A 57,671-nucleotide genomic window follows, 5' to 3' on the forward strand; every position below is an offset into this window, starting at 1 on the left:
TGCCGCGCGAATCCCAATCCTGCTTGGCGCTTGACTGTGTGACACCCGGCGCAAGGCCGGCTCCGACGATATCGCGGCCCGCGCGTACCATGACCGGAGCAGCGGCATTGTACCAACTGCCGATGTTGGATGTAAGCATTTCTCCCGTACTCAGACCGACGATGTCACCTTCGCGCGCGTAGAAGCGGATGGGGGCAGCATCCGGTGCGCGGCCGATGTCGAACGCGGCACTGTTTGGACCGAAGAAGAACAGAGACAGCGGCTCCAGAAATTGTCCGGGAACTAGAATGCTGAATGATCCATTGGTCACCCGCATTCCAGAACCATCCACCGCGTCGCCCATGAAGGCTGGATTGAAGGGCGTCGGCAACGCCACGCCGGAGCCGGACATGCTGAACGAATACTGCCCGCCATAGATCGAGCCGCGGGTCAGCATCTCCAGCGAACCACGTACAGACGGAGCAAGCGTGACGAAGGGATAAACGTCAGAAGCATTGCCGCGCATGAACGACAATGCGTTAACGCCGTAATACATGTTGCCGTTGAGGGCCGCCGCGCGGAAGATCGATGGATAGATGAACGATCCGTCCGCTGCGTTTTGATCACTGGTCTGGTGCAGAAGGTCTTCTGACGCTGAAGTGCTGGGCGTGAGGTTGCCGCCAACGGAGATCAGGTTGATCGCGGTGTGATCGGTCCAGAGCGTGAACCAGCTTTGCCCGGTATCGTTCGCGCCGCCAACGGAGAAGGCAGACCGGTTTGGCGACTGCGAGCGGCCGGGATCGCCGGCACCGCCAAGCACGAGATCGCCCAGGGTTTCGACGTAGACTGCAGAGTCGCCGGGCACCAAAGTGATACCGGACCGCGCGTCCGAGGACGTTGCGGTGAATGGATCGATACCTCGCGGGTCAAACGCGTCGTTCAAGCCGATGCCGGACCGGTAGATGAGCTTGATGCCGCCGATCGACTCCGCTGCCACATGCAGGGTGCCGCGCAGGTTGACCAACGCGCCGGGAAGCGCCTGGATCTCCTTGCCATCCGTCAGCGCCAGATTCGGATTGAGCGCACCGGCAACGCGCATATCGATATCGCCGCCGCCGGTGAGTATCAGCGACCCATTGGCACCAACGCGGCCGGTGCTGCCGACAGCGACCACCAGACCCTGACTTCTGTGGCCACCCAACAAGCTCTGCTGGCCACGAAGCGCAATCGTACCGGCTTCACCGCCCACACGGATAGCAACATTGCCGCCTCCCAGCGCACCGATGCCGGTGAAGCCGAGCAGATCGAGACGGCCGGAGACAGCAGTGCTAGCTGTATAAGTACCGAAATTGATCCACCACGACGTCGGGATCGTTTCATCGACCGCCGTGCTACCGGTCCCCTGCCGCCACAGCCAGTTGCCTGTGATGACGCTCGACGGCCCCAACCCATGCGTGAGATCACCAACGAGATCGCCGCCCGCCGCGATCAAGACATTGCCGCCCTGGTCGGGATACAAGGCCCGATAGGTCGAAAGGGCAGCCTCATAGCCCCCGGCCGTGAGACCGCGTGTACGACTATAGACCGGATCGACCGTGGTCGCCGTGCCTGCGGTGTAGATGCCGTAGAGCGAGTCCATCCGGATATCGCCAGCGGCGACAAGTTCGAGATCGCCGGTGCCGGTGCGGATCACGCTGAAGGACGGTGCGACCGGCGCGAGATTTTCCGGCCCGTCGATACAATTATCGGCGTCGCAAAGCCCCATCAAGTCCGGAGGCACTGGCGTACCGGGCGTCTGGCCGTACCAATTGTCGGGGCTCCAGAGCTTCTGACCGGGGGTCACTGCCACGATATAGTGCGTATCGGCGAACTTTATCGCGCCAGTGGACGCGGGATTGAGCGCGCGCCGGTCCGCTGATCCGAGATCGGCGCCTGCAACCAGACGCATCGACCAAGACGTCGCGCCAGCACCTAGCATGGGCGCAACCGCCCAGTTTTGTCCCTGCCTGCCACCCGTCGGACTGCGCAGATCGATCGATTGGCCATCAGCGAGCTTGACGTCGGTCATGGAAGGGATGAGCGATCCGGCCGCCAGCGCCAATGAGCTGGTAGACGTCATATCCACCGGCAGCGGAACGCCCTTCGGCCAGGTCAGCGCCGTGAATGCGACCGCACTGCGCAGCACCGTTCCGGCGCCGAGTTGCATTCCTGCGGTGAGTGTTACCGCATTCGGCAGGATCGTTCCGGCAGCATAAGCCACGCTGCCATCCGCATTGTAGATAATCGCACCAACCACGCTGCCGCCAGATAAGTTGAGAGAACCAGCCAAAGTCGCCCGCACCGGCAGCACCGTGCCGGCGGGCAGAGGGATTACGGTGAACGGCTGGGTGGGGTCGGTAGGCGGCCTGCCGAATTGGGCCGGCAGGTCGTAATTGAGCGTGGCACCCTTCTTGAACACCGTCCCTGCCTCGAGCGTGACGGCGATCGGAAGCACGAGATCGCCGCCGTAAAGCACCACGCCGTTGGTGAGCAGCCAGCCATTGTCGTCGGGCGTGGTGGCCGGCGGCGCGAAGCCATCATTGATGCTGCCGCGGATATTGAGATCGCCGGCGGCACGGATCGTCAACACGCCGGGTTCGCCGAAGCCGTATGTCGCCGAGTTCACATTGCGATCGGCATTCGGTGCATAGCGATAGCGTGACAGATCGAGATCGCCGGCCACGGCCAGATCGCCGTTTGGATTGTCGGCGCTGATCTTGCTTACGACCTCGACGCCAGGGCGCAGATGATAGCTGCCGAGCCCGGCGAGTCTGGCGCTCAAGGACCTGTTGGTGAGCGCTGTATCGATGAAGGCGCTGCTGTCTCCATCAATCTCATCGAGATAGGCCTGCGTGATCTCCTGCGGCTTGTGCCCCGTCACGTCCGGCGCGCCGGCGAGCGGCGCGTCGTCATAGATGCGGAACGCGTTGACCGCGATGGTCTTCGCGCCCTGGATGAGCGGCGTCCCCTGAACATTGACGGCAACATCGCTGGCGCCGTCCAAGCCCCTTGCGCCAGCCGCAACGCCGGTGCCACCAAGCCGCGGCGCGTTGAGCGTCAGCGTGCCGCGTGCAGTGCCGTCGTTCTGGCCACGGCCACTGCCCATCGCAAAACTTGTGCCGGCGCGTAGGTCGAACGTGGCATTGCCGCCGAGCGTCAGCGTGCCCTGGCGCGTCGTCAGATCAACGATGGCGCGGTTGGGCGCATCGATGATCTTGCCGTAGCTGTCAAAGCGCATGCCGGTGCCATGCGCATCGAGCGTGCCGTTAATGACGAGATCGTTCATCGCCGCAAGGCGGATGCTGCCGACCTGATAGCCGCTGGCATCGATGGTGCCGTTGACGGTCAGGTTGCCGCCATCCAGTGTGATCTCGACGTTGCGGGCCTTGACCTCGTTGCCGACGATCAGATCACCCTGCTTGATCTGGAATTTGCGTGCGCCGAACACGCTGCCGCTGTTGAGGCGCGTGTTCAGACCCGCGAAGTCGGCGAGCGTTTGTGCCCGCACCGTGAGTTCGGCCGCATCGTAAGGCACCAGAGTGCCACCGGCGTCGTAAATGCCGGACGCACCGCCGCGGAACGTGCCGCCGAGAGCGACATGACCCGCGCTTGAACCGAGCGCCGTAATCGTCGCCGTGCCGCCGCGATTATACTGCGCCGACAGGTCGATCACAGATCCTGCCGCCTGTGTGATGTTGCCTGCGTCGCTGATCAGCACCAGATCGCCGCCCCAGCTGTATTTGGTGACGTCGAACATCTGTACGGCGCGGCCCGACAGATCGAGGCGCGCATGATCGCCGAGTGCGATATCGCCCGTTGCAGTCAGAACGAGCTTGCCCGAGGGCAGCACCACATTGGTATCAACCGTGATGTTGGCACCCGCCAGTTTGAGCTGGGCGCCGAGCGCATCGATCTTCGGCACGGCCGCTCCGCCAGATCCCGTGGCGCGGATATCGCCGCCCGCGGTGATCGTGTTGACCGAACCGGACTCGCCAGTGAACAACGGCGTCGTGAAGGTCAGATTGCCACCGGTGTATTGATAGCCGGTCTCTGGAGCATAGGCGCCCTGCTGATGATACACGCCGAGCGTGCCCTTGCCGTTCGAGGTGATGCGTTCGCTGGCCGCGATGCTGACATTCGCGAAGCCAAGCGCAAGGTGGTTATCGACAACGGTGCTGCTCGGCCGGGAGTTCGGAGCATAGCCGAACACGACGCGTTGCGCCGCGATGTCGAGCGTACCGCCGCCGAGCATGTCGGCCATCGCCGCCCCCGGCGCTGCCGCCGCGCCAGTCCAGATGAACTCACCCGCGCGGATCGTCGCGATATCGCTGGATGCGCCGTAGCCGTAGATCGCGGGCGTCCCGAGCACGAGACGTCCGACCTTGGACGCATCGAGATTAACATTGCCGAAGATGTTCACTGCATCTCGCGCGTTAAGCACCAGCGTCTCGAGCGCCGGCGCGCCGGTCGCGGTGTTGCCCGCGAGCAGTTGCGCCAACAGGCCTTGGTTCAGCGCGAGACCCGCAGGCAGATGGCCGGAGGCCGCCGCCGCTGCCAGACTTGCGTCCTCGCCGAGATTGATCGCCGACAAGCCGAGCACCAAATTGCGCGTTCCATACGATACGTTACCGGCGATGCTGAAAGTGCCAGACGTCGAAACCGCGATCGTCCCTTCGGAAACCAGTGTCGTGGTGCGATTGCAGTTCATGGTGACGCAACCACCGACCGTGATGTTGACGCCAGCTCCCGAACCTGCCGTCGATGATTGCAGCAGATTGATCCAGCCGTTGGACAGGGCAAAGACACCACCTTCGGCGATGAAGACGAAGCCATCGCTGGAATTGTAGCTGGCCCGGCCGCGGCCGACCGTGCTGATCGACGCGCCTTCCTCGATCGTGATGAACCCCGCTTCCCCATAGTTGGCGAGGATTACTTCCGCCGCCGCAATGCGGGCACCGCTGCGCACGATGAGGCTGCTGTTGTATCCTCCCTGAATAGTGGCGAAGCGGCCCGACGGGCCGTAGGCCGTGGTGATGGTGCCATTCAGCACCAGACGCGGCGCGTGGAGCTTGCTGAGTTCGTCGGCATAAACGGACGCGTAGAAGCCAATACCGGGATCGGCGCTTTGACCAGCGGCGAGAATTTCGCCAAGACCGCGAACGTTGATGGTACCGCCAAAGCCATCGCTGCCGGCCGCGGGACTGATGCGCAGGTCACCGTCGAAGCGCAGTTGCGAGCGGCCGTCGGCCACCTGCGGCCTGGCCATCAGGATGTCGAGCGTCTTCGCGTCGAGCGTCAGCATCGCGCGCGGCACGCCGATACGCGCGGAGTCGGCTAGAACGAATGCGTTGTAATTCATCTCGTTGTAAGATGAGTGCCCGCGGACGACGTTCGCCGCGGTAATGATGACCTGGTTGGGCAGCGAGGAGCGGATCGCCGTATTGGCGACTCCGAGAGTGGCATTCGTGATGTAGGAGCCATTGCCTGCCGCAACGGCAGAGGTCATCACAGGATTAACATTGCCGCCCAGTTCCACGCGGAATGCGCCCGGCAGCAGCGCGTAGCTCGATGGCATCAGCATGTAGGTGCCGGCCGGCAGACCCGGGACGCCGTCGGGAATCGTGATCTGCTGGCCGGTGAGCGGCGCGCCATAGCCCGCCTCCTGCACCATCGGTGCATAGGTCTCCGCCCGGCCCGGCACGATGGCATAGACCGCGTTGCCCGTGCCGCTATAGCGGTAGCCCGGATTGGAATTGATGAACGGTGTGGTCAGGATATCGACCGACCCGCCGCGGCCCGACACGAATCCCGCGCCGGTCAGTTCGCCGCCGCCCGACAGATCGAGAACAGCACCAGCCTCGGCGTTCAGATGGGCGGTCGAAAGTCGGATGCCGCGCCTGAGATCGGAGCCGCCCATGCCGCCGGCACCGTCGAGCACGATCGTGTTGCCGTTGTAGCGATAGACCAGGCCATCGACGGTGCCGCCATAGGGCATCACCAGTCCGGCACCACTCACCGAGGTGATGCTGCCCGGCAGCAAATTGATTGCATCGGCCTGCGCCTGCCCACCACGACCGATCGTACCGAGTTGCACCGCGCCGAACGGCGCGCGAACCACGCCACCCTGGTTGACGGTTTCCGCGCCGAGATAGAGCAACCCGAATGCCGAGTACGGCACGTCGGGGGCAGTATCGCCGTAACGCCTGCTGGTGAGCACGCTTCCATTCAGGAAATTGTTGCTTTCCGTGTAACCGGCGACGATCTGCGCACCGACTCCGGTTGCCGGATAGATCTGCGCCGCGGTCAGCGTGATATCGCCCAACGTGGCGAGTTCGGTGGTGAGCGCGCTCGACGCAATACCGCGCGCCGGCGTGCCGCCAAGCAGGCGGATGTCGCCGCGGCTCAACAGATCGACCAGCGCGAATCCGCGACGATCGACGGTATAGAATGACGTCTTGGTATCGATCGCCTTGCGTGTGCCGAATCCAACGCGGTCGCGAATATCGATCAGATCGGCGGAAACCGAGAACACGGCGTCGCTCGCCTGTTGCGAGGGACCGCTGCCCCAGGTCGCAGCAGGCAAGGTGCTGTCTGGGTTCTGTAGGATGCGGGTAACGCCTGCCAGCCGCACGTAAGGCGCCGACAGCGACACCCGCCCGTTCGCGCCCGCGCTCTCACTAAGCGCAAATGTGCCGGCATAGAGGCGCAGGCTCTGGTCCATCGCGAGCGTGACGTTGCCATCGAAGGAAAGCGGCCCGTCGGCGAGCAGTGACAGATTGTCGAATCCGCCGGCCTTGATGCGATCGGCGCCGAGCCGTGCGGCGCCGATGACAAGGCCCGCCTTCGCTTCCGCTATCGACGTCGCACCTGCGACGGGGCTGTCGCCCTGAATATTGGAAATAATGAACTCGCGATGTCGCAACACATCGCCGGAGATTGTTATGGTCGGATACTCGGCCGTCTCGAGCGCCAGCGCCAGCGTACCGCCAGAGGCGTTCGCGCCACCGGCCGCCGCGCGCAGCGTGCCGTCGAGATACAAACCAACGCTCGACTTGACAACGATCGTGCCGCCATCACTGGCGACGTTGAGCGGCGTGCTGTTGTTCGCAGGGCCGGGCACGGGAATATCGAGCACAGTGCTTGTACCTGAAGCGTCGAGCACCGCGCCGCGACGGATTACGACGAAGGCGTGCGGGGCATTGGACTCGCCCTTCTCCTCCCAATCCATCGCCCCGCCGATCAGGATCGAGCCGCCCTTGGCAACCACGCCATAGGTCTGGCCACGCGCGTTTATCGCCGATACGGCGCGCGCCGCAACATCGAGCACGGCGTGATCACCGATCCAGATCAGGCCGGCTGTGTTCGTCGCAGCGCTTCTCCCGGTCAGGGTAATGGTGCCGCTCGGAGCGGTCAGCGTACCATCGATCGTGAAGTCTGTTCCTTGCAAGCTGATCGACTGGCGGGCATCGACATTGATTACTGCTCCCGCGCGAATATCGATCGGACCGGTCGCCGTCATCACCCCGGATTCACCCATCGTGGAGCGCAAGGCCAGGCTGGCGCCGCTGCGTTGAACCAACCGGCTATTGACGGAATCTTCCGTCCAGAGCGGCGGTGTCCAGACGCTTAGAGCGTTTGCGGGATCGGCGCCGGTCGCGGTGCTGAAGGCGGTGTCCGTGAAGCGGTAGACCGGCATCGTGACGTCGAGCCTGGCGCCTTCCGCAACGACGAGGCCATGGCGGCTGTTCACGTCGTAGTTGGAGAAACCGGATTGAAAGAGCGACGTATCGACCGTCAGCGTTGAAGCGACAGTCACAGCCGAATTGAAGATCGTCCCGGCAGCAACGCGCGTTCGGGACGCGACCGTAAAATTCACTGGCGACACATTACCCGCCGCGATCGTGACGGTCTTGTCGGAGATCGAAATGCCGTTGGGAAAGACGTCGCCAGGCACGACATAGGATGATGCAAACGCGCTCTGTGCAACAGAAACCACAGTTCCCGCCGGGATCACAGGAAGGCCACTCCCCCTGATGATGTTGTTAGGATCGCCAGTCCTGTGGATGGTATAACCATCCTGGCTGATCCCATAGTAGCCACCTGCCACATAAATGACGTACCCGAGACTTCCCGTTGCCGGACGCGACGGAATCCAGTCGGCCGCAAGTGTCAAGTTGCTGATGGATATGTTGGTCGTCCCGATCGTTTCGCCAGGCTTCGCAACATTGGTGACGTAACTGTAATCGACCGGCAGTATGTCACCAGCCTTGACCTGATAGTCCTGCAACAGCAGCAAATCTGTCGGTGCTTTCTCGCCGGCGCCGAGCGTGCCATCGTTGGCAAGCAACTTACCGCCGATGCCAATCGCCGTTCCGGATTCGATCCTGAGCGTGCCACCACCGTTCACGCCGTAGCCGCGAATATTTCCGTTGAAGGTCAAGAGGCCATCAGCCTGGACTTGGGATATCTCCTGATCGGCGATCAGGGTGACGTCGCCGCCGCGGCCGCCTTTGGTCTTGCCGGTGACGAGGATGGCGCCGCCCGACGAGACGTCGATGGTGCTGCCGGTCTTCAGCATCACGTCATGGGTCGATTTCAGGGTGACCGTCCCGCCATTCAGATAAGCCAGCTTGTTGCTGTCATCCCTGTTCAGCAGCGCGTTGACCCATAGCCCGCGCAGATCGAGCGTCACGCCGTCATGCAGGTTGATCGACGACACACCGTTCTTGAGCAGCACTTGCGCGGCGCCGCGATCGCCGCCGCCCTTGAAATAATTGTCCACGGTGAGCGATCCGGCACGCGCAGTGACGTCGGCCTTGATGTCCACGATCGCCGCATTGAAATTGATCCGGCCGCCATCGGCCAGGGTCAGCGCACGGTCGATGGTGATCGTATCGGTGGTGCCGATATCGAGCCCGCCGAGATGCTGGGCATTAATATAGCCGGCGTCGAACCAGGCGGTCCCTAAGCGCGCCGACGGCAACGCATCGGTTGCGGAGAGACCTGCGGTGATGAAGGCGACGTCGCTGAAGCGGACGTCCGACGCGTTCAGGCCGGCACCGCCGACGACAACGCCATAGCGTCCGAGTCCCAGCGTGCCCTGCAGCGGCGCTGCATTCTGCACCTGCTTGTAACCATCCGCGACATTGGCGGCGCGCGCGCTGGCCTGGCGCTCACCGGTGATGACCTCGGCGATGATATCGGCCTCGAACACCGATGTCGGCGTCGACAGATTCAGACGGCCGGCGTCGCGGCCCACGGTATAGCCGGCCTCGTAGCGCCAGCTCGACGACCGCGCCAGCGGAGATGTCCAGACCTCGGTGAGCTGCTCCGAGACCTTGCCCTGGATGTTGTGGTTGCGCACGAAGCCGCCGCCGGCGGCAACGAACTTCATGTCGGCCGGCGCATTGTCGAAACTGTAGAGACGACCGTCGCTGCCGATCAGCCTGGTGGAATAGATCCGCCCGCCCTCATAGCTGACCGAGCCGCCGGAGATATCGAACTTGGCGCCCTGCTGCGCGACGACTTCAGGCGCGGCCAGCGTGATGGTGCCGCCGAGTGCCGCCCACTCGCCGATGGTGTGGGTGGTGTTGGCGAGATAGCCGCCGACCTCGAGCAGACCGCCCTTGGTATAGTAGCGCTCGCCGGCATAGCCGCCGGTGCCTGCGGGCACGAAAGTGAGATCGCGGATATCGATCCAGACATTCTTGTTGATCAGCACGCCGCTGTCGCGATTCACCGGGGAGTCCCTGAGCTCGTTGCCCTGGACGTTGACCTGCACCTGGTTGGCCGACATCGGCCGCAATGCGCCCTGCACGCCCGAGACATCGATCACCGAACCGGTCGCGGCGAAGACGCGCACACCGGCGCTGACGGCGACCTGACCGCCTTGCGCCATGGTGAGCGAACCGTTCTGGAAATTGACCAGGCCCCCGGTGACGATTTCGACGCGCGACTGGTCGCGGCGATCGGTCAGCAGCGACAGATTGTCGAACTGCGCGAGGGCCGGCGGGTTCAGTCCCGACGCGGCGATCAGCGCGTCACGCTGCGCATTGAGCGCGGTATCCTTGGAGTCCAGTTCCGGCGCGATCGCACTGACGCTCCTGCCCGTGATCGTCACGCTGCCGCCGGCGTCACTGGCGGCGTTGAGCAGGTGGATGGTGCCGCGCTGATGGACCGAGGTGGTGGAGAGCAGAATGCCGTCCTGTGTCAGCGTGCGACCGGCCAACGTGATATCGCCCTGTTGCGACAGCACCACGCCGGTATTGGTCACTTTGCCCGCAGAACTACCGGCCCGGATCACCGGCGCGATCTCGCTGCCATTGGTGGTCGAGAACTGGTTGGCATCGGTGCCATAGCCACGGCGCAGGATGAAGTCGTCACCCGCCGCCAGAATGGTCTGCCCCTTCGGCGTCGCGATGGCGCCGGCATTGACCACCTCGCTGCCGATCATCAGCACAAAGCCACCGCCTGACGTCACCGAGGACGGCGCCGACGTCGAGATCGACGCGCCGGCCTCGACCACGACCTTGCCGCCGGCCGCGGTGAAGCTCGGCAGATAGGCCGCGCCGGATTGCGTCGCATAGATGCCGTTGGTGCGGAACTGGCTATCGGTGATGCCAGCGGTGGAGGCGATCAGCGACCCGACATTGATCTGGCTGTTGCCGCCGAAGATGATGCCGCTCTGGTTGATGACATAGACTTGGCCGTCGGCCTTGATATTGCCGAGGATCTGGCTCGGGCCGGTTGATGCATCGACGCGGTTGAGCGCGACCCAGTTCGCATTGCCCTGCTGATCGAATGTCAGCGTGGTGCGGGCGCCGACATTGAAGCTTGTCCAGTTCAGGATCGCCTGCTGCGTGGTCTGGCGGATATTGACCTGGGTCTGTCCGGCACTATCGACGCCCTGGATCGGCGCATTGGCGCCGCTCCATCCCGCCGGCATGTTCGGCAGCAGGCCGCCGGCGCCGAGACCATTAGGCACCGCGACGGGTGCCGTCACCGATGTCTGTTGCGCGGCTGCCGCCGCCCGCGCTGCAGCCTGCAACCCCTGCATGTCCTGCAAGGCGCGCGCGGCACGCGCCAGCGACCCCTGTGTCTGCCGTGCCGCCGCGGCCGCCTGCTGCGCCGCCAGCGCGGCGGCATCCGACGCAAGGCTCGGTGCGGAGACCGCAGGGCTGGACCCATTCAGAGCGCGGGCCAATGCCCCGTTGTTAGCCCCCAACAGACTGATGGCACTGACCGTGACCAGCAACACGCCGTTTCGAAGGGACGCGCGGCGCGAGGAAGTGTGGCTAGCCATAGACATGTGGTCGGGCATCGGACGATCTTTCGGTAAGTTCAATAGTATCGCTATGTTGAAGCGCGATGACCGTTGACCTGCCGACTGACGACATCATTGGTCGGGGCCACACGCGTTCTCGTCCTGAAGACGCATGCGGGACGATCCGAACCGCCAATAAAAATAATGAAACATTTGTGACGCCCGAAGCGCGTCCAAGGACGGTACTAGCTCAGAAGCACGACACCGCCCGGAAGAGTTCTGACCTTCAGACCGAACAAGTGTGCCAGCTTTGGAACCACTTCATCGATGCGGTCGAGCCGGAACGTTGCGTCCAGCGGCAAGTTGCCAATGCTCGCGCTCGTCAGCACGATCCGACCGCGCCGATAGCGATTGATCTCGGGTATCACTTGCGCCAGCGGCTGATTATCGAACACCAGCAAGCCTTTCCGCCATGCGTCGACCGCGCGTCCATCGGTCGCCACGATGGCACCGAGACCTTGCGCGCTGTAGCTGACATGCTGGCCGGCCTTCAACGTTGCCCTCTCTTGGCCGCACTCGATCTTCACACCCCCATCCAGACAGGTCACCGCAACGTCCTGTCCGTCCCGACGCAGGTCGAACATCGCTTGTGTCGCACTGACCCGCCCGGTGCCGGCCACGATGACAAAGGGCTGGCCCAACGCCGTGCCGGTTTTGCCGGTGGTCACGGCAATCTCGCCGCCGACCAGATTGAGAACCTGAGGATTCACGCCAGCATCCAATGCCATAAGGCTGGTCCGCGTATTCATCTCGACCGACACGTTGTTGGCAAAATCGATCTGGCGGCGCTCGCCGATTTCGGTCCGGTAGTCGGCGTTGAGTTCCGACAGCGATGGCCAGAGCTCCAGCGGCGGACGGACCGCGAGATAGGCCGCGCCGCCGACCGACGCAGCCAGAGCGCCGCCCATCCAGGCGCGCCGCGTCAACGCAGCACGCGTCGGTTTTCGGACAGCTGGTGCCTGGGCTGTCGCGACATTGATGGCCGCCCGCCGGAGCATGCTCCATTGCGCATTTGCCAGCGCAAACGCCCGGCGGTGCACCAGGCTCTCGGCGCGCCAGCGCCCGAAGGCGTCGACATCATCCCGACCTGCTTCTCCCGAACGCAAGCGAATGACCCAGCGCCGCGCTGCCATCATCGGGTCTTCGGTCGCGTCTGGCACGTCAGAATCAGTCGTCATGTTCACTATCCGCGGCGCGTGTCAGCGACCTGTCCATTGACAAGACGTTCCCCGAAGCACCAACCCGCCTTTTTGTCGGAAAATTTTTGACCCGCCTGCTGCAGTGATCGAAGGCGCGGCTCATCTCCCGCTCAACCGAGCGAAGCGAAATACCAAAGCGATTTGCGATCTCCCGATAGGGTATTTCTTCAATCAGGGCTGCCGAAAAGATCGCCCGACGGCGCTCTGGCAATTCGCGCAGGACTCGCTCCAGTTCAGCCATTTCCGACTGCATCAGGACGATATGTTCGGGATCGAGCTGGTCGTCATCGGATCGCAGCAGTGCCTCAAGACTGGCCTTGTCAGACCAGCGAAGATCTGCGCGATGCCGGTCCACCGCCACGTTGAGCGCAATCCGATAGAGATATGATTCCGGCCGTCGAACAGAAGCGACCTCCTGAAGCTGGCCGAGGCGGATCCAGGTCTCGTGCAACGCTTCGGCCGCGACATCGGACGACCCGACGCGCCGCGTCAACCGGCGCCTTAGTTCGTCGTAGCGCGAAACCAACAACTGGCGCAACAATGTAAGACCCGTATCGACCATGATGGACGCCGCCGACTACCTATTTGCAGCGCGACGCGGAGCGAGCATGTCCGCCGAGCAGCCCGTGATTGGGCCGGTCTCGCTGGGCGATACGATCAGGGCAATGGGTTGCGCCAAATGCGATGGCGGCGACCTTCCGACGCTTATCCTCGGGATCATCACATCGAGGGCATCATCGAGCGTCGGGTTTCCCGTCGTGTCGAGCCGTTTTGCCCGCGTGACCTCACCTGATGGCCCGACCCAGAGCTTCAGTGCGAAGCGATAATGACCGGGGGACGTGCGGGCATCGGCGCAAAGCGCATTCTCGACGGCGCGCTGGACATCCGCAAAGTAGCGCTGGTTTTCAAGCATAGGCGCAGCTGCCGGCGACATCGCAGCGAGGGTCACTGTACCCGGGCCGAACTCCCGAGCCACGAGATTTGATCCGGACAGCAGGACCGATAAGGCCTCGCGTGGCGGCAACGAGCCCTTGACCCCTGGCGCATGACGACCCGCCGCTTGCCGCGCATCGACCATCACTTCGATGCCAGTCGTGGCGCTGAAGGCATAGAGCGCCTTTGCGAGCGGCTGGGAGGGAATATCGAAACTGAGGGGCTCTTGCGCAGCTGCTGTGCCGATCACCGAGAACAAGACGAAACCCAGCACCAGCGCACGGCTTGGCCGAACACTCCGGGGCGCAGCGACTGGCGCATCCGGTGGCAACACTCATCCTCACTTTCGCGCCCATCAACGGGGCGATGAAGCCATAGGCAGAAAATGTTACATTTACATGTCACAATGGAGGATTGTCGGCGCAACGCCCTTACTTCACAGGAAGCCTATTGACACCTTGGGTGTCCGCTTTGCGCCACAAGCAGCCATGCCTACATTATTCCAAGCCGAGATAAGCCGCTTTTACTTTGGGATCTGACAGCAATTGCGATGCGGGTCCGGCATGGACAATATGGCCGGTTTCAATCACATAACCGCGGTCAGCGATTTCAAGTGCTGCCATGGCATTCTGCTCAACAAGCAATACGGTCATGCCGAGGGCGCGTAACGAAACAATGGCCGCTAATATCTGATCAACAAGCAGGGGTGACAGACCGAGCGAAGGTTCATCTAGCAGCAGCAGCTTCGGTTTGCCCATCAAAGCACGGCCGATGGCCAGCATCTGCTGCTGTCCGCCTGACAGACCCCCTGCTATTTGATTTCGCTTCTCGGCCAGAATTGGAAACATGCCGAAGATCCTGTCGCGATCTTCGGCGATGTCCTTGTCGCGCCGCAGATAGGCGCCAAGCCGCAGGTTATCCTCCACGGTGAGCGGGCCGAATATCTGCCGCCCCTCTGGCGACTGAAGAATGCCGCGCGCCACGCGGCGATGGGCAGGCAAGCCGTCGATGCGCTCACCAAGAAATGTTACTTGGCCGCCGCTGATCGGCTGAACTCCGGATAGCGCGTGCAGCAGCGTCGTCTTTCCGGCACCGTTCGAACCGATCAGCGCAACAACTTCGCCAGTCTGCACGTCGAGACTGATGCCCTTAAGGACTTCGATACGTCCATAGCAGCTGCGCAGATTGGTGATCTCAAGCACGGGCAGCCTCCCGTGCGCCATGTTTGCCGAGATAGGCTTCAAGCACGGCTGGGTTGGCGCGCACCTCGCCCGGACCGCCCTCAATGAGCGGCCGCCCCCGCTCCAGCGCCAGGATTCGATCAGAGATCTTCATCACCAGCTTCATGTCATGCTCGACCAGCACCACGGCGATGCCCTTCGCGGCCACCCGACAGATCAGCCGGTCGATCTCCTCGGTCTCCACTGAATTGCAGCCTGCCGCCGGTTCATCGAGCAACAACACACGTGGCTCGGCAGCCAGCGCGCGTGCGATCTCAAGGCGCTTGCAGGCCCCGTAGGATAGCGCTCCAGCCGGCGTATCCGCATGGTCCCGCAAGCCGACCTCATCCAGGAAAGCAAGCGCGGCCTCGCGCGTCTCCTTGTTCTGGCGTGTCACCGAAGGCAACCGCAACAGATCCGCGAACAGGTTGCACTTTTCCTGCAGATGCCGTCCGACCATGACGTTCTCCACTGCGGTCATGCGCTGGAATATCTGCAGGTTCTGAAATGTTCTGGACAGGCCCCGCGCCGCCAGTGCGTCGGGTTCGAGGCGGGTGACATCCTGGCCTGCCAGTTCGATACGGCCCTGACTGGCCTCATAGATGCCGGAGATCACATTGAACAATGTGGTCTTGCCGGCACCATTCGGCCCGATGATGGAGAATATCTGACCAGCCTCCACCGAGAAGCCGACGCCGTCGATGGCCTTGAGACCTCCGAATGAGATGCCGATGTCGCTGACTTTGAGAATGGTCATGCGCGCCGCCCCGTCATGAATTTCGACAGCACGGGCACGATGCCCTCGCGCATGAAGATCATCGAGACGATGATGATGAAACCCAACATCAGGTTCTCGTACTCCTGAAACACGGTGAGCACCTGCGGCAGCATGATCAACACGGCCGCCCCGACGATACTGCCCAGCACCGAGCCGAGACCGCCAAGGACAACCATGGTCACCAGTTCGATGGAATGCAGGAAGCCGGCCTGATCCGGATTGACAAATCCGTTCATCAACGCGAGTGCGGAGCCTGCCAGTGAGGCGTAGACCGCCGCGATGACGAAGGCCTGCAGCTTGAAGCGATTGACGTTGATGCCGGTCACCCTTGCAGCGATCTCGCTGTCATGCAGCGCCCGAAACGCGCGTCCGGTCGGCGTCTCATCGAGATTGAGCGCGATCCATGTACCTGCGAGCAGCAGTCCGCCTGTGATCCAGTACCAGGTATCGGAGCCGCTGGCACGCCAGCCGAACAGCGTGAGTTTCATCACCGACATGCCGTCCGGACCACCGGTCCAGCGGCTTTCTGTGGTGATAACCAGTGCCACCAGCACACCGAAGCCGAGCGTTGCGATCGCGAGATAGTGCCCCTTCAGGCGAAGGATCGGGCGGCCGACAAGAAAGGCCAGCAGCGCCGACAGCAGGCAACCGAGCAGCAGCGCCGCCAGCGACGGGATGCCGAGATGTGTCGGGCCGATCGCAACCGCATAGGCGCCGATCCCGAAAAAACCGGCATGGCCGAGACTGACCTGCCCGGCCTTGCCCATCAGGATATTCAGGCCGATCGCCGCGAAGGCAGAGACCCAAACCAATGACGCGACCCGGAAATAATAGCTCGACGGAAATGCCAGCGGCAGGACGGCGATGACGATCGCCAGCACGAGCAGAATTCCATAGCGGTGACGGAGGGTTGCAAGCATAGCTCAGACCCTCTCGATGGTGCGGCGGCCAAACAATCCCTGGGGCGCCGCAAACAGCACTGCGAGGATCACGATGAAGGCGAACGCATCCTTATAGGTCGAACTGATGTACCCGGCGCCGAACGCTTCGAGCAGCCCGAGCAACAGCCCGCCCGCAACAGCACCAAGCGGATTGCCCATGCCGCCGAGCATGGCCGCGGCAAAGCCCTTCAGCGCCAACAACGTGCCGACATCGTAGCTCGTCAGGGTAATCGGCGTGATCAGGATGCCGGCCACACCACCGATGGCGGCCGAGCCGCCGAAAGCCAGCGCCATGATGGTCGTGGTGTTGATGCCGACAAGCCGTGCGGCGAACCGGTTGGCCGATGTGGCGAGCACAGCCTTGCCGAGTAGGGTGCGTTCCAGAAAGACGTAGAGCAACAGGACCATCACGGCGGTGCCGCCAATCACCCAGAAGCTCTGCGGCTGAACCGCGGCGCCCAGCATCTGCACCGGCGTATCACCGGAGAATGCCGGCAGCTTGTGAAACTGCTTGTCGAAAACGATCTGCGCCGCACCGCGCAGCAGGATCGACGCACCGATGGTGATGATGATCAGCGACACGGCCGACGCACCGCGGGCCGGCGCGATTGCGAGCCGGTACAGCGACAGGCCAAGGACGACCGACACGATGACCGCGACCAGCGCCGCAAGCGGCAGCGGCACACCGGCCGCATGAACGAACACCGTGACCATTCCGCCCAGCATGACGAATTCACCCTGGGCGAAATTCACCACGTCGGAGGCGTTGTAGACCAGGGTAAAGCCAAGTGCGACCAGGGCGTAGACGGCGCCGATCGTCAGGCCCGAGACCAGGAATTGAAAAAACTCGGGCATGCGTGCCAACGGCCTTTCATTGCCACTACAATCTGTTCTGTGTGGAGCGAGAGTGATTGATCTCCGCGCACGACGATATGTGTCGCGGAGATCGCCGTTTGTGACGTCAGGTACCGGGTGGCAACAGGGCCCAGTCGCCGCCCTTCACTTCCAGCATGCGGAAGGCGGATAGATCGAGGCCGAGATGGTCAGTCGGAGACATGGTCACGATGCCACCAGTACCGACAAAGCCTTTGGTCTTCTCGATTTCGTCGCGCACTTTCTTCGCGTCGGTGGAATTGGCGCGCTTCATCGCCTCAACCATGATGTACAACCCATCATATGCATGACCGCCAAAGGTCGAGACTGGCTGCTTGGCGGTCGCCTCGAATGTCTGCTTGTAGTCGACGACGACCTTCTTCTGCGGGTCGCCGTCCGGCAGCTTGTCGCCGACCAGAAGCGCCGCAGCCGGAAGCCGTACGCCTTCCGCAGCTGGACCGGCGAGTTCGATGAAGCTCTTCGATGCCACGCCATGGCTCTGATACAGCGGGGTCGCCGACATGCCCAGCTGCGCATAGTTGCGCGTCACGATCGCGGGCCCTTGTCCGAAACCGGGATTGACCACGGCCTGCACCCCGGCAACGCCCTTGATCTTGGTGAGCTGCGCCGTCATGTCGCTGTCGCGCGGGCCATAGGTTTCCTCGGCGACGATCTGCACGCCATAGGTCGGGGCGACCTTGACGCATTGGGCCCGCATCGACGCGCCAAAACCGTCGGTGCCGGAAATCATCGCGACTTTGGTGAAATTGCGCTGCTTGAGATTCTCGAAGATCTTCTCGCACGCCATTTTGTCTGTGTGCGGCGTCTTAAAGATGAACTTGCGCACGGGATCGACCACTTCGATGGCGCCCGCCAGCGAGATGAACGGGACCTGCGCCTCTTCGAACACCGGCACCATCGCCATGGTGGTGCCCGTGGTGGAGCCTCCGACCATCGCGACCACCTTGTCGTCCTCGATCAGACGGGTGGCGAATGTGCGCGCCTTGTTGGCGTCGCCGCCGTCATCATAGATCACGAGTTCGATCTTCTTGCCGGCCACGCCACCAGCAGCGTTGATCTTGTCGACATACATGCGCAGCGTTTTGTCTTCGGGTTCGCCGAGAAACGATGCGGGACCTGTAACCGACAGCACAGACCCGATCTTGACGGTCTGCTGCGCGAGCGCGGGGCTATAGATGGACAGTCCCGACAGCGGCAGCGCAACGGCTGCGGCAATAGCAAGGCTCTTGAAATGCGAGTGGCACGTCATCTCGTTTCCTCCCCTGTGATGGCCGCTCATTTTTGAGCGTGCCTGGCGCTTTGTGTGCATCCTAGCGGGCGAGCCGCGCCCGATGGCACCAAATCCCGCATCGACTTTTATAATTGACCGAACGGTTGGTCAATAGTAACATCTGCTTCACAACGGCGCACAGCCGGAAAAATAACAATAGGGAGGAAGTGGTGGATACGAGCCTCGTCACGACTGATTTCCGCGAAGGCTATCGCGTTCTCACGCTCAACAGGCCAGACCGGTTGAATTCTTTCAGCGCTGCGATGCATGCCGAATTGATGACGGCACTCATGGCTGCGGAAGCCGACACTTCCTGCCGTGCCCTGCTTTTGACCGGCGCGGGCCGCGGTTTCTGCGCCGGACAGGATCTCTCCGACGGCGTTTTCACGCCGGGTGAAACACCGGATCTCTCCGTAACTATTGCGACCTACTACAATCCGCTGGTTCGCAAATTGCGCAGCTTGCCGATGCCGGTAATCTGTGCCGTCAACGGCGTTGCGGCCGGCGCGGGCGCCAATGTGGCCTTCGCGTGCGACATCGTGATCGCCGCGCGCTCCGCGAAATTCATTCAGGCCTTTGCCAAGCTCGGCCTCGTACCCGATGCCGGCGGCACATGGATCCTGCCGAGACTGGTGGGCACCGCGCGGGCCCGCGCGCTTGCACTGCTCGCCGAACCCGTTCCCGCGGACCAGGCGGAAGCCTGGGGCATGATCTGGAAGTCGGTCGATGACGCCGCCCTAATGACTGAAGCGCATCGTCTCGCCACGCATTTTGCGACCCAGCCCACGGCTGGACTTGCGCTGATGAAACAGGCGCTCGACGCCTCTGAGACCAATAATCTCAACCAGCAACTCGACCTCGAATGCGATCTGCAGGGACAGGCAGGCCGTACGCCGGACTATATGGAAGGCGTGACAGCGTTCATGGAAAAGCGTGCACCGCGTTTCGTCGGGAGGCAGTGATGGAGTCGCGTGAGGCAGCAGCCGAGACCGCGGCGCAGACCATGGCCCAAGCCTGTGCCGACACGATGTGGCATAATGATCGCGCCAGCAAGGCACTGGGCATGTCGATCCGGCGGATTGCGCCCGGCGAAGCCCTGCTCGCCATGACGGTCCGGCCGGACATGACCAATGGTCACGACATCTGCCACGGCGGCTTCATCTTCACTCTCGCCGACTCGGCCTTCGCTTTCGCTTGCAATAGCTACAATCAGCGAGCTGTCGCGCAACAATGCGCCGTGACGTTCATCCACGCTGTTGCTGCGGGCGAGACACTCACCGCTCACGCCATCGAACGCTCAAAGGCCGGGCGTGGCGGCATCTACGATGTCACGGTGCGTGACAGCAAGAATATCGTCGTTGCCGAATTCCGCGGCCACTCGCGTACCATTTCGGGCGAGTTGTTGCGGCCGAATTCCACCCTAGCTCAATAAAAAGCCGATCCGGGAGGATTCCATGTTTCAAATGCCATTGCGCAAGCTGGACCAGCTCAGACCCGAGCCCACCGAACTGGACCGCTATGAAGTCGCCGCCACCGCAGACCTGCGGACCTGGCAGCTGAAGCAACTCGCATGGTCGCTGCGCCATGCCTATGACAACGTCCCGCACTACCGCGCCAAATTCGACGCCGCCGGTATTCATCCAGGCGATCTCACGAGCCTCGACGATCTCGCGAAATTTCCGTTCACCACCAAGACCGACCTGCGTGACAACTATCCGTTCGGCATGTTCGCCGTGCCCGAGCAGCAGGTCGCGCGCATCCATGCCTCGTCGGGCACTACCGGCAAGCCCACCGTCGTCGGATACACCAAGCGTGACATCGACACCTGGAGCGATGTGGTTGCTCGCTCGATCCGCGCCGCAGGCGGACGCGCCGGTATGAAGCTGCACAACGCCTATGGCTACGGCCTGTTCACCGGCGGCCTCGGCGCGCATTACGGCGCGGAGCGTCTCGGTTGCACGGTGATCCCGATCTCCGGCGGCATGACCGAACGTCAGGTGCAGCTCATCACCGATTTCAAGCCGGACATCATCATGGTCACGCCATCCTACATGTTGGCGATCCTCGATGAATTCCGGAAGCAGGGCCTGGATCCGCGCAAGTCGTCGTTGCGAATCGGCATCTTTGGTGCCGAGCCGTGGACCAACGCGATGCGCGAGGAGATCGAGGAAGCCTTCGATCTTCATGCCGTCGACATCTACGGCCTGTCGGAGGTGATGGGTCCGGGCGTCGCCAGCGAATGCGTGGAGACCAAGGACGGGTTGCATATCTGGGAGGATCATTTCTATCCGGAGGTGATCGATCCGCATACCGGGAAGGTGCTGCCCGACGGCGAGGAAGGCGAACTGGTGTTCACATCGCTAACCAAGGAGGCAATGCCGATCATCCGTTACCGGACGCGCGACCTCACCCGCCTGCTGCCCGGCACGGCGCGCGCCATGCGACGCATGGAGAAGGTCACCGGCCGAACCGACGACATGATCATCCTGCGCGGCGTCAATGTGTTTCCCACCCAGATCGAGGAAAAGCTGCAGACCATCCCTGGATTGTCGATGCATTACCAGATCGTGTTGACGCGAAGCGGTCGCATGGACGAGATGGAGATCCACGTCGAGGCCCGTCCCGAATTCTCTGCTTCCGACCTCCGTCAGGCCGCCGCCAACCGGTTGGAGCAGGCGATCAAGGACACCATCGGCATCACATCGCGCGTCATCATCCGCGACCCCGACGGCATCGAGCGTTCGGCCGGCAAGGCCAGACGCATCCTTGACCGCCGGCCGCAGAGCTAGATCCCAAGGAATCCGATTCAGCATGGCCCGTCCCCGCGCGAATAACTACGACGACAAGCGCCGCGCGATCCTCGATCGCTCGGCGGAACTGTTCTCCGAATACGGCTATGACCGTGCATCCATGAACAAGATTGCCGCCGCATGCGGGGTGTCGAAGGCAAATCTCTATCATTACTACAAGGACAAGGATGAGCTTCTGTTCGACGTCATCCGCGTCCATCTCGAAGACCTGCTGCAAGTCGTCGAGGCCGCCGACCAGCCCGATCTGACACCGGACGCGCGATTGCGCGAGCTCGTGGCGGCGCTGCTGGAGGCCTATCGCGATGCTGACGCGCAGCACAGCGTCCAGATCAGCAGCATGCGGTTCCTGTCCGACGAGCGCCAGTCCGCGTTGAAAAACATGGAGCGCGAACTCGTGCGCATCTTCTCCAGCGCGGTATCCGCGATCGCGCCGCAGCTAGCGGGTACGACGATGCTCAAGCCGGTGACCATGTCGCTGTTCGGAATGGTCAACTGGCACTACCTCTGGTTCAGAAGCCAGGGGCCGTTCACCCGCGCGGATTATGCCGACCTGGTCACGCGGCTGATCGTCGACGGCACGCGCGACCTGCTAGCGCAGCCCGCTCCGGTCCCCAAACGTGCCACCGCGCGGCGGAAGTAGCGCTGCCTACCAACTCGGGCCACTCACAAGGAAGGCGATCTCATGAAACTCGAAAGCTTCGTTTGCGGACAATGGGCCGCCCCCGGGCGCGACCTGATCGAGATCGCCAGCGCGGTGTCCGGCGACGTGGTCGCGCAAGCGACCAGTGGCGGGATCGATATGCGCAAGACGCTGGACTATGCCCGCGGCACCGGTGGCGCCCATCTGCGGCGGCTGACCTTTCACCAGCGCGCGGACATGCTGAAGAAACTCGGTCAGTATTTGACCGAGCGCAAGGAGCAGCTTTACAAGCTGTCGTTCCAGACCGGCGCGACCCGCATCGATAACACGATCGACGTCGACGGCGGCATCGGCACCCTGTTCGTCTATGCCGGCAAGGGTCGCCGTGAACTGCCCAATGCGAAATTCCTGCTCGATGGCGGCGTGGAATCGCTGTCGAAAGCCGGCAGCTTCGCCGGCCAGCATATCGTGACGCCGCTGCATGGCGTGGCGGTGCATATCAATGCATTCAATTTCCCCTGCTGGGGAATGCTGGAAAAACTCGCGCCCGCATTGCTGGCCGGCGTTCCGGTCGTGACCAAGCCCGCAACCGTCACGTCCTATGTGGCGCATGCGCTCGCGCGCATGATTGCCGAGTCCGGTATTCTGCCCGACGGCGCCTTCCAGCTTGTCGTCGGCTCGACCGGCGACCTTTTCGATCACCTCACCTGTCAGGATGTGGTGTCCTTTACCGGCTCGGCCGAGACCTCGCAGAAGCTACAGCGACATCCGGTCATTGCCCGAGAGGCCGTCCGTTTCGTCGCCGAGCGGGATTCGCTCAACGCCGCCATCCTGGCGCCCGATGCCGCGCCGGGCACGCCGGAATTCGACCTGTTCATCAAGGAGGTGGCGAAGGAGATGACGGTGAAGGCGGGACAGAAATGCACAGCGATCCGCCGCGCCATTGCACCATCCGCCCATGTCGATGCCGTCATCGCGGCGCTGCGCGAACGTCTCGCCAAGATCACTATCGGCAATCCCGAACTGGAAAGCGTGCGCATGGGCCCGCTGGTGGGACTGGACCAACGGCGCGACGTGCTCGCCCATCTGGCAAAGTTGCGCAGCGAGGCCGAACTGGTGAGCGGCGATCCCGACCGTTTTTCCGTCGAGGGTGCGGACGCCGCACGCGGCGCTTTCGTGCCGCCTTTGCTGTTGCATTGCGCGAATCCCGCCAGTGCCGTCAGCGTGCATGAGATCGAAGCATTTGGCCCGGTCTGTACCGTGATGGGCTACGACGCGCTGGATGACGCGGTCACGCTCGCCAACCGCGGTGGCGGCAGCCTGGTCGCGTCAGTCTATACGCATGATACGAAGATCGCATCCGATCTCGTATTCGGCATCGGCAGCTTCCACGGGCGCCTGGTAATGATCGATCGCGATTGTGCCAAGGAACAGACAGGCCACGGCTCACCCATGCCGCAGATGGTCCATGGCGGCCCCGGCCGCGCCGGCGGCGGCGAGGAACTCGGCGGCATCCGCAGCTTGCAGCACTACATGCAGCGCAGCGCCCTGCAGGGATCGCCTGCCATGCTCACCGGGATCACCGGAAGCTGGTCCAAGGGCGCAGCGATCGTCGAGAAGGAACGACATCCGTTCCGCTATCACTTCGAGGATCTCGATATCGGGCAGACCTTCATGTCGAAGGAACGCACGATCACACTCGAGGATATCGAACACTTCGCTCATTTTACCGGCGACACCTTCTACGCCCATATGGACGAGGAAGCGACCAAGGGACACCCGTTCTTTCCCGGCCGCGTGGCCCATGGCTATCTGCTGCTATCCTTCGCCGCAGGACTGTTCGTCGATCCCGATCCTGGCCCAGTGCTCGCCAATTACGGCCTGGACTCGCTGCGCTTCGTCAAGCCGGTGCAGCCCGGCGAAGCCATCAAGGTCCGGTTGACCGCGAAGGAGAAATCGCCGCGCAACAAGCAGTATGGCGAGGTCCGCTGGGACGTCGAGATCACCACAGCGAGTGGCGAAACCGCAGCGACCTATGAATTGCTCACCATGAACGCCGTACGGTCCTGATCCTTGTATCGGGCAGCACCCATTCGCTGCCGGCCACCACACCCTAAACTCATTCAGGAAACCACCATGATCCTCGTCACAGTGATGTATCCCGCCGGCGCCGAGACGAAATTCGACCTCGATTATTATCTGAGCAAGCATATGCCCTTGGTAAAGGAGCGCTGGACACCGCACGGGCTCAGCAACGCCCAGGTCGTCAAGGGCGTCAGCAAGCCCGACGGCAGCGCGCCGGACTTCCAGATGATGGCGCTGCTGACCTTCGGCTCGCTCGACAATTTCAAGGCTGCTGGCAAGGCGCATGGCCGTGAGATCTTCGCCGACATCCCGAATTTCACCGATACTCAGGCTACGGTTCAGATCAGCGAGATTCTGGCCTGAGCCTGTCATGGCGTCGATGATCGGTGGAGATGCACCTCATGGCCAGCACGACGGCGATCGGTAATGCGGAGCTCATCCGCGACTTTTCGTTGCAGGCGTTGCCCGACGCCTTCTATGATAACCCCTATCCAACCTATCGCGCGCTGCAGGCGCACGACCCGTTGCACAGGATGCCGGATGGTTCGCTGTTCCTGACACGGCACAGCGATCTCGAGGCCATCTACAAGGACACGACCCGCTTCAGTTCCGACAAGAAGGTGGAGTTCGCACCTAAATACGGCGTGGGCTCGCTGCTGTTCGAGCACCACACCACCAGTCTGGTGTTCAACGATCCGCCGCTGCATACGCGCGTCCGCCATCTCATTGCCGGCGCCCTCAGCCCCCGCGCGATCGCTGAAACCGAACCGCGGCTGATCGCTCTGGTCGACCGCCTGCTCGACGACATGCAGGCACGCGGCCAGGTCGACCTGATCGAGGATTTTGCTTCGGCGATCCCCATCGAGGTGATCGGCAACCTGCTTGGCGTCCCCCATGACGAACGCGGCCCGCTGCGCTGCTGGTCGCTTGCCATTCTCGGCGCCCTTGAACCATCTCTGTCGCCCCAGATGCAGTCACGCGGCGAAACCGCCGTCGCCGAGTTTCTCGACTATCTGCGCCGCCTGGTCGCGAACCGGCGAGCGCGGCCGGGCGATGCCGAACACGACGTTCTGACACGTCTCATCGCCGGCGAAACCGCTGGCGGCGAACGGCTCAGTGAAAGTGAATTGCTGCAGAACTGCATTTTCATCCTGAATGCCGGCCATGAGACCACCACCAATCTGATCGGCAATGGCCTCGAACTGCTGTTGCGCTTTCCGGAACAGAAGCAGCGCCTGATCGACGAGCCGGCGCTGATCCGCACGGCGATCGAGGAATTCCTGCGGTTCGAAAGCTCCAATCAGCTCGGTAATCGCGGCGTCGCGGTCGACACCGAGATCGGAGGAATCGCACTTCCAAAGGGCACGCTGATCACGCTGTGCATCGGCGCCGCGAACCGCGACCCCGCGCAATTTGCTGCGCCCGATCAACTCGACATCAGCCGCTCGCCGAACCGTCATCTGGCTTTCGCTTCGGGCGCCCATGTCTGCGCGGGCCTCAATCTTGCCCGCATGGAAGGCCGCATCGCCATCGGACGCTTCATGGCCCGCTTCCCGAATTTCGCAGCCGCGGGACCCGCAAAACGCGCCCGGCGCGCACGATTCCGCGGCTTCACGTCATTGCCCGTAACGCTTGGATGATTTCTTCACACCGAATGCAGGATGCTCCGTGATGACGACCTTCGACGCCTCCACTGCCACTCATCTGCTGCAGACCGTTTTTGCCCCATGGGTGCAGGACCTCGACCTCTCAATCGAAAGCATCGGCGGTGACGGCGCTGTCTTGCGTATGAAGTTTTCGGACAGGCTCTGTCGCGACAACGGCGTCGTTTGCGGACAGGCGCTGATGTCTCTGGCCGACACGGCCATGGTGTTCGCGATATCTTCGGCAGCGGGCGAATATCTGCCGATGACCACCGTGGATCAGACCATCCACTTCCTCAAACCGGCCATGCGTTCCGATCTGCTGGCGCAAGCGCGCGTGGTCCGGCTGGGCCGCACCATGGCGTTCGGCAGCGTGACGATCGAAACCGCAAGCGACGCAAAACCGGTCGCGCTGGCGCAGACAGCCTATGCGATCATGCGCGACAGCAAATGATCAGACCTGATCATAATCGACGGTGATGCGCTTAGACACCGGATGCGCCTGACAGGTTAGCACGAAGCCCGCCGCCAGCTCCCACGGCTCCAATGAATAATTGACATCCATCTGCGTATCGCCTTCGACAACCTTGGCGCGGCAGGTGCTGCACATCCCGCCCTTGCAGGCATAAGGCAGATCCATGCCGGCGCGAAGCGCTGCATCGAGAATGGATTCCCCCTCGACGATCGGCACGTCCTTGCGCTTGCCGTCCACGATGAGCGCCGCGACCGCCTTGGGCGGTGCCTCAGGAGCCACGACATGCTTGGGCCGCGGCTTGCCGCCAAGACCTGAGACAAAACGCTCGACGTGAACATGTTCTGCGGCGATGCCGAGTTCGGTGCAGGTCGCCGCGATTTCCTCGCTCATGGCCACCGGTCCGCAGATGAACACGTGATCGACCGCCTGAGCCGGCACCATCGCGCGCAGCAGAATGGAGACTTTGTCGCGATCGAGCCGACCGTAAAGGATCGGCAGGTCCTGCTCTTCCTGCGAAAGGACGTGAAACACAGAGAAGCGGCCCATGAACCGGTCTTTCAGTTCTTCCAGAGCCTGACGGAACAGAATGCCGGATGCCATCCTGTTGCTGTAGAAAAGAAAGAAGCGGCTCTGGGGCTCACGCGCGAGAATGCCCCGGATGATCGACATGATCGGCGTGATACCGGAGCCCGCCGCAAAGCCCACATGAATGCGCGCCTGCTCCGGCGCATGCGCGATGCCGAAGCGGCCGGTCGGGGTCATGACGTCGAGTTCGTCGCCCGATTTGAGCTGCTCGAGCGCCCAGCTCGAAAAGGCGCCGCCATCGACCTTCTTCACGGCGATGCGCAGTTCGCGGTCATCGGGACTTGAGCAGATCGAATAGGACCGGCGCACCTCCTCGCCATCCATCATGGTTCGCAGCGTCAGATACTGGCCCGGCGCAAACGCGTAATCCTGTTCGAGATCTCCGGGAATGGCGAATGTCATCGATACCGCATCGGAGGTTTCCCAGCGCAGATCATCGACCGCGAGACGATGGAATTTAGGGGCGTGGGACATCGGCACTCGTCCTAGTGACACTTGAAATAATCGAACGGTTCCCGGCATGCTGTGCAGCGCCACAACGCCTTGCAGGACGTCGAGCCGAATTCGGACAGCACTTCGGTCGCAAGCGACCCGCATTGCGGGCAAGCCACCTGTTGTTCGCCGAACAATGCGCGGCGGCCACCGCCGGATTGCGGCGGCGCTACGCCGTAGTCTTTCAGCTTGCGGCGGCCGTCATCGCTCATCCAGTCCGTCGTCCAGGCTGGCGACAGCACCGTTCTGATCTTCGAATTGCAGATGCCCTCACGCGCCAGAGCGAGTTCGATTTCCAGCGCGATCATGTTCATCGCCGGGCATCCTGAATAAGTCGGCGTGATCGCAACCTCGACCTGTCCGTCCACAATGGATACGTCGCGCAGCACGCCAAGATCCGCGATGGTCAGGACCGGAATTTCCGGATCGACCACTTCGGCCGCCGCAGCCCATGCGCGCGCGCGCAACGCACTGTCGCTGGTGTCCGCGGCTACCACGTTGCGCCCGGGAATGAGCGCTGCAGCGACTGCAGCTCGCTGAGAAGATGACCGAGATGTTCGCTGTGATGTCCCGACCGCCCGCCCTTCTGCATCCAGTCTTTCTTGGGGCACGCCAGCGTCGCCGTCTGCAAGACGCCGGTCACGGTGTCGGCCCAGCCGGTACGGAGGCTTTCAGGATCGACGACAAGCCGATCGGCGATCAATCCGGCATCGCTTTTATCGGTGTGAAACAGTTCGCCGGTGAAGGACCAGAGGTCGTCTACTGCGGCTTGCACACGAGCATGGCTCTCGGCCGTGCCGTCGCCAAGGCGGATCACCCATTCGGACGAATGCCGGACATGATAGGCACTCTCTTTCTCGGATTTCGCGGCGATCGCCGCCAGCGTGGCATCCCTGGAATCCATCATCGCGCGCCAATAGGCATCGGCGAAGGCCGAGTAGAAGAACTGCCGGACGATGGTGCGCGCGAAATCGCCGTTCGGCTGCTCGACCAGCAGGAGATTGCGATACTGACGGACGTCGCGCAGATAGGCGTAACCGTCCTCGTCATTGCCGTTGTCTTCGACCTTGGCCGCGTAGCTATACAGCTCACGCGCCTGGCCGATCAGGTCAAGACCCATATTGGCGAGCGCCATATCCTCTTCCATCATCGGCGCATGGCCGCACCATTCCGAAAGCCGGTGTCCCAAGATCAGCGCGTCGTCGGCACGACGCAACGCATAGAGCACCAGGGGGCTCTCAGTTACCGAGATCGAAGCTGCAGCCATGGCCTGTGATCCTGCTGGCAAGAATTCTGTTGCTGTAAGAGTATGACGCGCGCGCGAAAGAAGCAGCGCGTGCGCTGGCTCACATGTGGCCAACTTCGTCCGGCACATCGTAGAATGTCGGATGCCGATAGATCTTGGACAGTGCCGGCTCGAACATCATGTCCTTTTCGGCGGGATCCGAGGCGACGATGGTGTCCGACGGCACGATCCAGATCGACAGCCCCTCGCCGCGGCGCGTGTAGATATCGCGCGCCGCCTGCATGGCCAGCGCAGCATCCGCGGCGTGCAGCGATCCAACATGCTTGTGTGCCAGCCCGTTGCGGCTGCGAATGAAGACTTCCCAAAGCTGGATGTTCGGCGTGCTCATGATCAGCTCCTGTCCGTTCAAGCCGCGGCAGCAGCGCGGCGTGCTCGCTGCTTCTCCGCATAGGCCGTGGCGGCTTCGCGGACCCATGCGCCATCGTCATGTGCCTTGCGGCGCGCGGCGAGACGATCGCGATTGCAGGGGCCATTGCCGGCCAGCACGTCCTGGAATTCCTGCCAGTCGATGGCGCCGTAGTCCCAGTGGCCGGTCATTGCGTTCCACTTCAGATCTGCATCCGGGATCTTGAGGCCGAGATAGTCGGCCTGGGGAACGGTGGCGTCGACGAATTTCTGACGCAGCTCGTCATTGGAAAAACGCTTGATCTTCCAGCGAGTCGACTGATCGCTGTGCTGGCTCTCGCCATCCGGCGGGCCAAACATCATCAGGCACTGCCACCACCAGCGATCCAGCGCACTCTGCGCCATCGCCTTCTGTTCAGATGTGCCGTGCGACAGCGTGACCATGATCTCGTAACCCTGGCGCTGATGAAACGACTCTTCCTTGCAGACGCGGATCATCGCGCGCGCATAGGGGCCGTAGGAACAACGACACAGCGGAATCTGGTTCATGATGGCGGCGCCATCCACCAGCCATCCGATCGCGCCGATATCGGCCCAGGTCAGCGTCGGATAGTTGAAGATGGACGAATACTTCGCCTTGCCGCTGAGCATCTGGTCGACGAGTTCTTCGCGCGAGGTGCCTAGCGTTTCCGCGGCCGCATAGAGATAGAGGCCGTGCCCACACTCGTCCTGCACCTTAGCCAGCAGTGCAGCCTTGCGACGCAGGGTCGGCGCCCGCGTGATCCAGTTGCCTTCCGGCAGCATGCCGACGATTTCGGAATGCGCATGCTGGGAAATCTGCCGCGTCAATGTCTTGCGATAGGCGGCGGGCATCCAGTCATTGGGCTCGATGCGCTCCTCATTGGCGACGCGGGCCTCGAAACGAGCGGATTTGTCAGCGTCTTCCAGATGCCGGTCGTCGGCCTGCGGCGCATTCAGGGCCTGCGTATACATGCCTCGTCCTCCCGTATGTTTCCCACAACATATAACGAAAGAATCGAATATCAAGATATTTTTGTAACATAACGGCTATTGGTCCGAGAACCTGCGGGCGAGTTCCATGCCAGGCGCTGGCAATGGTCCGCCCGCGCTTGCGCCGTGTTGGTCGAGCCACTGCTCGGAGGCTGAGAGCAAGGCTCGGTAGATCCGGCCGCACAGCGCGCGCGCCTCCATAGCGGGCCAGTCGGCCGGTAGCAGCACCGGGGGCAGCAACGGGTCACGCAGCAGGACGCGACGGTACTGATGAATCAGCAGGATACGCGCCAGCATCGCATCTGCCGGCGGCAGTGCGTCCGCGCCCGCGATCCACGCCTCGAGCGGCGCGAAAGTCTTCAGAAAATCCCGATACGAATCGGCGATCCGCGGCAGCAGCCACGACTCCCCGATCAGCCGTCGCCCCATCTCGTTATCGGCCGACACCTCCAGTCGGATCGCACCGGCCACCACCGATGGCACAGCGGTGCCGGATGGCGCGACCCAGACGCCCGGCATCGGATTGCCGAACCCCGCCTCGGTCAGTGCGGCACGCGACACCTCGCGATCCCCGCCATTGGAGATCAGGAGCAATTCAAGAAGCCCCTGCCACTCGGAGGGCTGCGGGTTGTAGACATGCGCTACGGCTGACGCGAAGCGCTCCTGCCCGTCTGGAGCCAGCTTGTAGAAACTCTTGCGGCCGACCTTCTCGCGATCGAGCCAGCCGTCGGCGGCGAGACGGGACATCGCGGTGCGCACCACGCCGCCGTCGATCTCCAGCATTTCCAGAAATGCCAGCAATGTGCCGAGCCACACCGATCCGCCACGCGGCAAAATCGCGTCGCCATAGAAAGTAATGATCAGTGAGCCAGTTCGCGAGGGTTCACGCTTGAATCGGCTGACAATGCGAAAGAGCGGATGATGCGACATGGGACATCCGTAAGACATTCCAGCACGATCACCAATCCGCCCGCCCCTGCATTTTGATTGGTAGAATGAGATCCTCCGTGCGCGCGCAGCCCGGCACAAAGATCAGGATCCGGCTATGCTCGAAATATTCAGTCGATCGACGAGTCGGAATAGCCGGCAATTACCACGTCCATGCGCAGCTTACGCCATTAAGCGAAAGTTAGCAGTCGTTGCTTCGCATCATGTTGCGGGCAGGATAACAGTGGTGCCCAGGGGCGGCTCCGTACTGCGAAGCTATGCCATTGACAAAACACATTATTTTTCAGGTCTATCCGAGACGCTACCAACGTCGATACCAACAATTCGCGAATGTTGACGGAGTTTTGCCGGGACAACGAATGCCCGGCCGCCGGCGGGCGGATATTGTCGACGAGCACCACCGGCAGACTACGGCACCATTCCCGATATGGGGAGGGGCGCATTGCTTTTCGACGAGACCTATCACCTGGGAGCGTGCATCGCCAAAAACCGCTTCGATATGGATAGCAGCGAACAGTTAAAGGAGACCGATCAGGTCACTTGGGACGGCTTCAGCAACGAGGTGGGCCAGCACTTCGAAGAGGAGACGTAGCGCGCCACTGCGATCACGGCCGCGTCCAGTAGCGCTCGGTGGCATACTCGAAGCGTTGGACAGGCTCAGCCCCACCAACTGGTTGCGGCAGGATAGCATACTTCGCAGCTTCGGACACGACGGGCCTGAGAACATTGCCCGATATCTCAATCAACTAATACCCACCCTGGCCCAGCACCCGCGACGCCGATTTCAAATAGGCGAGAATCTGCCTCTACAAATGTGGCTCTGCCGCGCGAACGAAATCCGTAGCGCCTATACCCACGCCGTCGAATTCTGGCAGGAGCGTGTTCGGATGATGCGGTGGTGAGCCGACAAGCTTGACCGGTTGAGGGAGAGCGGTCGCGTCCTCAGAATGAGAGTGTGAAGGACAACACATACCAAAATGTAGCCGCGCCACTTAAGTAGCCCCCATCACGTCGACATGTTCGCTTTAAGAAGCGACAGAAGTGATTGTACTGCCACGAGTCGCCGACGTCCGACCGTTGTGGTCGCGAGATGTCCCGCTCCTATCAGTTCGTAAAGCTTAGTGCGTCCCAAACCGGTCGCCTCGCATGCTTCGTCAATCGTACAGGTGAACCGCTGAGAGAATGCAATCGTCTGCGGTTCAGCAGATTTTGGAAGTGGAGTAGCCTGTGACTGCTCTCCTCCGTTCTTCTCTCGACGTCTGTATCTCACCAAGCCTCCCAATCGCAAAGCGTTCGACGGCGAGAGTTGACCGCGCGACGAGCAACGTCAATGCGAGCAACCGAGGGCCCTCGCGTACAACAGCGTACTTCGACGGACTTTTCGAGCACATCCGGACATCAACGGCTGTGAAGAGAATTTTCGCTGACCGCATCAGCCACAATAATGAGTCGCGGCGGACATCCAAAGGTCGAGAACTTTCCGCGTCGGGCGTGAATTCTGCTAATGGCCAAAAATGAAAATGAGTAGCAGCGGCGGTTCATTCCAAGACCCCATTTGCGGGCACCGACCCCGGCATTTGCGTCCGGGATATCCGCACGGTGACTGTAGGCTCGCCATATCGACCACTGCCCTTCGGCCGACCCGCACCTTTGCGCCCACCGCCGAACGTCAATGCCTGAATTTTCTGCATGGGAGGAATCGTGCGCCGATGCGCTGAACCCGTCAAGCAGATCGGGCGCTCAACCGTCCAGCGTCACCAGCACCTCTTCCTTTCGGAATGTGCGGTCGGTCCGATAGTAGCTGTCATGGAATTCGTCGCCGTTACCAGCGAAGCCGCCGTAGAGCCCGTATTCCTGCAAGTCTTTGAAGTAGAACCCGACCCGGGTTTCCGCGAAATGATCGACGTGGAAGGCTGACACGTGCGCTGTGTCAAACAGCAGCTCGCCATCCCTCGCCTTCCAGAACTGCCCCTCGTGTTCGCGGAAATTGTACTCCCGCATACCCGTCTTGATGTGCTCATAGAGCTTCGTGTCGCTCTCCAGGCGAGCTGAGGCAACCTTGGCCTTCTCTTCGTTCTTTGAGGACCGCCACAGAAAGAAGACGCCCACAAGCGCCAGCAATATGATGACTGACCAATCCATCCCCGCCCCCCTGTTTTGCCGATAGTGGCAGCCCAGGGCAGCCCGAGCTAGAACCATCGGTACGACGCGACCAGGAAGATGACGAGGAAGCAAGCCCCCCCGATGCCCAGCCCCCTCGGCGCTAACATCGACTCCAAACAGGCCACCCGCCCAAAAGCGTCAACAGACTTCTTGGAGACACTTTGGCATCATCGAGAGTTCCGAGCCTGGATGGGCACCCGTCGCCCAGCCATAAGGCCATTTCGTCGCAGGGTTGAACCTTTCCCGCGACCGGACGTCTACCTAGCGTGGGTGGTCCCCCAAGCGCCCACATCCCCAAGACAGTAGAGAGCCCCGTTTCCCCGGCGGGGCTTTCGCTTTTTTGGTGGCGCGCAACCTGCGCATTCTGGTGCCCTGCAGCGGCCTTTGCCGCCTACTGGGCGCCGGCCATGGCCTTGTATTCTCTCAATGTTCCTCGGAGCTAGTACCTTCACGCGGGAGAGGTCCAAGATCGATCCCTTGTGCGCCCACCATTATTCAAGCGTATGCAACTATTTAGCGACGTTATTCCCTCGGAGGGTACCCCAGAAAAGCTGGGGCACAACAGGGACACCCTCGTTTCCGGCTCTCCGCCACTGCCATCACCTTCACCGGCGTCCTGAATGCGATAGAAGAACAAGGCGTGCCGCTCCCCGTCGCTGCCCACACAGCGCATCCGTGCGCCGCTCCACTTCCCCGCGCGCACGGAATGCAGCAATCCCGCTTACGACTGCGGATTGGGTTCCCTAACGTCGATGTGAGCTGAGGGTCCGTAGGTCTAATATGGGGGCCGACATCGTTTGATTCGGAGTGCTAACTTGATTGCCCTATCAGAAGACGACCTTAAGCTTTTGCGCGAAATCGCAAAAAGTGGCGGCAGGAAGTACACGGCCGGCGCGATCGATCGCACACGATACGCACGCCTCGAAACAGTTGGCTTGCTCAAAGGACAAGCGACCAACCTGAGTGACGTGATCTATGAGTTACTCCCTGCAGCGAACGAGCACATTCGCGACTAGAGACCGCTTCAAATGGCGAGGAAGTGACCGCGTCATTCCAATCTCGCCTAAGCGCCAACACCATCGATGCAGCGATCGACGCAGGCCTTACATGTGCTGTGTCCTATCGGGTGGGCGAATATGTGCGCGCCGGTCGGCTGAAGCTTGTGCTTGAAGAATTCGAGCCACCGCCGCGGCCTGTTCATGTTCTCTGTGACAGGCAAAACCGATTGCCATTAAAGCTACGCGCCTTGTAGATTTCGTAGTGCCGCGCTTGCGATTTCAACTTGAAAGAGCGGCCCTTTGACCGAATATCCAGCAGGTGTCTGCCCAGCACTTTGTGACGTCACTGCGATAACGGCGGGCTTACCTACGTCCGCTTTGCACCGGTTTTTTTCGAAAAACTCCGCCGTCGAAGCCGAGCGCTAGCTATTCTCATCAGTGAGAGAACATTATCGGGAGCGGTGGATCGGACAACAGGCTTTGCGTTGCGCCCCCGAGAATGAACTCCCGGAATCTAGAATGACCATATGCGCCCATTACCAGCAAATCCGCATCGCATGATGCTGCGGATGCCTTAAGCACTTCTCCAATCGACCGTCCCGCAGCGTCGACGTCTTCCAAGGTCACGGTAATTCCGTGCCGTGACAGGTTCTTGGCCACCTCTTCGCTCGAACGCTTCGTATCGATCTCCTTTTCATTTTGAACGGTCACGACCCGAACGTCCTTGGCCTTTTCGAGAATGCCGATTGCATCGGCGATCGCGCGCGCCGCCGTACGGCTGAAATCCCAAGCGACCATCACGGTATTGAGCTTGAACGTCTCGGCGAGCGCCCTTTCCGGAAGAATCAGAGTTGGCTTTCCTGTTCCAAAGATTACAGACTCGGCGTGCCAATGATCGTAAGAGGGTGCGGCCGGGATAATCATCAGGTCGCGCATCCGTCCGTACTCGACGAACACATCCGATACTTCATGCACGAAGCATTTCTCAAAAATTCTCTCATGGGACAGACCGGCTTTGCCCGCGACTTTTTCAAACGCGGTCAATAACGCCGCCACATTCTGTCTGCTTTTTTCGGCCTCACGCGCAGCCATCGCTGGAATGTCGATGAGAGCGTTCGAGAGAAAGCTCCCCGGCACCTCGTGGTGAATCTCACAAGCGACGGCAGCGAGATGACATCCCAACACCGACGCAAATGACACCGCGGACTGTATCGCAGGAGAAGGGGTCGGCTCGGGATAGCTGGTCAACCCAAGGATCAGATCTTTGAATGCCATCGGTATCTCCACTGGAGCTGTTCAAGCTCACGCTCACGTTGCCGACCGGCGCGGGCACGTCAGTCTCTCCCGCCGCCTTCGTTGACGATGAATACTTAGCGCCGCTCCACATAGGCACTTTTGATCTGGGTCAACTGCGCCGACAAACTTCGTGCGACTCTTGTTACAACCGGATGGGAATGCGGGATTGATCTTCCTAGCTCCCGTTCGGCGAACAAAATCACCAGCGGAGCCTTATTGCGCTGCCTCAAAACAGGGGCGACGATCGTCGCCTAACATGGAGGAGTATTTGGTCGACAGCGTGTGGAGTTGATAAACAATGGATCGCTTCCACCTCAAAGCTCCCCAGAGCGAAGACACGGCCGATGTCCTGTTCGCCTTGGAAGTCGAGCCGAAAGCAGGCTTGTCTAGTTCAGAGGCCAAGCAACGACTCTCCGTTTGCGGGGCCAATGAAATGCAGTCAAGACCGAGAGCCGAAATACTTTCGATACTACTGCATCAGTTTCAGAGCCCCGCAGTCATCCTACTGGCGATCGCTGTTGTCGTGGCGCTTGCCCTCCGAGAGTGGGAGGAAGGCGTCTCAATTATTGTCGTTCTGGTAATCAATGCGGTGATCGGCTTCGCGACTGAGTTCAAGGCCATCCGCTCCATTGAGGCCATAAGAGCCTTGGCAAGTCGCTCATCCAGAGTGCTCCGAGACGGTGAAGTTTGCGTGATTCAAGCAAAGGAGCTCGTTCCAGGGGACATCGTGTTACTCGACGCCGGCGATGTGATTCCTGCAGACTTGCGGTTGATCGAAACAGCGAACCTGGAAGCCGACGAATCCACATTGACTGGAGAATCGGTGCAGATCGGCAAAACAACAACACCCGTTCGCGCGGACGCGCGCCTCGCGGATCGCACCTCTATCGCTTTTCAGGGCACAAACATCGTACACGGAACTGGCGTCGGCGTAGTCGTCGCCACCGGCACGAATACAGAACTGGGTCGGATCTCGAAACTGGTTGCTGATGCCAAAACGGAGACGTCGCCGCTCGAGAAGAAGCTTGCGCGTCTATCGGGGCAGCTGATCTGGCTGACCTTGGTTCTGGCGACTCTCACTGCCGGGCTCGGCCTGCTTCAAGGCAAAGACCCGTTCCTTATGATCGAAGCTGCCATCGCGCTGGCGGTCGCCGCTATTCCCGAAGGGCTACCGATCGTCGCGACGCTCGCGTTGGCCCGCGGCATGTGGCGGATGGCACAAAAAAATGCCCTCGTCGAACGACTTGCAGCCGTTGAAACACTCGGTGCCACCACCGTGATTCTGACCGACAAGACAGGAACGCTGACCGAAAACCGCATGACTGTGCAACGTATCTGGCTCCCGTCCGGAGAGGTTCGCCTCGCCACAAATAGCTTTGGGTCAAGCGAGGGCAGCAACGTCATCCCTCCCGGTGCCGCAGCGGAGATACAAGAAGCTCTTGAGGTTGCAGTGCTTTGCAACAACGCGACGCTATCGGACGTCGTAGGCGGAGACAGCGGCGACCCGATGGAATTGGCTCTCCTACGCGCCGGTCGGATGGCCGGGCTGGACCGACACCGCCTGCTCCATGACAATGCCGAAGTGTCCGAGCTCGCATTCAACATCGAACGCAAGATGATGGCTACGATCCATCGTCATGAAGGGGACTACATCGTTGCCGTGAAAGGCGCGCCAGAAGCGGTGCTCTCGTCCGTGATCTTGGACGAACCAATGCGCAGAGAGTGGCTGGCGCGCGCTGCGGCGCTCGGCGCGCAGGGTCTCCGCGTCCTCGGCCTTGCCAAGAAGACTGCAAGATGCGGCGCCGACTTCTCCTTCGATGCATCCACATTTCTCGGCCTGGTGGGCCTCGATGATCCACCGAGACCAGACGTGCCTGCGGCAATCGGCGCGTGCCGCGATGCCGGCATTAGAGTGATCATGGTCACTGGCGACCATGCGGCGACAGCACGCAGCATTGCTGGACAAGTCGGCCTAGGTGGCGAGACGCCGCGTATAACCGCAGGCACGCAACTCACCAGACACAATGGCTCTATCGACACTGAGCTGCTGAAGTCTGACATCTTCGCGCGGGTAAGCCCGACGGAGAAACTGGAGCTTGTGCGTTTGTTTCAGGCTTCCGGTCAGATCGTTGCAATGACGGGCGATGGCGTCAACGACGCACCGGCCCTCCGCCAGGCGGATATCGGCGTCGCCATGGGCTTGAGAGGCACGGATGTGGCTCGGGAAGCGGCTGCCATGATCCTCTTGGACGACGCATTTCCTACCATCGTGGAGGCAATCCGTAACGGGCGCGTCATCTTCGATAATATCCGCCGCTTCGCGATCTATCTCTTGTCATGCAATCTCGCCGAGGTTCTGACCGTTGGCATTGCCATGATTTCCGGACTTCCGCTTCCGCTTCTTCCGATCCAGATACTGTTTCTGAACCTGGTCACAGACGTCTTCCCGGCCTTCGCTCTCGCCATGGGCGAAGGCGATAGAGACGTCCTAAAGCGACCGCCTCGGAGCCCAAAGGAACCGCTTCTCGGACGTGCTCAATGGATCGAGATATCCTTGCACGGCGCATTTTTGACCATGGCGACATTCGGCGCCCTAGCGGCCGCGCGCTACGGACTGCTCTTGAGTGAGACTGAGACCGTGACGGTCGCGTTCTTAACGCTGGCCTTCAGTCAGCTCTGGCACGTCTTCAACATGCGCGACCGACGTTCGAGCGCCGTCGACAATGACGTCAGTCGAAACCCCTGGTTGTGGGCCGCGCTTGCACTTTGTGCCGGCATCATCCTTGTTTCGGTATATTCACCCTATTTTGCGCGGATGTTGCACGTATCGCCGCCCGGAGCTGATGCGTGGGTCGTCATCTCCACCATGAGCGTGCTCCCGTTGATCGGGGGCCCGCTCATTGCTCGACTATCGGTGTGGCTGAAGCGTTATGGTAGGCAGCCGCGCTCACAGATGTCGCCGGACGCGGCTCCCCTTTAAACATTGACGGAACGCAACGTTTCGAACAAGGCCGGTAGTACAATCGGCCGCAGCAACGAGGCCATTGGGCTATAGTGCAAATGACATCGCTCGCTCAGCTACGTCGACGCGCTTTTTCCGCATTGGAGCGCCATGAAGAGTCCGATTGGCTCGGCCTCATCGTGCATGGGCTGATCATTTCCGTCATCTCGCTTTCGCTTATCGCAACCGTGGCCGAATCCGTTCCGAGCCTGTTGAGCGAATATCATTCCCTTTTGAGGGCCATCGAGTGGACCGCGGCAACGGTACTAACGTGCGAATTGGCTGCCCGGGTTTGGACCGCGGTCGAACATCCGCAGTTTAGAGCGCACAACCATGCCGTTGCGCGAACGCGGTTTCTCCTGAGCATCCACGGCCTGATCGACCTTGTGGCGATTGCGCCGTTCTGGCTCAGCTCGTTTGTCGCTGGCGATCTGAAGATCCTGCTCGTCCTACGGTTTCTGCGGTTCTTGAAGCTTTCACGATATTCCCCCGCGACACGTGCCCTCCTCGATTCGCTCTATAGCGAACGGCGTGCGTTGAGCGGGTGCCTTATTCTCATTGTCGGGGCAGCATTGATCTCGGCGGCGCTCATGCACTTTGCAGAACATCAGGCGCAGCCGGACAAGTTCGGCACCATACCGGAAGCGCTGTGGTGGGCGATCGTAACGTTGGGTACCGTTGGATACGGAGATGCGGTGCCCATCACCGCGTTGGGACGGTTGATCGCTGCGCTCACGATCTTTTGCGGCCTCTTGATGGTCGCATTGCCTATCGGAATCGTGGCTTCATCGTTTGCCAACGAGGTTCATCGACGTGACTTTCTCATAACATGGGGTTTGGTTGCACGCATCCCCTTGTTCAGCACCCTCAGCGCGGCCGAAGTGGCGGAAGTCATGTCCATGCTGCGGGCGATCAGGGTGGGCGCAGGCACGGTCATAACGAGGCGCGGAGAGGCCGCCCACTCAATGTATATTATCGTCGATGGCGAAGTCGCGCTCAAACTCAAGCATCAGCATATTCGTCTGGTCGGTGGTCAGTTCTTCGGCGAGGTCGCGGTATTGCGGAGGGCGAAGCGGTCTGCGACGGCGACAGCAGTGGAGGCGACGCGTCTCCTTGTCCTGGACGCATCCGACCTTCACGGATTGATGGAACGCCAGCCCCTCCTAGCGGACCGCATAAAGCAGGCAGCCAGCACCAAACTCGGCCATGAGATTTACGCCGATGACACAGACCTTAGTCCGAATGAGTATTCCGGTGCGCCGCCCCAATAGTTCCACATCGTGCGCGCTGATTATTTTGCCAACTCTTCTGCCATGGAGCCGTGGGTGATCAGGCAACGGGGAGTCGTGGTGAGCTACAGCGACTTGTTCGGACCCACCTTCTTCGATGCGGCGATTGCGAATGTCTCGGTAAGATCGACATCCGGCTGCAGGAGGGCCAGATGCCGAACTGGAGCGTCGAAGCGATAGGTATTTGGGCAGCCAATACCTACGCTCTAAGCGAGACTGCAGCCGATGCTGCTTCGCGAGTTGGGCAATACGATCTCAATTGGCCGGACGTTACCTAGAGGCCCGAAGATGGTTGAGTTCGCTCTGTTGGGACACGTCCGATTGGAAAGCCGCCGCGCGCGCAGCGGTCGGTTCGACCCGCAATTTCATAAAGTTTTTTGACCCACGTCAAAGTCTTGGGAGCCGCGCGGATCAACATGGCGCACAAGTGCATAATTAAACTAGGTCCCCCATGGAGGCATCAATGTCTGAAAACAACGGCGTTCCGCACACCGTCCCTGCGATCGCAATCGCGCTAGGCCAACGCGCCGCTCAGGCGGCGGCAGTCCAATCCGAACTCGCCAAAAAGGTGGGCGAAATAAATCAGCATTGGCTCGAACGGATTCAGAAAGACTCGACCGAAGTCTGGCAATTGCTGTTCAAGTTCGGTGGAACGCCCGCAGTCGGCGAAAAGATCAAGCTTTGCGAACAATGGATTGAGGGCGCGATGAAGAACGCCGCCGACGATGCCAGCTACGCGCTGGACAGTGCACGGGCTCTCGGCGAGCTCGAAATGCGCTTTTTCTCGCCGGCCGGCGCCGCGGAAACGGAACCATCGAAAGATGCTGCGGTGTCCCGAAGCGCATGATCCAAGACGGCTCCCCGCGGCCCCGCGGGATAAGGCGCGACCGGGAGGCGCTCATGCCGATTGAACACGAATGGCAAAGCATCCAATCCGCTCCCGATGATCGCGATCTTGAACTCGCGGTCATCGAGAGCGAGGTACCCCATGCGCTCGTTTTCCCCTGCCGTCGCAGGCCGGGAGGCTGGATACACTCAGAAACCAGGGCAAAGATCAGGGTGGAGCCGACCCATTGGAGGCTCTGGCAGAAATCCGACTAGCGGCCGGATCACTTGCCGGATTGCGGTCGGTTCTTCAGCGATGACGCGAGCTTTACCTCTTCCTCGGCCAGCAGCCGCATGAGCAACTTTCGCTTGTCGTCGTTCGTTTCGGTTTCGATTAGCCGTTTAAAATGCGCGATGTTGAGGTCTGCTACGCTTTTGTCCATGGCCCGAATCCCCGATCTGTCGCCAAGGTATGCCAAGGTAGCTTGACTATCGCATGCGAAGAGTACGATGGGAAGGAACTCGAAGCCGCACCATGTTGCGGTGTTTCGGTTGAGCCATACCGTATTTCGACGTAGGCGTGGGTTGAGGTGATCGGGGAGACAATAGGTTGAACAGTCGGGCGCGCGCTTTTATTCCCTACGGCATGGCCGCAGCCGCGGTCGCCGTGGCGGTATCATTGCGTATGCTGCTCGAATACTCTTTCGAGGGCCGTACCTTCACGGTCATTTACGTGCCGGTCGTGGTTTTCGCTGCGTTCGTCGGAGGTCGCGGGCCCGCAATCTTCGCCACGTTGCTATGCATCGTCGGCAGCTTGGCCATCAGCGGTAGGGAATTGCTGCTGCATCCCGCTAATCTAATTGACCTTTCGTTCTTCGCGGTGGTGGGGCCCGTGCTTGGCTTCATGGGCGATCGGCTGTTCAGGGAGTCCGATCACGCACGGAAACGGCAGGCGCATCTGCAATCGATCCTGGAGGCCATGCCGGAAGCCATGATCGTCATCGACGACAAAGGCATCATAAGTTCCTTCAGCGCCGCGGCGGTCCGCCTATTCGGATGGAGCGCAGCCGAAGCGATCGGCAGGAACGTTTCCATGCTGATGCCGTCGCCATACCGGGCGGAGCACGATGGCTATCTCGGCCGCTACCAACGAACTGGTGAGCGCCGGATCATCGGCATCGGCCGCATCGTGGTTGGGGAACGCAAGGACGGGTCCACATTCCCTATGGAACTCGCAGTCGGCGAGGCTAAGGTCGGCGAAGACCGGTTCTTCACCGGCTTCGTTCGCGACCTCACCGAGAGACGCACGCAAGAGCGACGCGTTCAGGAACTGCAGTCAGAGCTCGTTCACGTCTCCCGTCTGACCGCGATGGGCGAGATGGCATCCTCTCTGGCGCACGAACTCAATCAGCCCCTTTCGGCGATCACGAACTACGTGCGCGGCGCGAAGACGCTGCTCATGCAGCCGAATTCCGATCTATCGCGGATATCGGCAGCGCTCGACCGGACCGCAGAACAGGCACTGCGCGCGGGTGAGATCATCGCCAGGCTGCGGGAGTTCGTCGCCAAAGGCGAGACGCAGTCCGCACTGGAGAATCCCGGTACTTTGCTGGAGGAGGCAGCGGCGCTCGCTTTGTTCGGAGCCCGGGATCTCGGCATCCACGTGACGCTGCGTGCCGAACCGGACATGCCGCCGGTTCTCGTCGACAGGATCCAGATCCAGCAGGTGGCCCTGAATCTCATCCGCAACGCCATCGAGGCAATGGCAACGGAAGATCGGCTCGAACTCAGCATCACCGTCCGCCGTGACGGCGATTCCGCTCTATTCGAAATCTCGGACACCGGGCATGGTCTCGGTGCAGAGATCCAAAGTCGCCTCTTCCAGCCCTTTGTGAGCACCAAGCCGGATGGCATGGGCGTCGGCCTCTCGATCTGCCGCACGATCGTCGAGGCCCATGGCGGCCGCATCTGGGCCGAGCCGGTGATCGAGGGCGGCACGCGCTTTCAATTCACTTTGCCCTTTGCAGAGCAGGTCCCGCAACATGAACGATAGACCCACCATCGATATCATCGACGACGACCCGGCCATGCGGGATTCCTTGGCCTTCCTGCTCGATGTCAATGGATTCAACGCCCGCTCGCACGGGTCTGCCGCTGCGTTTCTCGACCATGTTCGAAAGAGCGTCCCCGACTGCGTCGTCTCCGACATCCGCATGCCCGGCATGAGCGGGCTGGATTTGGTCCGCAGACTAAAGGCGGACGGCGTGGCCTGCCCCGTCATAGCCATCACCGGCCACGGCGACGTCGCGCTGGCCGTCGAGGCCATGAAGGCGGGTGCCGCCGATTTCATCGAAAAGCCCTTCGACGACGAAGCGCTGCTCTCGGCCATACGGTCGGCCATGGCGGCCAAGCTGGTTGATGGGGCGGACGCCGGACGTGAGGGCGCGATGGCGCGTCTTGCTGACCTGTCGCCGCGCGAGCGCGACGTGCTGCAAGGTCTGGTATCCGGGAAGATCAACAAGGTGATTGCGCACGATCTTGGGATCAGTCCGCGCACCGTCGAGGTTTATCGGGCCAATCTGATGGCGAAGTCCGGCGCGCGAAGCATGTCGGAACTCATGCGGCTGGCGCTCGCTGCGGGACTATAGAACCCCGGTCCGCGTCAATGCTCCTGCTACGACTTCCGCGCCGTCCACCGGACCAGATCGCGCGCAAGTGACTGGAAGGCATTGTTGAAGGCGACCGCCGCGCCGGCAGGATCCATCGCACCGATAGGTTGCGACGCGCTGAATATCCGGGCGGCCGTCACTTTGCCCGCCTCGTCGAGAATCCTCGCCGACATTATGATAACGGCCTTGGCGTCGACCAACGGTTCGATCTCGAACTTGCGCAGGTCCAGCACGACGCGTCCGCCACCCTGCCCTGCATTGTCGGGACGCAGCGGGGGATGATCGACGTCGTAGTTCTCGAAGCTCTGCGGAGAGCAGTTCCGCCTCGCGCAGAGCGCTCCATCAATTCAGCATGCTCCAATCTCCAAGAGCCACCGGCGACGAAAGCGAGCGGTCGCCCACTGTGCTGTCAGCGTCGGAAGTAGATCAGGCGGGCTTTTGGCGTCTCGCATGAGCGCAGATAGAAGGATCGCCCCCTACCGCGCCTTGATTAGTCGCAAGGCGGCCGCCCTATCGATGTGGGCGAGTTTGACGTGGGTCAATTGGCCGAAGTGAAATCGGCATACTCTGCGAATAGTGAGGGAACAGGATGCCAAAACAGGTCGGACAGGAGGATCGCTATACGGCTCCGCGATGTGGGCTTTTCTTGAGCGTCGCCCGAGTTTGGTCGGCCATACAGAAGATTTTGACCGATCGGCAGCGCCCTCTCGAGAGAAGGGTGATCGAGCAGTCCGCCTCCGCTGTCGTCTCCGCCCTCATGATAGGCATTCTGGTCGGCGCGGCACTGCGTGCGACCTACCGAACGGGAGGTCCGGATCGGCCTCGCCGGCCGGCATGACCAATACCGATCCTGACCGAAGGGACATTCCATGCAGCAGCACTCCTTCCAACCCATCCGTAACAGCAGCCTCCCCGCGACCTTCCGCAGAATCCGCCTCGAACTTGCGCGCAGTGCCCAGCATCCCGAGGGAAACTCTGAGATCGGCTACGTGATCGCCGCGCCGCTCGACGGGAAAGATCGCATCGATGCTGCGTCGTGGAAGTCGCACCGCGAGGCTTGCCGCGTCACGCGACTGCGTCCGGGCGGAGATGACATTCGCGGCCATCTCGTCCGCCGGCCCGGCGGAAGCTGGGCGTTCCACTACGATGTGGCCGGAGACGTGTCGGACGAGGCGGGATTCCATTTCGAGGAGGAAGCGTTCCGGCAGGGCGAATACGTTTCGCTGCGCGAGGCCGACGCAATCCATACCTATCGGGTGGCGTCCGTCACCCCGCTTTAACTGACCGCGCTTCAAGCTGCTCTGACGTTTTCGGAATAACAAACCGGCTCAGCGGCAGAGGATCGGTCCCCTCGGTATTTTTGTCCCATATAAGCAAGGCAGGTAACGATTAAATTTGCCCTCATGAAATCCGGTTGCCAGGTCGTGTAACGCCCAAGCGTGCAGAGTTGTCCGTGTGTGCGGCTAGCTCGGCTCGCCTATCGACGATCGCGCCGTGCAGCCGGTCAAGGACCAGACTCAAGGCCATCAGACCACCTTCATCGACGGCGCCATCGTCGTAACAATCGAGTGTCTCGCGCAAGACGGCATCGATCTCCGTTTGCAGTGCTGTCAGCCCGCTTTCGGAGCTTGCCTCGCGAACCCTTGTCATGGCGCCCAGCAACTTGTCGCGGTGGACCGTGTTCAGGTCCTTCTCATCACGCTTCAAATAATGACCGATCCACGCGCCGGCCGAGCCGATGACCGACAGCAACAGAATTCCTGCCCAAAAGTAATCGCTGTACCTTTCGAGGAATGTGCGCTCCGTGCCGTCGATATACGCAGCCGCGCCCGGGTGAGCAGGTAATGAGGCATCCTTGTCCGTGTCCGGCTTCTCAATCTTCGCTGCGTCCGGATTGTCGCGTGACAGACCTTGACGCTCGGCCAGCAATTGTCGCGTGAGCGCACCCGCGGCGGCATCCGGCAGGGAACTCCGCGCAACGAACAGATCATTGACGCTGATCGTCTCGATTTCGTCATCCGGTCGGGCGGGGTTGGCCGCGAAGACATGTCCTGGAATCTTGGCCGACTGATATAGCGGATGCTTCTGAGCGATCGCGTCAGACGCATCAATAGGCAAGAACATCGGTTCACCTCGGCGGGCGGCTGTGAGCACGATCGCCTCCGATGTGATCCTGCTGTCGAGTGGGCCAATGGTCATGAAGGCGTCAAGGCCGGGATCGTGCGCCATCTGACCGATCTGGTCTGCTCCGAATTGCGACACTTTCACTTTTTCCGGGGCAACTCCGGACTCCGTGAGGATCACCTTCAGCAGTTTCAAATTCTCGTCGCCACGCCCACGAGACCGATCCGACGACCGACCAGATCACCGATCTCCTCGATCTTTGCTTTCACGGCTCGTTTGCGGCGCAGGCCGGCCGGAGCCCAGAGCACGACAACATTCTTGCGCAAGATCGCCAGCGATTGAGCGTCGCGAGGCAGGTCGAGATCGCTGCGAACGACAACGATGTCCGCTTTCGATGCAGCTAGAAAGGCGAGATTTTCTGCACCGCCACTCGTTTCAATGACCGACAGGCGGACCGGATTATGGTCGTTGGCGAACCGTGCGGCTATCGCTTGAATCAGCTTCTTGTCGTTGTTGTCTGAAGCGCCTACGGCAATCCGCAGCATGACCGGTCTCGTAGCCACATAGGTCACGCCCGCGACGACGCTGACTAGCAGCAGGACGATGCCGAAAAACGAGAACAAAGTGTTTTTGCGTTTCCGGCGCCGCGGATCATGGTCGGACATTCGATTGCCGTTCTTTCGCCCCGCAGAGCCGATACGATCCAAAATTAATGGTACCGGGCGGCTCTCCCTTACCACTGCCTCCGAAGCCAGCGTTTCAAGTCATTGCGTCCGCAGATCCAGCGAAACAAGCGCGACAGCCGGATCCTCCGGGTCGCTCGCAACCTTGAATCCCAAAGCCCGGCACATCTGCAGCATGCCGTCGTTCGATTGCAGCACGTCGCCATGCAGTTCGAGAAGACCTTCGCTCTTCGCGTAGCGGATCAGTTCGGTCATCAGGGCCCAGCCGAGGCCATGGCCCTTCCTGTCGGAGCGGACCAGAACGGCATATTCCGCCGTCCTGTACTGGGAATCCGAATGCAGACGCGAGACTCCGAGTATTTCGCCGCCGCCGGGAGCCACGGCGGCGAAAGCCATGGCGCGCGCGTAATCGAGTTGCGTGAGCCGGGCGACGAACGGATGCGGAAATTCCTTGATCGCCCCGAGAAACCTCGAATGCAAATCGACGGCATCAGTGTGGTCAAGCAGATGCTTGATGGCGGCCTCGTCCTCCGGCACGACCGGACGCAGGTGGACGGTTTCACCGTCCTGCAGAACGACGTCGCGCTGCCACGCTGCGGGAAACGGCCGGATAGCCAACCGCGTCTGTCCTGCGAAGAGTCGTTCTGGTACGGCCACCGCGATCCGCCCATCTAGCGCCAGAACGCCAGCTTCGTCCGCAAGCAACGGATTGATGTCGAGTTCGCGGATCAGCGGAAGGTCGATCGCCATCTGCGATAATTTCAGCAGCGTCATCTGGACGGCGTCTTCCTTGACGGCGGAGACATCGCGGTAGCCAGCCAGTTGCCGCGCGACCGCGGTGCGCTTCACCAGATCGTCCGCCAGCTTCATGTCGAGCGGCGGCAATGCGAGCGCCTTGTCGTTGATGATTTCGACGGCAGTTCCGCCACGACCGAAAGCGACCACCGGTCCGAACGTCGGATCGTCGGCAAGGCCAGCGATCAATTCCCGCGCGCGCGGCCGCATGATCATCGGCTGGACGATAACGCCGGCAATGCGGGCGTCTGGACACTTGGCTGTCACGGCCTCCATCATCGCACCGTGGGCAAGGCGGACAGCGTCGGCGTCCCGCAGGCCAAGCACCACGCCTCCGACATCGGACTTGTGCGCGATGTCGCGCGACAGAATCTTCATAACTACCGGATGGCCCTTCCGGAAGAAGCCTTCCGATAGTGATACGGCTTCGTCCACATTCGCCGCCATCCGCGTCGGGACGATCGGGATGTCGTAGGCGTCGAACACCGCCGCGATTTCCAACGGGTCGAGCCAACCGCGCCCCTCCCCGATGGCTTGGTCCAGGACGCGTTGCGCAGCGGCACGATCGACCTTGACGCCCGCCATAACTCCAGGAGGTGTCGCCATCAGCGTTTGCATCGACTCATGATGATGCACGCCGTAAATGAAAGCGCGTATGGCATCGTCCTCCGTCGGGAAATTCGGGATGGCAGCGGAGTCGAGGGGCGCCGACACTGCCGCGTCGGCACCGACGAAGGCGGCCAACACCGGTTTCGGCAGTGATCCGGACCCGTTGCCCCTGTGCTCCGATACGGTATCGGCTACCGCACGGGCGATGGCGACGGGATCCGCCACGGCGGTCTGGACATTCATTACCAGGACGGCATCGTTGTCGGCGTCGTCAAGCAGGGCATCCAGCGCCGCCCGGTAGACGTCAGCACCCGCATCGCCGCCGACATCCACCGGGTTAGATTCTGACCATCCGCCAAGTGCATCGTCCAGCCGCGATCTGACGGCCCTCCCAAGGTCCGCCGGAACGCCACCGAGTTCGACCAATCGATCGACTGCCAGGATGCCTAGGCCCCCGCCGTTGGTGAGGATGGAGAGACGCCGCCCGCGAGGCTCGACGCCCCCTGCCAGCACCTCGGCGCAGTCGAACAACTCCCTGAGGTCGAACACGCGCAGGAGGCCTGCGCGGCGAAAGGCGGCGTCGTAGACAGCGTCGGCGCCCGCCAGCGCTCCGGTATGCGTCGCCGCCGCCTTGGCGCCCTGCGCCATGCGGCCCGCCTTGACGACAACTACGGGCTTCACGCGCGCCGCAGCGCGCGCCGCCGACATGAACTTTCGGGCATCCGGGATCGCCTCCAGATAGAGCAAGATAGCCCGAGTGCCCGGGTCCGATGCGAAGTAGTCGAGACAATCGGCAAGATCGACGTCGAGTTGATCCCCGATCGAGACGATCCCCGAGAAGCCGACGGGCCGCCGCGCGGCCCAGTCGACCATGGCAGCCACAATCGCACCCGACTGTGAAATCAGAGCTAATGACCCTTCGCTCGGCATGTGCGCCGCGAAGCTCGCGTTCAGGCGATGCTGCGGCACAAGTAGACCGAGGCAATTCGGCCCGATCAACCGCAGTCCGCCCTTCTTCGCCGCATCGAGTGCTGCTGCGGCCAAGGAACTCGCGCCGTGGCCCAGACCAGAACTGAGGATGACAGCTCCTGCCGCGCCCTTGATGGCAGCTGCGGAAATGATCCCCGGTACGGCTGCCGCCGGCGCCGTGACGACGACGAGATCCGGCGGGAAAGGCAGAGCGTCGAGGGACGCGAACGTCTTGTGGCCCTCGATGTCCGGATGCACGGGATTGACGACCCCGAATTTGCCGGCGTATCCAGCCGCGCGGATGTTGCGCAGAACGGCTGCTCCCAATGACCCTGAGCGGGGGCTCGCACCAACGAGGGCGAGTGCCTGGGGAGCCAGCAGTTTCTCTAATTTGTACGTCGACATGCTGCAGCGTCCGGGCCGGGGCTGGGCACGCCCGCGGGGAGCGTGCATTTTCGCAAGGCTCGGAATATGTCTCCGCGCCCCACGATACCGATGAGCTTGTTCTCGCGATCAAGTACCGGCACGCTCTTGATCCGGTGCTGCACCATGGTCTGCAGGACGTGGGTCAGACGGGTATCGCTATTTGCAGAGATCACATCGCATGACATGACTTCCTCGACCATGGTTCCCATGATCTCGTCATAATTCGGAAGGATCTGATCCGTACCGAAGGCGAACGGCCGCAGAGAATCGAACTTCGAAACGATTCCGATGACCTCGCCGTTGCGGACCACGGGATAGGACTCGACGTCATCCATTGCGAACAACCGGTGCAGGTCGCCGACGGTCGTCTCTGGAGAGATCTGCTTGCAAGGCCTGGTCATTACATCGCCAGCGGTCTCTTCAAGAAATTCATACATAGTTCGCTCCCGGGCGGCCGGAGAGACGTGCTGCGGATCAGCGCGGCACGTCCCGTGTCAGATCAGGCTGCGCTCTTGATCTCGATCTGCTTCGAGACCTTGGGTGCCGGCTTCTGAACTGTCACTCTCAGGATTCCCTTGGCGATCTCGGCCGAGATGTCCTCCGACTTCACACCCGCAGGCAGTTCGATGGACCGGGAGAACGAACCGTAGCTACGTTCAACGAGATGGTAGTCCTTCTCGTTCTCCTCGCGCTCGTTCTTCTTTTCGCCGCGAATGGTCAGGACATTGTCGGCGACGTTGAGCGTGACGTCCTTCTTTTCAAGACCAGGAAGTTCGGCCGTGATTTCGATCACCTTGTCGGTCTCGCTGACATCCATGTTCGGGACGACGCCCGCGTGAGTGACGAAGCTTGGGAAACCGCGCGTGACCCCGTCGAACAGTCGGTCGATCTCCTGCTGTAGGAAAGACAGTGGATTGGAATCGCGGCGCGAAACCTGACGCTCGGCGCCGACGGGAACAACAGATTGCTTGGACATATACTTGCCTCCTGTTTGAGCCTTGATGGCAACGGAAGCATACTCGGCTGGCGACTGCCGGCTTTGCGCAAAATCAAAAGGCCGCCCCGGATGGGCGCAATGGATATGCCCGGCGGTCCGATGAAATCATGGCGCTTGTCCAGGACGGTTGGATCACATTAACGGCACCGTCGACTGGCCTTTCGAAAAGACGGCGGCGGAAGACAACGTCAGGAAAGTGTCGGGCGTCGCGGGATCACGAACAAGACCGAAATCAAGCCGCGAGCAGAACCGTCTAACGTGAAGCTGAAGATCGAGTCTGCGCTCCGCGTCATGCTGGTCGCTGAGGCGCAATCCGCGTCACCAAAGATGGCCATAACGTCATTCTCGAAGGCAACGCAGACAACTGGGACGAAAAACGCGCTGTCGAGAACGCGGCTTGCTCTGCACCGGGAGCATCCGCGGTTGATGACCGGCTGACGATCAATTGAGAAGTGGCTCATCCTGCAGGCGATCGTCTCTGTAGGAGCCTGCCCGACCGAACGAACTTCGAGCCGGAGGCGATATTTTGGCGCTCCCGAACGTTAGAGCGGAGCGAAGAGCATTCTCTCCCTCAGGGCCTGTATCGTATCGCAGATCTGTTGTTGGACCCCCGCCACGTCCTTCAACGTCTTTTCCTGGTCAGTCGACGCATAAACTTCGAGCGCGCCCATGCACTGTCGGCTGGCCTGCTGGACCGCCTCCAGGACCTCTTCCGCCGTGAAGTTCAGCCGATGTCCCATAACCTTGGCCCGGCGGATCCTGTCGGCGTATCCGCGCAGGCGCTCGCCGGCGACTGCGACGGGACTTACTTCAGGCGCTTTGCGCCGAGTGGCACGATGCATAGCGCCCTCCTATAGGCTAGATGATCCACGACCCGTCCGGTGAGTTTGCCCAGAGCCGAGACATCGACCGGCCTCGACCACGACTTCGCGGCCACCGGTCCTGTCTGGATGCGGTCGCGGGCGGGAGGCGGCAAGCCTCTTTCGAGGGCCGCGATCCGGCGCTCCAACGCCACGGCTTCCATGCAATCCATGGTCATTGCCCTGTTGCCATTCGACAGATCATAGATCCGCTGCAGGCGAGCAAGTTCGAAGAGCGTTCTTTCAACTGTCCCACGGCATCCCCTCCAGAATTCTGTCGAATGCGTTTCGCGTGAAGTATCGAACAATTGCCGCAAAGCTAATCCGCGCAAAGCTCTTCACCTTTGACGAAGATCAAAGCAAGCATGTCACGCCATGCGATGTTTCGTTGCCGCTGGATGTGGCGGTGCCATCCTACTTCATCGTATCGCTGGAACATCGGGCGATCGTCGGAAGAACGCTCAGGAGGACATTCCATGAAGGCACGCGATCTAATGACTTCACCGGTCATCTGCGTCGGTCTCAGCGCGACGGCTCGAGATGTCGCAAAACTGATCGTTGAAAAGCGCATCAGTGCAGTGCCCGTCTTGGACGGCGCGGGCAAGCTGGTCGGAATCGTGACCGAAGGCGATCTGCTGCGCCGGGTCGAGTCCGGGACCGAGAATCGTTATTCCTGGTGGGTGCACATGCTTGCCGGAAATCACGCTGTGGCAGCAGACTACGTGAAATCGCACAGCATCAAGGTCAGTGACATTATGACCCGCGACGTCGTGACCGCATCACCTGAAACGTCCATTTACGAAATTGCGGGCCTCATCGAGGAGAAACACGTCAAACGCATTCCGATCGTGGATGCCGACGGAGCCACTGTCGGCATAATCAGCCGATCGAACATTGTGCAACTCGTCGCCGGCGCGCGGCCAAGGATCGAAGTCACCCTTGCCGACGAGACAATCAGGAGCGATCTCATGAGCAAGATCAAGACACTGCGTTGGGCGCATCCCCAACACCTGAGCATCACTGTCAGTAACGGCATCGTCGACATCTGGGGCGGCGTGGAATCGAATGACGAGCGAAACGCCATCCGCGTCGCCGTCGAGTCGCAACCCGGTGTTTCTTCGGTCAACGATCATCTGCTGGAGATGCCCATTTTCGGCACCTGATCGCTCCATTTGCAGGCTGGAGTGCGATCCTGCGGGAGGAGAAGCAGCAGTGTATGCGATGGTCCTCGAAGCTCCAGGGGCGCCGCTGGTCTGGCGGGAGCGGCCCGACCGCGTTCCAAAAGCGGGACAGGTCCGGATCATGGTCGACGCTTGCGGCGTCTGCCGCACGGACCTCCACGTAGTTGACGGAGATCTGCCGAGCATCCGTTATCCTATCGTCCCGGGCCATGAGATCGTCGGCCGGATCGACGAGGTGGGTACCGGCGTCAAAAAACTGAAGTCGGGGGACCGCGTCGGCGTTCCGTGGCTAGGATCGACCTGCGGCACGTGTCCCTATTGCCGCCGGCATGCCGAGAACCTCTGCGATCATCCGGAGTTCACCGGCTATACGCGGGATGGCGGCTTCGCGACCCACGTTATTGCCGAAGCGCGCTATTGCTTCGAACTCGGAGAAGCCGGCGATAGCGACAAGCTCGCGCCGTTGATGTGCGCGGGTTTGATCGGTTGGCGGTCTCTAAAAATGGCAGGTAGGCCGAAAGTTCTGGGACTTTACGGCTTCGGCGCCGCCGCACATATCATCGCTCAGGTCGCGGTGAGGCAGCAGTGTCGCGTATATGCGTTCACGCGCGATGGCGATGCCGCCGCACAGGACCTCGCCCTATCTCTCGGCGTCGCCTGGGCGGGGGCTGCGGCACTAACGCCACCGGAGGAACTCGACGCCGCTATTATCTTTGCTCCCGCAGGCGAGTTGGTACCTATCGCGCTGCGCGCCGTGCGAAAGGGCGGCCGCGTCGTCTGTGCCGGAATCCATATGTCCAACATTCCATCATTTCCCTATCGCGATCTCTGGGAGGAGAGGCAGATCGTTTCGGTCGCCAATCTGACCAGGGCGGACGGAGAAGAATTTCTTGAGCTTGTTCGGCATGCACCGGTCGAGACCCATACGACCACCTATCCGCTTGGCGAGGCGAACGCCGCGTTAAACGCCCTGCGCAGCGGGACGCTCGTCGGCGCCGCGGTATTGTTGCCATGACCAACGATGAGGATAAGAGCTCCGAGTCTTCCGCACAGGACGTGATCGTCGCATTCTTGGGTTCGATCGAACCGGGAATCAAACGCATCGACACTCATGCATCGATCGTCTTTCTCGGCGCTGAGCGTGTCTGGAAGATCAAGCGTGCCGTCCGCCTTCCATTTCTCGACTATTCAAGCCTTGAGAAACGGCGGGCCGCCTGCGAGGCCGAACTTGATGTCAACAAGTCCTTCGCACCAGACCTCTATCGGCGCGTCGTTCCGATCACAGACGGTTTAGACGGGCTCGCCGTCGACGGACAAGGAACGCCGGTGGAATGGGCGGTGGAGATGAAGCGGTTCGACGAGACCGCGGGCTTGGATCGTATTGCTGCGACGGTCGGCATCGCACCTGCCCTGGCTGAAGAGGTCGCGGACGCGATCCTGGCTTCGCATCATCGTTCGAAAGCAGCCGATGGGGCCGCTTGGCTGGCCTCGATCGGGACGTTGATCGCGCGGAACACGGCTAGATTTCGTGAAGTCAACGGACTTGAGCGGCAGGCCGTCGAAAAACTTCACAGCTCCAGCCTGGCGGCACTCGACGCCCAGAGACCTTGCCTCGAGCGCCGTGCCGCAGAGGGCTTCGTGCGCCGATGCCATGGCGACCTGCATCTCGGGAATATCACGATGATCGACGGGAAGCCCGTTTTGTTCGACGCCATCGAGTTCGATCCTGCAATAGCCACGACCGATGTTCTGTACGACCTGAGCTTTGTACTTATGGACATGCTTCATCACGAGCAGCGGACAGCAGCAAATGTGTCGTTCAATCGATACCTCGCGCGCAGCGCTCCCTTTCATTTCGACGCACTAGCCCTGTTTCCGCTTTTCCTGTCGATCCGTGCCGCGATCAGGGCGCATGTCCTTTTCATGAAAGCGGAGCAGAACGACAGCGATCGACAGGTCGGTGACGAAGCCGGAAAGTATTTCGAACTCGCAGTCCAGCTCATCAATCCGCCGCCAGGTGGTTTAGTTGCGGTTGGTGGAATGTCCGGTACGGGCAAGAGTGTCCTCGCACGCGCCGTAGCCCCCTTTCTCGGACCGGCTCCGGGCGCTGTCGTCATCCGGTCGGATGTCGTCCGCAAGGCGATGTTCGACGTGCCTGAGCATCACCGTCTTCCGGAGTCCGCCTATGCTCCGCGTGTGACGCAGCGCGTTTACGACGCGCTCATGACGCAGGCGCACGGCGTTGCGTCGCAAGACCATTGCGTTGTCATTGATGCCGCTTTTCTGCGCCCGGAGGAGCGACGCGCGTTCGCCGGGGTAGAGCCAGCTTCGTCGGTCCACCTCGGTCTGTTCTTGCGGGCGGATCTCAATGTGCGGCTCGCGCGGATCGCGGGACGGCACAACGACGCCTCGGATGCGACAGCAACCGTCGCGCACATGCAGGAAGGTCACGATTCCGGCAATATGGATTGGCCTGTCATCGATGCCGGCGGCACGCCGGAGGCCACGCGCGCGAAGGTCATGCCGTTTCTGGCGCCGCTTATCGCGCAATGTGCGTGTGATCCATGACGAAGGTTCTCTCCAAGAAACGCCCCCTGACTTGTGTACGTGCCTTCCAGCGGATCGCGCACGCATGCCTTGGGGACATCGAGCGGGGCCATCGATCGGCACGAAGAGGCGATGCCGAGGGTATCCACCGCATGCGGATGGGATTCACCAAGCTTGCCGCCGCTCGAAAATTCTTCTCAGCGATGGTCACTGATGACGGGTGGTCAGCCATCAAGAGGGAGATCGCCTGGTTGAACGGCATCCTGGGAGAGGCACGTGACAACGACGTGGCTCTCGCCTACGTCCGCGAGATGCCCAAGTATTCGTTGCTCGGCGTCGGCCGGCGCGAAATCGACCGAAGTGTCTCCTTCTGTCACGCCCGGGTGGCACGGGCGTTGGCGTCGAAGCGATACCAAACGCTGCTCACGAAGATTCGAAGTTGGATCGACCATGGGCTCTGGACGACTACTTCGGATAGGGCGAACGGAAAGTTGCGCGAGACCCCGCTCGAACGGTTCGCCCAGCATCGGCTCAGGCGATGGTCGCATCGGCTCGCCCGGTACAAAGACCGTCCGATCAAAAGCCGCCGACAACATCGCGTCCGGATCATGGCAAAGCGCTATCGTTACGTGGTCGAGGCGTTATCCGAACTTGGCATCGAAGTCTCCCACAGTCGACTGCGGGAAGCCAAGGCGGCGCGGGAGCTGCAGCGCGCCTTGGGCGACCTGCGGGATCTACATCGTATCCGACGCAGGATCGGCGCTGCTCGCAAGGGTCCGTTCAAAGCGCGCGAGAGCAAGCTGTCGCGGCAGACCGAAAAGGCGATCGCCCAATTTTCCTGACGCCGACCTACGTGTTTTCCCCGAATGGACCCGGCGTCGGGAAATACACATGATGGGCCATGAAACCGACTTCGATCATATCTCGCCTTACCCTGCTGACGGTGACGGCCACCGCTCTGGCACTGCTGCTGTTATGGGTATTCCAGACTTATTTCTCCGACATCCTGCCGCTTGCCGCTGCTGACACACTGCCGCCGAGCTGGCGTTTCCAGGGCGCCTACCTGCTCACCATTCTCATCTACTTGTTGATTGCCATCGCATTCATGTCAGTCCTCGGATTGATCGCGCTGATCGGCAGGCGCTATCTACCCGAACGACGGCAGAACTCCCGATAGCGAGATCGCCCTTTACTCTTGATGAACGAAGCTCCCCGGTGCTTCCGGAAGCGACTCGGCTCTCGCCGGATACGCTGGAGACTCGACCAAGCCGCCCGAGTGCGTCGCCAGAAAGGCCGTCAAGGCTTCCCACCAAGAACCCTCGGCGATCGGAGCAAGCCGTTCCCATTCATCTGGGCCGAGATAGGGATCGTCGGCCGTTCTGCTCATGATTTGATAGCGATGCCCAGCTTCGTCCGGCGGCGCGAGGATGCCCGCATTGTGGCCACCGCTGGTGAGGACGAAGGTGACCGCTGCGTCCGTAAGGTAATGTACTTTGTAGACCGAACGCCATGGCGCGACGTGATCCTCGCGCGTTCCGACGACGAACATCGGGGTCTGCAGGTCTGATAGAGCGATCGGGCGACCACCCGCGATGTAGCGCCCCTCCGCCAGATCGTTCTGCAGAAACAGAGACCGCAGATATTCCGAATGCATGCGGGCCGGCATCCTGGTCGCATCGGCATTCCACGCCATCAAGTCGCTGGGAGACGTGCGTTCGCCGAGCAGATAGTGGCGGACGATGCGCGACCAAATTAGATCGTTCGACCGCAACATCGAAAAGGCCCCGGCCATTTGCTGGGAGCCGAGAACGCCCTTTTCGCGCATCATATCTTCGAGAAATGCAACTTGGCTTTCGTTAATGAACAATGTCAGTTCGCCCGCCTCGTTGAAGTCCGTCTGAGCCGCCAGCATTGTCAGCGTTCGCCACACCGCGCGCCGCTCTGGCGATGCCGCTGCCACCGCGATCGCCAGCAACGTGCCGCCAAGACAGTATCCCACGCCGTGCACGGCTCGCCCGGGTATGATCGTCTGGATTTCGGATAGCGCTGCCTCTACGCCGAGAAGGCGGTAGTCTTCAAGGGATAGATTCCGGTCCTCACTGGTCGGATTGCGCCAGGAGATCATGAAGACTGTGAAACCTTGACCTGTCAGGTACCTGACGAGCGAATTTTCGGGCGACAAATCGAGAATATAATACTTCATGATCCAGGCCGGCACGATCAGCAGCGGCTCAGGCTTCACTCTGGCGGTCATCGGCTCATATTGGATGAGTTCGATCAGTTGATTGCGAAAAACCACCCGTCCCTTCGCCGTAGCCACATCCTTCCCGATGACAGATCCATCGCGGTTGGCCCCAGCGCCGCCGGCCAGACGCCATGCATCGACGAGCCAGTTCTCAAAGCCATTCACAAAGCTCATGCCGCCGCTCTCAAGCGCGCGTCGGATCACCTCCGGATTGGTGGTGGGAAAGTTCGTAGGAGCAACGGCATCCAGCATCTGGCGCAGCGCGAAGGCTGCAATCGCGGCGTCGCCCGTCGCCAATCCGTGCACGTCGGTGGTCGACCGCCACCATCGTTCGCAGAGAAGAAACGCCTGCGCGTTCAGATTGAAGGCAGGCAACAGCCAGTCACCTCCGGCGAAGCGACGATCATTCGCTGCCGGTGAAAGTAGCTGCCAGGGGCAGAATTGCGAGAGAGGCCGCGATGCCATCGCGCAAAAACGTGCGGCGTCCTGGACCGCATTGGCCCAGAGGTCAATCTGCCGTCCAGGCGACGCCGCAAGGTGAAGCGCCAGATCGGTGAACGATAGCGCCAGGGCGGCAGGTGAAAGGCCACCGGTCGCCGCAGCCACAGCGGCATGGAGCGATCGATCCAAGGCCGCACCACCCGTGGCATCAGGGGACCGAGCGTCAGCGGCAGACGGCGCGATCGGTGGCGCGATCGCCGACGTGTTGCCTTTCGCAATAGAGTGTGGGCGTTCAGGCATTGGGAAACCTCGGTGCGAATGTCTGGATCCACCCAGTGTTCGTCAACGTCCGCCAAATTTCCGGTTGCCGCTTTGCGTCTAGTCAATTCCCGCCGACACTCTTTGGCCCATGGCTTTCCAGGTCGAGGTTCCCGATTCAGAAAGCAGGCCGCAATGACCGACGGAGTTGTCAGGGACATATCCCCGCAGGACGTCGCGTTCTGGCGGTCCGGCGCAAGCAAGTTGCTGACGCAACTTCAGAGCCGATCCAGAGGCCTCACCGAGAGCGAGGCCGCCGCTAGGCTACGTACAGTGGGCCCCAATCGTTTCAGCGCATCCGGGCGTCATGGCATCTTCC

At 61.3% G+C, this 57,671-nt stretch carries 50 protein-coding genes (2 of these 50 running past the window's edge); 23 read left to right on the forward strand and 27 right to left on the reverse strand.

Annotated features, from left to right (window positions below; genetic code table 11):
* From CHC01_RS17815 to CHC01_RS17855, 9 genes are all read right to left on the reverse strand, one after another.
* A protein-coding gene (locus tag CHC01_RS17815; protein WP_089265532.1) for a filamentous hemagglutinin family protein crosses the window boundary here: on the reverse strand, positions 1-11,338 show its 5' portion. 1,427 nt of this gene lie to the left of the window's left edge; 11,338 of the gene's 12,765 nt are visible here — the first part of the coding sequence; the start codon lies at positions 11,336-11,338; its stop codon lies off the left edge, out of view.
* Between the two features lie 188 nt (positions 11,339-11,526).
* On the reverse strand, positions 11,527-12,474 hold the full coding sequence (locus CHC01_RS17820; RefSeq protein ID WP_176454634.1) for a FecR family protein: 948 nt from the start codon (positions 12,472-12,474) through the stop codon (positions 11,527-11,529).
* A gap of 34 nt (positions 12,475-12,508) precedes the next feature.
* Entirely contained in the window at positions 12,509-13,102 is a 594-nt protein-coding gene (locus tag CHC01_RS17825) for an RNA polymerase sigma factor (protein ID WP_089265534.1), read from the reverse strand.
* A 15-nt stretch (positions 13,103-13,117) separates the two neighbouring features.
* Positions 13,118-13,807: an STN domain-containing protein gene (locus CHC01_RS17830; protein WP_141137114.1), complete on the reverse strand. Its 690-nt coding sequence runs from the start codon at positions 13,805-13,807 to the stop codon at positions 13,118-13,120.
* Positions 13,808-13,970: 163 nt separating this feature from the next.
* Positions 13,971-14,675, reverse strand: a complete 705-nt coding sequence (locus CHC01_RS17835) for an ABC transporter ATP-binding protein (protein ID WP_089265536.1) — start codon at positions 14,673-14,675, stop codon at positions 13,971-13,973.
* Positions 14,668-15,450 carry an ABC transporter ATP-binding protein gene (locus CHC01_RS17840; RefSeq protein ID WP_089265537.1) on the reverse strand — a complete coding sequence of 261 codons (783 nt, stop codon included), beginning with the start codon at positions 15,448-15,450 and terminating at the stop codon, positions 14,668-14,670. The genes CHC01_RS17835 and CHC01_RS17840 overlap by 8 nt, the downstream gene beginning before the upstream one ends.
* Entirely contained in the window at positions 15,447-16,391 is a 945-nt protein-coding gene (locus CHC01_RS17845) for a branched-chain amino acid ABC transporter permease (protein ID WP_089265538.1), read from the reverse strand. Before CHC01_RS17845 ends, CHC01_RS17840 begins: the two co-directional genes overlap by 4 nt.
* Before the next feature lie 3 nt (positions 16,392-16,394).
* Complete coding sequence (locus CHC01_RS17850) at positions 16,395-17,267, reverse strand: branched-chain amino acid ABC transporter permease (RefSeq protein ID WP_089265539.1); 873 nt, start codon at positions 17,265-17,267, stop codon at positions 16,395-16,397.
* Between the two features lie 106 nt (positions 17,268-17,373).
* On the reverse strand, positions 17,374-18,555 hold the full coding sequence (locus tag CHC01_RS17855) for an ABC transporter substrate-binding protein (protein WP_089265540.1): 1,182 nt from the start codon (positions 18,553-18,555) through the stop codon (positions 17,374-17,376).
* Between the two features lie 191 nt (positions 18,556-18,746).
* Here CHC01_RS17855 and paaG point away from each other — a divergent pair, with 191 nt between their 5' ends.
* From paaG to CHC01_RS17895, 8 genes are all read left to right on the forward strand, one after another.
* Positions 18,747-19,538, forward strand: coding sequence for a 2-(1,2-epoxy-1,2-dihydrophenyl)acetyl-CoA isomerase PaaG (gene paaG, locus CHC01_RS17860; protein ID WP_089265738.1), 792 nt, complete (start codon positions 18,747-18,749; stop codon positions 19,536-19,538).
* Positions 19,538-20,008: a hydroxyphenylacetyl-CoA thioesterase PaaI gene (gene paaI / locus CHC01_RS17865; RefSeq protein ID WP_089265541.1), complete on the forward strand. Its 471-nt coding sequence runs from the start codon at positions 19,538-19,540 to the stop codon at positions 20,006-20,008. Before paaG ends, paaI begins: the two co-directional genes overlap by 1 nt.
* A 22-nt stretch (positions 20,009-20,030) precedes the next feature.
* Complete coding sequence (gene paaK / locus CHC01_RS17870) at positions 20,031-21,365, forward strand: phenylacetate--CoA ligase PaaK (RefSeq protein ID WP_089265542.1); 1,335 nt, start codon at positions 20,031-20,033, stop codon at positions 21,363-21,365.
* A 22-nt stretch (positions 21,366-21,387) separates the two neighbouring features.
* Positions 21,388-22,026: a TetR/AcrR family transcriptional regulator gene (locus CHC01_RS17875; RefSeq protein ID WP_089265543.1), complete on the forward strand. Its 639-nt coding sequence runs from the start codon at positions 21,388-21,390 to the stop codon at positions 22,024-22,026.
* 42 nt (positions 22,027-22,068) lie between these two features.
* A complete protein-coding gene (paaZ, locus tag CHC01_RS17880) occupies positions 22,069-24,096 on the forward strand; it encodes a phenylacetic acid degradation bifunctional protein PaaZ (RefSeq protein ID WP_089265544.1) in 2,028 nt (675 codons plus the stop codon).
* Between the two features lie 66 nt (positions 24,097-24,162).
* Positions 24,163-24,474 (forward strand): EthD family reductase, encoded by a 312-nt coding sequence (locus CHC01_RS17885; protein ID WP_068734791.1) that lies wholly within the window; start codon positions 24,163-24,165, stop codon positions 24,472-24,474.
* Between the two features lie 38 nt (positions 24,475-24,512).
* Positions 24,513-25,751 carry a cytochrome P450 gene (locus CHC01_RS17890; RefSeq protein WP_089265545.1) on the forward strand — a complete coding sequence of 413 codons (1,239 nt, stop codon included), beginning with the start codon at positions 24,513-24,515 and terminating at the stop codon, positions 25,749-25,751.
* A gap of 31 nt (positions 25,752-25,782) precedes the next feature.
* A complete protein-coding gene (locus CHC01_RS17895; protein WP_089265739.1) occupies positions 25,783-26,208 on the forward strand; it encodes a PaaI family thioesterase in 426 nt (141 codons plus the stop codon).
* Here the strand turns inward: CHC01_RS17895 and paaE are convergent, their stop codons facing one another.
* The 6 genes from paaE to paaX all read right to left on the reverse strand — a co-directional run bounded on the left by paaE (position 26,209) and on the right by paaX (position 30,898).
* Positions 26,209-27,288 (reverse strand): 1,2-phenylacetyl-CoA epoxidase subunit PaaE, encoded by a 1,080-nt coding sequence (gene paaE, locus CHC01_RS17900; RefSeq protein WP_089265546.1) that lies wholly within the window; start codon positions 27,286-27,288, stop codon positions 26,209-26,211.
* 11 nt (positions 27,289-27,299) lie between these two features.
* Positions 27,300-27,803: a 1,2-phenylacetyl-CoA epoxidase subunit PaaD gene (gene paaD, locus CHC01_RS17905; RefSeq protein ID WP_089265547.1), complete on the reverse strand. Its 504-nt coding sequence runs from the start codon at positions 27,801-27,803 to the stop codon at positions 27,300-27,302.
* Positions 27,797-28,573, reverse strand: a complete 777-nt coding sequence (paaC, locus tag CHC01_RS17910; RefSeq protein ID WP_089265548.1) for a 1,2-phenylacetyl-CoA epoxidase subunit PaaC — start codon at positions 28,571-28,573, stop codon at positions 27,797-27,799. The genes paaD and paaC overlap by 7 nt, the downstream gene beginning before the upstream one ends.
* Positions 28,574-28,652: 79 nt before the next feature.
* The gene (gene paaB, locus CHC01_RS17915; protein ID WP_089265549.1) at positions 28,653-28,940 is read right to left on the reverse strand and encodes a 1,2-phenylacetyl-CoA epoxidase subunit PaaB; all 288 of its coding nucleotides are present in this window, start codon (positions 28,938-28,940) and stop codon (positions 28,653-28,655) included.
* 17 nt (positions 28,941-28,957) lie between these two features.
* Positions 28,958-29,950: a 1,2-phenylacetyl-CoA epoxidase subunit PaaA gene (paaA, locus tag CHC01_RS17920; protein ID WP_089265550.1), complete on the reverse strand. Its 993-nt coding sequence runs from the start codon at positions 29,948-29,950 to the stop codon at positions 28,958-28,960.
* 75 nt (positions 29,951-30,025) lie between these two features.
* On the reverse strand, positions 30,026-30,898 hold the full coding sequence (gene paaX, locus CHC01_RS17925; protein ID WP_089265551.1) for a phenylacetic acid degradation operon negative regulatory protein PaaX: 873 nt from the start codon (positions 30,896-30,898) through the stop codon (positions 30,026-30,028).
* Between the two features lie 460 nt (positions 30,899-31,358).
* Here paaX and CHC01_RS32625 point away from each other — a divergent pair, with 460 nt between their 5' ends.
* Entirely contained in the window at positions 31,359-31,508 is a 150-nt protein-coding gene (locus CHC01_RS32625; RefSeq protein WP_176454620.1) for a hypothetical protein, read from the forward strand.
* Positions 31,509-31,922: 414 nt separating this feature from the next.
* Here the strand turns inward: CHC01_RS32625 and CHC01_RS33510 are convergent, their stop codons facing one another.
* Together CHC01_RS33510 and CHC01_RS17935 are read right to left on the reverse strand one after the other, a co-directional pair.
* Complete coding sequence (locus tag CHC01_RS33510; RefSeq protein ID WP_210421680.1) at positions 31,923-32,186, reverse strand: helix-turn-helix domain-containing protein; 264 nt, start codon at positions 32,184-32,186, stop codon at positions 31,923-31,925.
* Positions 32,187-32,656: 470 nt separating this feature from the next.
* Positions 32,657-33,058, reverse strand: a complete 402-nt coding sequence (locus CHC01_RS17935) for a hypothetical protein (RefSeq protein WP_141137115.1) — start codon at positions 33,056-33,058, stop codon at positions 32,657-32,659.
* 836 nt (positions 33,059-33,894) lie between these two features.
* On the opposite strand from CHC01_RS17935, the gene CHC01_RS17940 reads away from it, so the two are divergent.
* Positions 33,895-34,095, forward strand: coding sequence for a hypothetical protein (locus tag CHC01_RS17940; protein ID WP_141137116.1), 201 nt, complete (start codon positions 33,895-33,897; stop codon positions 34,093-34,095).
* A 417-nt stretch (positions 34,096-34,512) separates the two neighbouring features.
* Here CHC01_RS17940 and CHC01_RS17950 read toward each other — a convergent pair whose 3' ends face one another.
* A complete protein-coding gene (locus tag CHC01_RS17950; RefSeq protein WP_089265555.1) occupies positions 34,513-35,352 on the reverse strand; it encodes a universal stress protein in 840 nt (279 codons plus the stop codon).
* 319 nt (positions 35,353-35,671) lie between these two features.
* Between CHC01_RS17950 and CHC01_RS17955 the strand changes: the two genes are divergently transcribed.
* The 3 genes from CHC01_RS17955 to CHC01_RS32875 all read left to right on the forward strand — a co-directional run bounded on the left by CHC01_RS17955 (position 35,672) and on the right by CHC01_RS32875 (position 40,510).
* Complete coding sequence (locus CHC01_RS17955; RefSeq protein WP_089265556.1) at positions 35,672-38,353, forward strand: cation-translocating P-type ATPase; 2,682 nt, start codon at positions 35,672-35,674, stop codon at positions 38,351-38,353.
* A gap of 80 nt (positions 38,354-38,433) precedes the next feature.
* Positions 38,434-39,645, forward strand: coding sequence for a cyclic nucleotide-gated ion channel (locus CHC01_RS17960; protein WP_089265557.1), 1,212 nt, complete (start codon positions 38,434-38,436; stop codon positions 39,643-39,645).
* Positions 39,646-40,294: 649 nt separating this feature from the next.
* Positions 40,295-40,510, forward strand: coding sequence for a hypothetical protein (locus tag CHC01_RS32875; protein WP_210421681.1), 216 nt, complete (start codon positions 40,295-40,297; stop codon positions 40,508-40,510).
* Positions 40,511-40,772: 262 nt separating this feature from the next.
* On the opposite strand, the gene CHC01_RS32630 is transcribed toward CHC01_RS32875, so the two are convergent.
* Positions 40,773-40,931: a hypothetical protein gene (locus tag CHC01_RS32630; RefSeq protein ID WP_176454621.1), complete on the reverse strand. Its 159-nt coding sequence runs from the start codon at positions 40,929-40,931 to the stop codon at positions 40,773-40,775.
* Positions 40,932-41,134: 203 nt separating this feature from the next.
* Between CHC01_RS32630 and CHC01_RS17975 the strand changes: the two genes are divergently transcribed.
* Both CHC01_RS17975 and fixJ read left to right on the forward strand, forming a co-directional pair.
* A complete protein-coding gene (locus CHC01_RS17975) occupies positions 41,135-42,541 on the forward strand; it encodes a sensor histidine kinase (RefSeq protein WP_089265559.1) in 1,407 nt (468 codons plus the stop codon).
* Positions 42,531-43,136, forward strand: a complete 606-nt coding sequence (gene fixJ / locus CHC01_RS17980) for a response regulator FixJ (protein WP_089265560.1) — start codon at positions 42,531-42,533, stop codon at positions 43,134-43,136. The genes CHC01_RS17975 and fixJ overlap by 11 nt, the downstream gene beginning before the upstream one ends.
* Before the next feature lie 26 nt (positions 43,137-43,162).
* On the opposite strand, the gene CHC01_RS17985 is transcribed toward fixJ, so the two are convergent.
* Positions 43,163-43,390 (reverse strand): ABC-type transport auxiliary lipoprotein family protein, encoded by a 228-nt coding sequence (locus CHC01_RS17985; RefSeq protein ID WP_176454622.1) that lies wholly within the window; start codon positions 43,388-43,390, stop codon positions 43,163-43,165.
* A 636-nt stretch (positions 43,391-44,026) separates the two neighbouring features.
* On the opposite strand from CHC01_RS17985, the gene CHC01_RS17995 reads away from it, so the two are divergent.
* Complete coding sequence (locus CHC01_RS17995; RefSeq protein ID WP_089265563.1) at positions 44,027-44,437, forward strand: hypothetical protein; 411 nt, start codon at positions 44,027-44,029, stop codon at positions 44,435-44,437.
* Positions 44,438-44,558: 121 nt separating this feature from the next.
* Here the strand turns inward: CHC01_RS17995 and CHC01_RS18000 are convergent, their stop codons facing one another.
* The 5 genes from CHC01_RS18000 to CHC01_RS18020 all read right to left on the reverse strand — a co-directional run bounded on the left by CHC01_RS18000 (position 44,559) and on the right by CHC01_RS18020 (position 49,739).
* Positions 44,559-45,476: a TAXI family TRAP transporter solute-binding subunit gene (locus tag CHC01_RS18000; RefSeq protein ID WP_089265564.1), complete on the reverse strand. Its 918-nt coding sequence runs from the start codon at positions 45,474-45,476 to the stop codon at positions 44,559-44,561.
* Positions 45,473-45,946 (reverse strand): TAXI family TRAP transporter solute-binding subunit, encoded by a 474-nt coding sequence (locus tag CHC01_RS18005; RefSeq protein ID WP_089265565.1) that lies wholly within the window; start codon positions 45,944-45,946, stop codon positions 45,473-45,475. Before CHC01_RS18005 ends, CHC01_RS18000 begins: the two co-directional genes overlap by 4 nt.
* 99 nt (positions 45,947-46,045) lie before the next feature.
* Positions 46,046-48,742 carry a bifunctional acetate--CoA ligase family protein/GNAT family N-acetyltransferase gene (locus tag CHC01_RS18010; RefSeq protein WP_089265566.1) on the reverse strand — a complete coding sequence of 899 codons (2,697 nt, stop codon included), beginning with the start codon at positions 48,740-48,742 and terminating at the stop codon, positions 46,046-46,048.
* Positions 48,724-49,200 (reverse strand): CBS domain-containing protein, encoded by a 477-nt coding sequence (locus CHC01_RS18015; RefSeq protein ID WP_089265567.1) that lies wholly within the window; start codon positions 49,198-49,200, stop codon positions 48,724-48,726. The genes CHC01_RS18010 and CHC01_RS18015 overlap by 19 nt, the downstream gene beginning before the upstream one ends.
* A 62-nt stretch (positions 49,201-49,262) precedes the next feature.
* Complete coding sequence (locus CHC01_RS18020) at positions 49,263-49,739, reverse strand: Hsp20/alpha crystallin family protein (protein ID WP_089265568.1); 477 nt, start codon at positions 49,737-49,739, stop codon at positions 49,263-49,265.
* A 332-nt stretch (positions 49,740-50,071) separates the two neighbouring features.
* Between CHC01_RS18020 and CHC01_RS33105 the strand changes: the two genes are divergently transcribed.
* Positions 50,072-50,209 (forward strand): BON domain-containing protein, encoded by a 138-nt coding sequence (locus CHC01_RS33105; protein ID WP_283805457.1) that lies wholly within the window; start codon positions 50,072-50,074, stop codon positions 50,207-50,209.
* A gap of 93 nt (positions 50,210-50,302) precedes the next feature.
* On the opposite strand, the gene CHC01_RS18030 is transcribed toward CHC01_RS33105, so the two are convergent.
* Positions 50,303-50,602, reverse strand: a complete 300-nt coding sequence (locus CHC01_RS18030) for a hypothetical protein (RefSeq protein ID WP_141137117.1) — start codon at positions 50,600-50,602, stop codon at positions 50,303-50,305.
* A gap of 494 nt (positions 50,603-51,096) precedes the next feature.
* On the opposite strand from CHC01_RS18030, the gene CHC01_RS18040 reads away from it, so the two are divergent.
* The 5 genes from CHC01_RS18040 to CHC01_RS18060 are packed head-to-tail and all read left to right on the forward strand — an operon-like array spanning position 51,097 to position 55,525.
* Positions 51,097-51,783 carry a CBS domain-containing protein gene (locus tag CHC01_RS18040; protein ID WP_089265571.1) on the forward strand — a complete coding sequence of 229 codons (687 nt, stop codon included), beginning with the start codon at positions 51,097-51,099 and terminating at the stop codon, positions 51,781-51,783.
* Between the two features lie 49 nt (positions 51,784-51,832).
* Positions 51,833-52,816, forward strand: a complete 984-nt coding sequence (locus tag CHC01_RS18045) for a zinc-dependent alcohol dehydrogenase family protein (protein ID WP_089265572.1) — start codon at positions 51,833-51,835, stop codon at positions 52,814-52,816.
* On the forward strand, positions 52,813-54,369 hold the full coding sequence (locus CHC01_RS18050) for a bifunctional aminoglycoside phosphotransferase/ATP-binding protein (RefSeq protein ID WP_089265573.1): 1,557 nt from the start codon (positions 52,813-52,815) through the stop codon (positions 54,367-54,369). Before CHC01_RS18045 ends, CHC01_RS18050 begins: the two co-directional genes overlap by 4 nt.
* A complete protein-coding gene (locus tag CHC01_RS18055) occupies positions 54,366-55,190 on the forward strand; it encodes a CHAD domain-containing protein (protein ID WP_089265574.1) in 825 nt (274 codons plus the stop codon). The genes CHC01_RS18050 and CHC01_RS18055 overlap by 4 nt, the downstream gene beginning before the upstream one ends.
* A 59-nt stretch (positions 55,191-55,249) precedes the next feature.
* Positions 55,250-55,525, forward strand: coding sequence for a hypothetical protein (locus CHC01_RS18060; RefSeq protein WP_089265575.1), 276 nt, complete (start codon positions 55,250-55,252; stop codon positions 55,523-55,525).
* 12 nt (positions 55,526-55,537) lie between these two features.
* Here CHC01_RS18060 and CHC01_RS18065 read toward each other — a convergent pair whose 3' ends face one another.
* A complete protein-coding gene (locus CHC01_RS18065; protein WP_089265576.1) occupies positions 55,538-57,334 on the reverse strand; it encodes a PHA/PHB synthase family protein in 1,797 nt (598 codons plus the stop codon).
* Between the two features lie 153 nt (positions 57,335-57,487).
* On the opposite strand from CHC01_RS18065, the gene mgtA reads away from it, so the two are divergent.
* Positions 57,488-57,671: the start of a magnesium-translocating P-type ATPase gene (gene mgtA / locus CHC01_RS18070; protein WP_089265577.1), read on the forward strand. Its footprint extends 2,372 nt past the window's final position; 184 of the gene's 2,556 nt are visible here — the first part of the coding sequence; the start codon lies at positions 57,488-57,490; the stop codon falls past the right edge of the window.

It is taken from the genome of Tardiphaga sp. OK246, from assembly GCF_900188215.1.
Classification (GTDB): Bacteria; Pseudomonadota; Alphaproteobacteria; order Rhizobiales; family Xanthobacteraceae; genus Tardiphaga; species Tardiphaga robiniae.

What these genes read in the sequence shown, in the direction of transcription:
- CHC01_RS17850 (WP_089265539.1), bottom strand. Translation starts at nt 17,267, where the DNA reads ATGCCCGAGTTTTTTCAATTCCTGGTCTCGGGCCTGACGATCGGCGCC.
- CHC01_RS17935 (WP_141137115.1), bottom strand. Translation starts at nt 33,058, where the DNA reads ATGGATTGGTCAGTCATCATATTGCTGGCGCTTGTGGGCGTCTTCTTT.
- CHC01_RS18015 (WP_089265567.1), bottom strand. Translation starts at nt 49,200, where the DNA reads ATGTATGAATTTCTTGAAGAGACCGCTGGCGATGTAATGACCAGGCCT.
- CHC01_RS17960 (WP_089265557.1), top strand. Translation starts at nt 38,434, where the DNA reads ATGACATCGCTCGCTCAGCTACGTCGACGCGCTTTTTCCGCATTGGAG.
- paaI (WP_089265541.1), top strand. Translation starts at nt 19,538, where the DNA reads ATGGAGTCGCGTGAGGCAGCAGCCGAGACCGCGGCGCAGACCATGGCC.
- CHC01_RS17895 (WP_089265739.1), top strand. Translation starts at nt 25,783, where the DNA reads ATGACGACCTTCGACGCCTCCACTGCCACTCATCTGCTGCAGACCGTT.
- fixJ (WP_089265560.1), top strand. Translation starts at nt 42,531, where the DNA reads ATGAACGATAGACCCACCATCGATATCATCGACGACGACCCGGCCATG.
- CHC01_RS18050 (WP_089265573.1), top strand. Translation starts at nt 52,813, where the DNA reads ATGACCAACGATGAGGATAAGAGCTCCGAGTCTTCCGCACAGGACGTG.
- CHC01_RS18065 (WP_089265576.1), bottom strand. Translation starts at nt 57,334, where the DNA reads ATGCCTGAACGCCCACACTCTATTGCGAAAGGCAACACGTCGGCGATC.
- paaC (WP_089265548.1), bottom strand. Translation starts at nt 28,573, where the DNA reads ATGGCTGCAGCTTCGATCTCGGTAACTGAGAGCCCCCTGGTGCTCTAT.
- CHC01_RS18030 (WP_141137117.1), bottom strand. Translation starts at nt 50,602, where the DNA reads ATGCATCGTGCCACTCGGCGCAAAGCGCCTGAAGTAAGTCCCGTCGCA.
- CHC01_RS17855 (WP_089265540.1), bottom strand. Translation starts at nt 18,555, where the DNA reads ATGACGTGCCACTCGCATTTCAAGAGCCTTGCTATTGCCGCAGCCGTT.
- paaA (WP_089265550.1), bottom strand. Translation starts at nt 29,950, where the DNA reads ATGTATACGCAGGCCCTGAATGCGCCGCAGGCCGACGACCGGCATCTG.
- CHC01_RS17975 (WP_089265559.1), top strand. Translation starts at nt 41,135, where the DNA reads ATGGCCGCAGCCGCGGTCGCCGTGGCGGTATCATTGCGTATGCTGCTC.
- CHC01_RS18005 (WP_089265565.1), bottom strand. Translation starts at nt 45,946, where the DNA reads ATGTCCGACCATGATCCGCGGCGCCGGAAACGCAAAAACACTTTGTTC.
- CHC01_RS17885 (WP_068734791.1), top strand. Translation starts at nt 24,163, where the DNA reads ATGATCCTCGTCACAGTGATGTATCCCGCCGGCGCCGAGACGAAATTC.
- CHC01_RS17820 (WP_176454634.1), bottom strand. Translation starts at nt 12,474, where the DNA reads ATGGCAGCGCGGCGCTGGGTCATTCGCTTGCGTTCGGGAGAAGCAGGT.
- paaZ (WP_089265544.1), top strand. Translation starts at nt 22,069, where the DNA reads ATGAAACTCGAAAGCTTCGTTTGCGGACAATGGGCCGCCCCCGGGCGC.
- CHC01_RS18010 (WP_089265566.1), bottom strand. Translation starts at nt 48,742, where the DNA reads ATGTCGACGTACAAATTAGAGAAACTGCTGGCTCCCCAGGCACTCGCC.
- paaX (WP_089265551.1), bottom strand. Translation starts at nt 30,898, where the DNA reads ATGTCGCATCATCCGCTCTTTCGCATTGTCAGCCGATTCAAGCGTGAA.
- CHC01_RS17950 (WP_089265555.1), bottom strand. Translation starts at nt 35,352, where the DNA reads ATGGCATTCAAAGATCTGATCCTTGGGTTGACCAGCTATCCCGAGCCG.
- CHC01_RS17995 (WP_089265563.1), top strand. Translation starts at nt 44,027, where the DNA reads ATGCAGCAGCACTCCTTCCAACCCATCCGTAACAGCAGCCTCCCCGCG.
- CHC01_RS17840 (WP_089265537.1), bottom strand. Translation starts at nt 15,450, where the DNA reads ATGACCATTCTCAAAGTCAGCGACATCGGCATCTCATTCGGAGGTCTC.
- CHC01_RS17825 (WP_089265534.1), bottom strand. Translation starts at nt 13,102, where the DNA reads ATGGTCGATACGGGTCTTACATTGTTGCGCCAGTTGTTGGTTTCGCGC.
- CHC01_RS17955 (WP_089265556.1), top strand. Translation starts at nt 35,672, where the DNA reads ATGGATCGCTTCCACCTCAAAGCTCCCCAGAGCGAAGACACGGCCGAT.
- CHC01_RS18020 (WP_089265568.1), bottom strand. Translation starts at nt 49,739, where the DNA reads ATGTCCAAGCAATCTGTTGTTCCCGTCGGCGCCGAGCGTCAGGTTTCG.
- CHC01_RS32630 (WP_176454621.1), bottom strand. Translation starts at nt 40,931, where the DNA reads ATGGACAAAAGCGTAGCAGACCTCAACATCGCGCATTTTAAACGGCTA.
- CHC01_RS17890 (WP_089265545.1), top strand. Translation starts at nt 24,513, where the DNA reads ATGGCCAGCACGACGGCGATCGGTAATGCGGAGCTCATCCGCGACTTT.
- CHC01_RS18060 (WP_089265575.1), top strand. Translation starts at nt 55,250, where the DNA reads ATGAAACCGACTTCGATCATATCTCGCCTTACCCTGCTGACGGTGACG.
- CHC01_RS18055 (WP_089265574.1), top strand. Translation starts at nt 54,366, where the DNA reads ATGACGAAGGTTCTCTCCAAGAAACGCCCCCTGACTTGTGTACGTGCC.
- CHC01_RS18040 (WP_089265571.1), top strand. Translation starts at nt 51,097, where the DNA reads ATGAAGGCACGCGATCTAATGACTTCACCGGTCATCTGCGTCGGTCTC.
- CHC01_RS17875 (WP_089265543.1), top strand. Translation starts at nt 21,388, where the DNA reads ATGGCCCGTCCCCGCGCGAATAACTACGACGACAAGCGCCGCGCGATC.
- paaB (WP_089265549.1), bottom strand. Translation starts at nt 28,940, where the DNA reads ATGAGCACGCCGAACATCCAGCTTTGGGAAGTCTTCATTCGCAGCCGC.
- paaE (WP_089265546.1), bottom strand. Translation starts at nt 27,288, where the DNA reads ATGTCCCACGCCCCTAAATTCCATCGTCTCGCGGTCGATGATCTGCGC.
- CHC01_RS17845 (WP_089265538.1), bottom strand. Translation starts at nt 16,391, where the DNA reads ATGCTTGCAACCCTCCGTCACCGCTATGGAATTCTGCTCGTGCTGGCG.
- paaK (WP_089265542.1), top strand. Translation starts at nt 20,031, where the DNA reads ATGTTTCAAATGCCATTGCGCAAGCTGGACCAGCTCAGACCCGAGCCC.